At 71.0% G+C, this 56,981-nt stretch carries 51 protein-coding genes (1 of these 51 running past the window's edge); 30 read left to right on the top strand and 21 right to left on the bottom strand.

Annotation, left to right across the window (positions count from 1 at the left end):
* Positions 1-795, bottom strand: the 5' portion of a protein-coding gene (locus AB0G11_RS03625) for an extracellular solute-binding protein (RefSeq protein WP_357583759.1). The gene continues 570 nt to the left of window position 1, outside the view; the window shows 795 of its 1,365 coding nt (coding positions 1-795); the start codon lies at positions 793-795; its stop codon lies beyond the left edge, outside the window.
* Positions 796-1,085: 290 nt separating this feature from the next.
* Here AB0G11_RS03625 and AB0G11_RS03620 point away from each other — a divergent pair, with 290 nt between their 5' ends.
* Positions 1,086-2,120 (top strand): zinc-binding alcohol dehydrogenase, encoded by a 1,035-nt coding sequence (locus tag AB0G11_RS03620; protein ID WP_219505518.1) that lies wholly within the window; start codon positions 1,086-1,088, stop codon positions 2,118-2,120.
* Positions 2,117-2,902, top strand: a complete 786-nt coding sequence (locus AB0G11_RS03615; RefSeq protein WP_219505520.1) for a sugar phosphate isomerase/epimerase family protein — start codon at positions 2,117-2,119, stop codon at positions 2,900-2,902. The genes AB0G11_RS03620 and AB0G11_RS03615 overlap by 4 nt, the downstream gene beginning before the upstream one ends.
* Positions 2,903-4,086: 1,184 nt before the next feature.
* Here AB0G11_RS03615 and AB0G11_RS03610 read toward each other — a convergent pair.
* Positions 4,087-5,205, bottom strand: a complete 1,119-nt coding sequence (locus AB0G11_RS03610; RefSeq protein WP_357583757.1) for a zinc-binding dehydrogenase — start codon at positions 5,203-5,205, stop codon at positions 4,087-4,089.
* Positions 5,198-6,148 carry a Gfo/Idh/MocA family oxidoreductase gene (locus tag AB0G11_RS03605; protein WP_219505524.1) on the bottom strand — a complete coding sequence of 317 codons (951 nt, stop codon included), beginning with the start codon at positions 6,146-6,148 and terminating at the stop codon, positions 5,198-5,200. The genes AB0G11_RS03610 and AB0G11_RS03605 overlap by 8 nt, the downstream gene beginning before the upstream one ends.
* Positions 6,149-6,274: 126 nt before the next feature.
* Here AB0G11_RS03605 and AB0G11_RS03600 point away from each other — a divergent pair, with 126 nt between their 5' ends.
* The gene (locus AB0G11_RS03600) at positions 6,275-7,228 is read left to right on the top strand and encodes a glucosyl-3-phosphoglycerate synthase (protein WP_357583755.1); all 954 of its coding nucleotides are present in this window, start codon (positions 6,275-6,277) and stop codon (positions 7,226-7,228) included.
* Positions 7,225-8,340 carry a glycosyltransferase gene (locus AB0G11_RS03595; RefSeq protein ID WP_219505529.1) on the top strand — a complete coding sequence of 372 codons (1,116 nt, stop codon included), beginning with the start codon at positions 7,225-7,227 and terminating at the stop codon, positions 8,338-8,340. The genes AB0G11_RS03600 and AB0G11_RS03595 overlap by 4 nt, the downstream gene beginning before the upstream one ends.
* On the opposite strand, the gene AB0G11_RS03590 is transcribed toward AB0G11_RS03595, so the two are convergent.
* Positions 8,337-9,131: a universal stress protein gene (locus AB0G11_RS03590; protein WP_308125768.1), complete on the bottom strand. Its 795-nt coding sequence runs from the start codon at positions 9,129-9,131 to the stop codon at positions 8,337-8,339. The genes AB0G11_RS03595 and AB0G11_RS03590 overlap by 4 nt on opposite strands.
* Positions 9,132-9,208: 77 nt before the next feature.
* On the opposite strand from AB0G11_RS03590, the gene AB0G11_RS03585 reads away from it, so the two are divergent.
* Positions 9,209-9,511 (top strand): hypothetical protein, encoded by a 303-nt coding sequence (locus AB0G11_RS03585; protein WP_219505532.1) that lies wholly within the window; start codon positions 9,209-9,211, stop codon positions 9,509-9,511.
* A gap of 79 nt (positions 9,512-9,590) precedes the next feature.
* The gene (locus AB0G11_RS03580; RefSeq protein WP_219505533.1) at positions 9,591-10,139 is read left to right on the top strand and encodes a phosphatase PAP2 family protein; all 549 of its coding nucleotides are present in this window, start codon (positions 9,591-9,593) and stop codon (positions 10,137-10,139) included.
* Here AB0G11_RS03580 and AB0G11_RS03575 read toward each other — a convergent pair.
* Both AB0G11_RS03575 and mscL read right to left on the bottom strand, forming a co-directional pair.
* Positions 10,136-10,711 (bottom strand): hypothetical protein, encoded by a 576-nt coding sequence (locus tag AB0G11_RS03575; RefSeq protein ID WP_357583754.1) that lies wholly within the window; start codon positions 10,709-10,711, stop codon positions 10,136-10,138. The two genes, AB0G11_RS03580 and AB0G11_RS03575, sit on opposite strands and share 4 nt — an antisense overlap.
* A 130-nt stretch (positions 10,712-10,841) precedes the next feature.
* On the bottom strand, positions 10,842-11,264 hold the full coding sequence (gene mscL, locus AB0G11_RS03570) for a large conductance mechanosensitive channel protein MscL (protein ID WP_219505535.1): 423 nt from the start codon (positions 11,262-11,264) through the stop codon (positions 10,842-10,844).
* A 210-nt stretch (positions 11,265-11,474) separates the two neighbouring features.
* Between mscL and glgX the strand changes: the two genes are divergently transcribed.
* The 7 genes from glgX (at position 11,475) to AB0G11_RS03535 (ending at position 22,064) form a co-directional block, all read left to right on the top strand.
* A complete protein-coding gene (gene glgX, locus AB0G11_RS03565; protein ID WP_219505537.1) occupies positions 11,475-13,568 on the top strand; it encodes a glycogen debranching protein GlgX in 2,094 nt (697 codons plus the stop codon).
* Complete coding sequence (treY, locus tag AB0G11_RS03560) at positions 13,561-15,669, top strand: malto-oligosyltrehalose synthase (protein WP_357583752.1); 2,109 nt, start codon at positions 13,561-13,563, stop codon at positions 15,667-15,669. The genes glgX and treY overlap by 8 nt, the downstream gene beginning before the upstream one ends.
* Positions 15,659-17,371, top strand: a complete 1,713-nt coding sequence (gene treZ / locus AB0G11_RS03555) for a malto-oligosyltrehalose trehalohydrolase (RefSeq protein ID WP_357583750.1) — start codon at positions 15,659-15,661, stop codon at positions 17,369-17,371. Before treY ends, treZ begins: the two co-directional genes overlap by 11 nt.
* Positions 17,372-17,594: 223 nt before the next feature.
* Positions 17,595-18,524: a hypothetical protein gene (locus AB0G11_RS03550; RefSeq protein WP_357583748.1), complete on the top strand. Its 930-nt coding sequence runs from the start codon at positions 17,595-17,597 to the stop codon at positions 18,522-18,524.
* An 83-nt stretch (positions 18,525-18,607) separates the two neighbouring features.
* The gene (locus AB0G11_RS03545) at positions 18,608-19,546 is read left to right on the top strand and encodes a hypothetical protein (RefSeq protein WP_219505546.1); all 939 of its coding nucleotides are present in this window, start codon (positions 18,608-18,610) and stop codon (positions 19,544-19,546) included.
* 998 nt (positions 19,547-20,544) lie between these two features.
* Positions 20,545-21,468: a metalloregulator ArsR/SmtB family transcription factor gene (locus AB0G11_RS03540; protein ID WP_357583746.1), complete on the top strand. Its 924-nt coding sequence runs from the start codon at positions 20,545-20,547 to the stop codon at positions 21,466-21,468.
* A complete protein-coding gene (locus AB0G11_RS03535) occupies positions 21,465-22,064 on the top strand; it encodes a dihydrofolate reductase family protein (protein WP_357583744.1) in 600 nt (199 codons plus the stop codon). The genes AB0G11_RS03540 and AB0G11_RS03535 overlap by 4 nt, the downstream gene beginning before the upstream one ends.
* A gap of 5 nt (positions 22,065-22,069) precedes the next feature.
* Here AB0G11_RS03535 and AB0G11_RS03530 read toward each other — a convergent pair whose 3' ends face one another.
* From AB0G11_RS03530 to AB0G11_RS03490, 9 genes are all read right to left on the bottom strand, one after another.
* Entirely contained in the window at positions 22,070-22,519 is a 450-nt protein-coding gene (locus tag AB0G11_RS03530) for a DUF1801 domain-containing protein (protein ID WP_357583742.1), read from the bottom strand.
* Between the two features lie 250 nt (positions 22,520-22,769).
* The gene (locus AB0G11_RS03525; protein WP_357583740.1) at positions 22,770-24,365 is read right to left on the bottom strand and encodes an FAD-dependent monooxygenase; all 1,596 of its coding nucleotides are present in this window, start codon (positions 24,363-24,365) and stop codon (positions 22,770-22,772) included.
* Between the two features lie 106 nt (positions 24,366-24,471).
* On the bottom strand, positions 24,472-24,762 hold the full coding sequence (locus tag AB0G11_RS03520; protein WP_219505975.1) for an MTH1187 family thiamine-binding protein: 291 nt from the start codon (positions 24,760-24,762) through the stop codon (positions 24,472-24,474).
* 216 nt (positions 24,763-24,978) lie between these two features.
* Positions 24,979-25,302, bottom strand: coding sequence for a hypothetical protein (locus tag AB0G11_RS03515; RefSeq protein ID WP_219505972.1), 324 nt, complete (start codon positions 25,300-25,302; stop codon positions 24,979-24,981).
* A gap of 9 nt (positions 25,303-25,311) precedes the next feature.
* Positions 25,312-25,989 carry a uracil-DNA glycosylase gene (locus tag AB0G11_RS03510; RefSeq protein ID WP_357583738.1) on the bottom strand — a complete coding sequence of 226 codons (678 nt, stop codon included), beginning with the start codon at positions 25,987-25,989 and terminating at the stop codon, positions 25,312-25,314.
* A gap of 101 nt (positions 25,990-26,090) precedes the next feature.
* Positions 26,091-26,990, bottom strand: coding sequence for a carbohydrate ABC transporter permease (locus AB0G11_RS03505; RefSeq protein ID WP_219505965.1), 900 nt, complete (start codon positions 26,988-26,990; stop codon positions 26,091-26,093).
* A complete protein-coding gene (locus AB0G11_RS03500) occupies positions 26,987-28,369 on the bottom strand; it encodes an ABC transporter permease subunit (protein WP_219505963.1) in 1,383 nt (460 codons plus the stop codon). The genes AB0G11_RS03505 and AB0G11_RS03500 overlap by 4 nt, the downstream gene beginning before the upstream one ends.
* Before the next feature lie 6 nt (positions 28,370-28,375).
* Positions 28,376-29,704 (bottom strand): ABC transporter substrate-binding protein, encoded by a 1,329-nt coding sequence (locus tag AB0G11_RS03495; RefSeq protein WP_219505961.1) that lies wholly within the window; start codon positions 29,702-29,704, stop codon positions 28,376-28,378.
* A 7-nt stretch (positions 29,705-29,711) separates the two neighbouring features.
* Positions 29,712-30,959, bottom strand: a complete 1,248-nt coding sequence (locus AB0G11_RS03490) for an ABC transporter substrate-binding protein (protein WP_357583736.1) — start codon at positions 30,957-30,959, stop codon at positions 29,712-29,714.
* A gap of 129 nt (positions 30,960-31,088) precedes the next feature.
* Between AB0G11_RS03490 and AB0G11_RS03485 the strand changes: the two genes are divergently transcribed.
* The 3 genes from AB0G11_RS03485 to AB0G11_RS03475 are packed head-to-tail and all read left to right on the top strand — an operon-like array spanning position 31,089 to position 34,596.
* Entirely contained in the window at positions 31,089-31,595 is a 507-nt protein-coding gene (locus AB0G11_RS03485) for a PadR family transcriptional regulator (protein WP_219505957.1), read from the top strand.
* Positions 31,592-32,323 (top strand): ABC transporter ATP-binding protein, encoded by a 732-nt coding sequence (locus AB0G11_RS03480; RefSeq protein ID WP_219505955.1) that lies wholly within the window; start codon positions 31,592-31,594, stop codon positions 32,321-32,323. Before AB0G11_RS03485 ends, AB0G11_RS03480 begins: the two co-directional genes overlap by 4 nt.
* Entirely contained in the window at positions 32,320-34,596 is a 2,277-nt protein-coding gene (locus AB0G11_RS03475) for an FtsX-like permease family protein (RefSeq protein ID WP_357583734.1), read from the top strand. The genes AB0G11_RS03480 and AB0G11_RS03475 overlap by 4 nt, the downstream gene beginning before the upstream one ends.
* On the opposite strand, the gene treS is transcribed toward AB0G11_RS03475, so the two are convergent.
* A complete protein-coding gene (gene treS / locus AB0G11_RS03470; RefSeq protein WP_219505951.1) occupies positions 34,588-36,288 on the bottom strand; it encodes a maltose alpha-D-glucosyltransferase in 1,701 nt (566 codons plus the stop codon). The two genes, AB0G11_RS03475 and treS, sit on opposite strands and share 9 nt — an antisense overlap.
* Positions 36,289-36,560: 272 nt before the next feature.
* Positions 36,561-38,195: an asparagine synthetase B family protein gene (locus tag AB0G11_RS03465; RefSeq protein WP_357583732.1), complete on the bottom strand. Its 1,635-nt coding sequence runs from the start codon at positions 38,193-38,195 to the stop codon at positions 36,561-36,563.
* Between the two features lie 70 nt (positions 38,196-38,265).
* Here AB0G11_RS03465 and AB0G11_RS03460 point away from each other — a divergent pair, with 70 nt between their 5' ends.
* The 5 genes from AB0G11_RS03460 to AB0G11_RS03440 all read left to right on the top strand — a co-directional run bounded on the left by AB0G11_RS03460 (position 38,266) and on the right by AB0G11_RS03440 (position 44,096).
* Positions 38,266-40,110, top strand: a complete 1,845-nt coding sequence (locus AB0G11_RS03460) for a hypothetical protein (RefSeq protein WP_357583730.1) — start codon at positions 38,266-38,268, stop codon at positions 40,108-40,110.
* A 4-nt stretch (positions 40,111-40,114) separates the two neighbouring features.
* The gene (locus AB0G11_RS03455; RefSeq protein ID WP_219505938.1) at positions 40,115-40,735 is read left to right on the top strand and encodes an anticodon-binding protein; all 621 of its coding nucleotides are present in this window, start codon (positions 40,115-40,117) and stop codon (positions 40,733-40,735) included.
* Between the two features lie 124 nt (positions 40,736-40,859).
* Positions 40,860-42,242 (top strand): diaminopimelate decarboxylase, encoded by a 1,383-nt coding sequence (lysA, locus tag AB0G11_RS03450; RefSeq protein WP_219505936.1) that lies wholly within the window; start codon positions 40,860-40,862, stop codon positions 42,240-42,242.
* On the top strand, positions 42,239-43,531 hold the full coding sequence (locus tag AB0G11_RS03445; protein ID WP_219505934.1) for a homoserine dehydrogenase: 1,293 nt from the start codon (positions 42,239-42,241) through the stop codon (positions 43,529-43,531). The genes lysA and AB0G11_RS03445 overlap by 4 nt, the downstream gene beginning before the upstream one ends.
* Before the next feature lie 97 nt (positions 43,532-43,628).
* On the top strand, positions 43,629-44,096 hold the full coding sequence (locus tag AB0G11_RS03440) for a hypothetical protein (RefSeq protein ID WP_357583728.1): 468 nt from the start codon (positions 43,629-43,631) through the stop codon (positions 44,094-44,096).
* Between the two features lie 60 nt (positions 44,097-44,156).
* Here the strand turns inward: AB0G11_RS03440 and AB0G11_RS03435 are convergent, their stop codons facing one another.
* Positions 44,157-44,951, bottom strand: coding sequence for a hypothetical protein (locus AB0G11_RS03435; RefSeq protein ID WP_357583726.1), 795 nt, complete (start codon positions 44,949-44,951; stop codon positions 44,157-44,159).
* A gap of 120 nt (positions 44,952-45,071) precedes the next feature.
* Positions 45,072-45,926, bottom strand: coding sequence for an enoyl-CoA hydratase/isomerase family protein (locus AB0G11_RS03430; RefSeq protein ID WP_219505930.1), 855 nt, complete (start codon positions 45,924-45,926; stop codon positions 45,072-45,074).
* A gap of 130 nt (positions 45,927-46,056) precedes the next feature.
* On the opposite strand from AB0G11_RS03430, the gene AB0G11_RS03425 reads away from it, so the two are divergent.
* On the top strand, positions 46,057-46,686 hold the full coding sequence (locus tag AB0G11_RS03425; RefSeq protein ID WP_357583724.1) for a TetR/AcrR family transcriptional regulator: 630 nt from the start codon (positions 46,057-46,059) through the stop codon (positions 46,684-46,686).
* Here AB0G11_RS03425 and AB0G11_RS03420 read toward each other — a convergent pair.
* Positions 46,677-47,693 (bottom strand): AsnC family transcriptional regulator, encoded by a 1,017-nt coding sequence (locus tag AB0G11_RS03420; protein WP_219505926.1) that lies wholly within the window; start codon positions 47,691-47,693, stop codon positions 46,677-46,679. The two genes, AB0G11_RS03425 and AB0G11_RS03420, sit on opposite strands and share 10 nt — an antisense overlap.
* A gap of 150 nt (positions 47,694-47,843) precedes the next feature.
* On the opposite strand from AB0G11_RS03420, the gene AB0G11_RS03415 reads away from it, so the two are divergent.
* The 8 genes from AB0G11_RS03415 to AB0G11_RS03380 all read left to right on the top strand — a co-directional run bounded on the left by AB0G11_RS03415 (position 47,844) and on the right by AB0G11_RS03380 (position 55,500).
* Positions 47,844-49,157: an amidohydrolase family protein gene (locus tag AB0G11_RS03415; protein WP_357583723.1), complete on the top strand. Its 1,314-nt coding sequence runs from the start codon at positions 47,844-47,846 to the stop codon at positions 49,155-49,157.
* A 31-nt stretch (positions 49,158-49,188) separates the two neighbouring features.
* Complete coding sequence (locus AB0G11_RS03410; RefSeq protein ID WP_357583721.1) at positions 49,189-50,661, top strand: MFS transporter; 1,473 nt, start codon at positions 49,189-49,191, stop codon at positions 50,659-50,661.
* A gap of 10 nt (positions 50,662-50,671) precedes the next feature.
* On the top strand, positions 50,672-51,052 hold the full coding sequence (locus AB0G11_RS03405; protein WP_219505923.1) for a Rid family hydrolase: 381 nt from the start codon (positions 50,672-50,674) through the stop codon (positions 51,050-51,052).
* Positions 51,053-52,081 carry a threonine/serine dehydratase gene (locus tag AB0G11_RS03400; RefSeq protein WP_357583719.1) on the top strand — a complete coding sequence of 343 codons (1,029 nt, stop codon included), beginning with the start codon at positions 51,053-51,055 and terminating at the stop codon, positions 52,079-52,081.
* Positions 52,078-52,611, top strand: a complete 534-nt coding sequence (locus AB0G11_RS03395) for a hypothetical protein (protein WP_357583717.1) — start codon at positions 52,078-52,080, stop codon at positions 52,609-52,611. The genes AB0G11_RS03400 and AB0G11_RS03395 overlap by 4 nt, the downstream gene beginning before the upstream one ends.
* Positions 52,611-53,201 carry a thiamine pyrophosphate-dependent enzyme gene (locus AB0G11_RS03390; protein ID WP_357583716.1) on the top strand — a complete coding sequence of 197 codons (591 nt, stop codon included), beginning with the start codon at positions 52,611-52,613 and terminating at the stop codon, positions 53,199-53,201. The genes AB0G11_RS03395 and AB0G11_RS03390 overlap by 1 nt, the downstream gene beginning before the upstream one ends.
* Complete coding sequence (locus tag AB0G11_RS03385) at positions 53,198-54,586, top strand: aldehyde dehydrogenase family protein (RefSeq protein WP_357583714.1); 1,389 nt, start codon at positions 53,198-53,200, stop codon at positions 54,584-54,586. The genes AB0G11_RS03390 and AB0G11_RS03385 overlap by 4 nt, the downstream gene beginning before the upstream one ends.
* Positions 54,587-55,128: 542 nt before the next feature.
* Complete coding sequence (locus tag AB0G11_RS03380) at positions 55,129-55,500, top strand: DUF4288 domain-containing protein (protein WP_357583712.1); 372 nt, start codon at positions 55,129-55,131, stop codon at positions 55,498-55,500.
* A gap of 276 nt (positions 55,501-55,776) precedes the next feature.
* On the opposite strand, the gene AB0G11_RS03375 is transcribed toward AB0G11_RS03380, so the two are convergent.
* Positions 55,777-56,508, bottom strand: a complete 732-nt coding sequence (locus AB0G11_RS03375; protein WP_357583710.1) for a 3-keto-5-aminohexanoate cleavage protein — start codon at positions 56,506-56,508, stop codon at positions 55,777-55,779.
* Positions 56,509-56,981: the final 473 nt, after the last annotated feature.

Below are 56,981 nucleotides of genomic sequence, written 5' to 3'. Positions count from 1 at the left end.
CCAGATCATCATGGCGGCCTTGCCGGAGAAGTACGTGGCCCGGGTGGAGTCGACGTCCTGCATGCCCTTGACGGAGTGGTTCCTGGCCAGGTCGCCGTAGAACTCGAAGGCGCGCACGCACTGCGGCGAGTCGAGCGCCACCTTGCCGGAGCCGTCGACGAGCTGGCAGCCGTTGGCCAGGGCGACGTGCTCGAAGCTCTGCGCGGTGAAGGAGTCCTTGGGGGCGACCGCCAGCGTGATGCCGGCGACGCCGCCGGTGTTGAGCTCGGCGGCGGCGGCCCGCAGCGCCTCGTAGGTGTCGGGGGGCCGCAGCCCGGCCTTCTCGAACAGGTCCTTGCGGTAGAGGATGAGCTGGGCCCAGCCGTCGCTGGGCACGGCCAGCAGCCTGCCGCCGGATGAGTCGAGCTCCAGGGCGCGCGCCGAGAACGTGTCGCGCCCGAGCTGGTCGACGATCTTCGCGGGGGTCTCGGTGTCGAGCAGCTCGTTGGACTCCAGCTCGCGGACGGAGGCCAGGGGCAGGGCGCCGATCACGTCGGGCAGGTCGCCGGCCGCCGCCGCCGAGGTGACCACCTGGCTGAACTGGTCCTCGGCCACGCCGACCAGTTTGACCTTGATGCCGGTCTTCTGGGTGAACTCGTCGATGATCTTCTGCTGGACGGCCATCCGGTCCTCGAGGTTCTCCTCGGTCCAGACGGTGATCTCGTCGGCCGCCCGCTCGCCGTCGTCGCCGCAGGCCACCAGGCAGGTCGCTGCCAGCAGCGCGGCGGAGAGGACGGCGGTTACCTTCTGCGGCATGGCACGCTCCTCCGGTTCGGGATAAGGCTCCTGTACCCCTGAGGCAAAGGGGCGGTCTGATCTCGGCGAAGATTTTTCCGCCCTGGATCACGCCTGATATCCCTGCTGGACCAGGGGGTGTGCAATGCCGGTAAGGTCGCTTTCCTGAAGACGGGCGATCAGAAACCCCAAGGTAATCCGGAGCCCTCGGCGGAAGTCGTAGACTTACGAGTGTTCCAAGCGCAACTATGGTGTGCAAACAAGCACTAAATCTCTTACTTTTGTTTGATCAAAAAGCGTAAGTGTGGGCAATGCGCGTCATCACCTTCCAAGAGCCAGGTCACGTTTCCGTAAGCCTGGAGCAGCCCGCCGAGCTCGTTCCGGGCAGCGTGCGGGTTCGTACGATGTACTCGGGCGTCTCCGCGGGCACCGAGCTCACCGCCTATCGCGGGACCAATCCATACCTCAATCACAAGTGGGACACCGAGCAGCGTCTCTTCCTCGATGGCCAGACCCACGCCTACCCGCTGACCGGCTGGGGCTACCAGGAGGTCGGCGAAGTGGTGGAGGCGGCGCCCGACGTCGCCGACCCGCCCGTCGGCAGCCTCGTCTGGGGCATCTGGGGCCACCGGGCCGAGGCCGTGCTGCCCGCCCACAAGCTCGTCGGTCACGTCATGCCGCCCGGCGCGGCCCCGCTGAGCGGCGTCTTCGCCCGCGTCGGCGCCATCGCGCTCAACGCCGTGCACGCCGCCGACATCCACTTCGGCGACCAGGTGGCGATCTTCGGCCAGGGCGTCATCGGCCTGCTCGCCACCCGCCTGGCCGTGCTGAGCGGCGCCCGCGTGGTCGCCGCCGACGCCATCCCGGCCCGGCTGGAGCTCGCCCGGCGCTACGGCGCCGCCGAGACCGTCGACGTGCAGGCCGGCTCCGTCGCCGAGCTCATCCGCAAGCGGATCGAGGGCGCCGACACCGCGATCGAGCTGAGCGGCAGCCACCACGGCCTGCACGAGGCCATCCGCACCGTCCGCAAGGGCGGCCGGGTCGTGGCCGCCGGCTTCTACCAGGGCGACGGCATCGGCCTGCGGCTCGGCGAGGAGTTCCACCACAACCAGGTGCAGCTCGTCTCCTCGCAGATCGGCGGCGTCGCCTCCTGGCTGGCGCACCGGTGGGACGTCGAGCGGCTGCAGCGCACGTTCATGGAGACCGTCCACCGGGGCGACGTCGAGGTCGACGACCTCATCAGCCACGTCGTCCCGGTCGACGACGCCGCCGACGCCTTCGACCTGATCGACAAGCACCAGTCCGAGGTGCTGCAGCTCGTCTTCACCTTCGAGGAGTCACAGTGAAGCTCGCCGCCCAGGAGCAGCTCCTGCCCGGCCGGTCCCTGCAGGAGAAGTTCGCCTTCGCCGTCGACGCCGGGTTCGACGCCATCGAGTTGCGCGGCAAGGGCGACTTCCACTTCGCCGGCCGCCTCACCGAGCTCAAGCGGGCGCTGGCCGACGGCGTCGTCATGCCGACCGTGTGCGTGGACATGCCCCACTTCATCGGCGACTTCGACGCGGCCAAGCGCACCGACGCGATCCAGCAGCTCAGGTCGCAGCTCACGGTCATCGGCGAGCTGGGCGGCATCGGCGTCATGACCCCCGCCTCCTGGGGCCAGTTCTCCCGCCGGCTGCCGCCGTTCGAGCCGCCGCGCAGCCCCGAGCAGGACCGCGAGGTGCTCACCGAGGCCCTGGCCGTGCTCGGCGAGCACGCCCAGCGCAACGGCGTGCTGATCATGCTGGAGCCGCTCAACCGGTACGAGAACCACATGGTCAACACGCTGGCCGACGCGGTGTCCTACTGCGCCATGGACTCCATCAGGATCGTCGGCGACACGTACCACATGAACATCGAGGAGGACGACCCCTGCCGCTCGCTGGCCGAGGCCGCCCCCTACCTGGCGCACATGCAGATCAGCGAGTCCAACCGCAACCAGCCCGGCACCGGGCACCTCGACTGGGGCGCGCAGCTCGCCACCCTCGACGCCGTCGGCTACGACGGCTACCTCGCCCTCGAATGCCGCCTGCGCGGCGAACCCGAGGTCGTCCTGCCCGAGACGGCCGCCTTCATCAGGAAATTCCTATGATCCTCCGCGACGCGGTACGTGTCCTCGTCGACAACTGGGACGGCAGCTACACGGTCCCCTCCCGGCGGCTCTACCCCCACCAGTGGAGCTGGGACTCCGCCTTCGTGGCCATCGGCAACGCCCGCTGGTCGCCCCGGCGGGCCCGGTCGGAGCTGCTGTCGCTGTTCGGCGCCCAGTGGGCCGACGGCAGGGTGCCGCACATCGTGTTCAACCCCAAGGTGCCCGAGGGCGCCTACTTCCCGGGGCCGGAGTTCTGGCAGGCGCGCTCGCCCTCCGGCTCCGCCACCTCCGGCATCGTGCAGCCGCCCGTGCACGCGCTGGCCGCCTGGAAGGTGCACCAGGCCGAGCCCGACCCGGGCTTCCTGCGCCGCATCTACCCCCGGCTGGTCGCGCAGCAGGAGTTCCTGCGCACCGCCCGGCGCTCGCCCGAAGGGCTGATCTCCATCGTCCACCCCTGGGAGTCGGGCATGGACAACAGCCCGGCCTGGGACCGGCCGCTCAGCGCCGTGCCCGCCGGGGCCACCGGGTTCGTCCGCCGCGACCTGGGGCACGTCGCCGCCGCCGAGCGGCCCACCGACCGCGACTACGAGCGCTACACCGCGCTCGCCCGCGCCTACCGCGACTCCGGTTACCGCGACCCGGGTGACTTCCAGGTCGAGGACCCGCTGTTCAACGCCGCCTACGGGGTGGCCGAGCTGGCGCTGGCCGAGATCGCCGCCGAGCTCGGGCACGACCCCGGGCCGCACCGCGCCGAGGCCGCCCGCGTCACCGCGGCCATGATCGAGCACCTCTACGACGACGGCCTCTTCCAGCCGCGCGACGTGCGCACCGGCTGCCTGATCCGCTCCGCCAGCGCCGCCGGGCTGACGCCGCTCCTGCTGCCCGGCCTGCCCCGCGAGATCGCCAATGCGCTGATCGGCACCGGGCTGGACCGCTTCATGCTCAAGGACGGCGTGCTGCCCAGCTTCTCGCCCACCGCGCCGGAGTACGACCCGGCCCGCTACTGGCGCGGGCCGAGCTGGCTCAACGTCACCTGGCTGGTGTGGCAGGGGCTGCGGGAGCGGCGTGCCGACCTGGCCGACGCGCTGGCCGACGGCATGATCGCCGCCGCGACGCGCTCCGGGTTCCGCGAGTACTTCGACCCGGCCACGCTCGACGGCCACGGGTCGCGCGACTTCAGCTGGTCAGCGGCCCTCGTCCTCGACGTGGTCGCAGAGCACGGCCTGCACGGCATGCCGCCGGCGGCCCGCGAGGTCGGCCAGCAGCTGGGGAGCCTCGGCAAAGCCGACGACATCGGTGATCACGTGCCGGCGTAGCAGGTCGCCGCGCCGCCTGAGCAGGTCCACGGTCTCGTGGGACAGCCGTTCGCGGTCCCACGCGTGGGCCAGCCCGCGCGGCACCCGCCCGATCTGGGCGCACCGCAGCGACAGCCCGTTGTGGTGGAACTCCTCGCCGAGCCGCACCTCGTCCGCGCCCTGCGTGTAGAAGGCCAGGTCGATCGCGGTGCCCTGGGGCCGCAGCAGCTTGAGCGCCAGGGCCAGCGCCCTGGCCTGGCCGCGGCACTGGAAGACCACGTCCGCGCCCCGGTCGTTGGGGCCGTGCCGCCAGCGGCGTTTCAGCTCCACCGCCGGGTCGTCGGCGACCGACAGCGCGTCGGCGCCGAGCGCCTCGGCGACCGCCAGCCGGGCCGGCGTCTCGTCCACGACCACGACCTCCGCCGCGCCGTGCGCGAGCGCGAACGAGGCCGTCAGCAGGCCGACGACGCCCGCGCCCACCACCACGACGCGCCTGCCGCGCACGCCGTCGCCGAGCTGGTGCACGTTCTGGCCGTAAAGGTCGGCGGCGGCGTGCAGCAGGCCGTTGGCGCAGATCGGGCCCATGTGGGCGACGTAGACGCCGAGCATCGCGTCGAGGTCGCCGGGCAGCTCGACGAACCGGTCCTGCATCGGGTCGGCCACGTAGCCGGTGCGGTGCCCGTACGCCATCGCGACCAGCGCGCCCTCCTCGACCGCCCGGGTGCGGGTCTCGACCACCATGCCGACCTGCATGTAGCCGATGCCGCGGACCGGATAGGCCACCGACGGCGCGCCCCGCTGGAACAGCCCGAGCGCCGGGTCCCAGGTGGAGGTCAGGTACGGGTTGTCGCCCTTGACATAGGTGAGCTCGGTGCCGGCGGAGATGCCGCTGTGGGTGGTCTCCACACGGAAGCCGCCGTCGGGCACCTCGCCGAGCTTGTCCTCGGCCAGCGTCACCTCGCCCGGGCCCTCGATGCTCAGCACCCAGCCGTTCCCGTTGTCAGCCATCGACCATCACCGGCTCCCGTTCCCGCGCCGACCGCGCCAGGGCGAGCGCCAGCCGGTGGGTCTTCAGTGCCTCCCGGTACGGCGCCCGCACGTCGGCCTCCTTACCCTGTACGGCGTCGATGAACGCGCGGTCCACCAGTTCCTTGGCCCGGCCGCCGTCCTGCACCAGCTCCTGGCCGTCGACCATCAGCCGGGTCTCGCTCAGCTCCAGCGAGATGCCGTCGGCGCACACCTCCAGGCCCACCCGATGCTTCCCGCGCAGCAGGCAGGTGGTGGCCAGCAGCCCGGCCGCGCCGCCCGCGAACCGCATGACCGCCGCCGTGGCCCGGTCGACCTCGCCGTCCATCGCGCCGTCGACGGGCACCGCGTGCACCATCGTCACCTCGCCCACCAGCAGCCTCGCCAGGTCCAGGACGTGGACGGCCTGCTCGACGGTCTGGCCGCCGGACATGGCGGAGTTCAGCCACCAGCCGACCGGGGGCACCTTGTCCATCCAGTGGCCCAGGGCGAGGCGTACCGGGCGCTCGCCCAGCAGGTGCCGGGCGCGGTCCAGGATGTCCAGATAGCGCCAGTGATGGCCGACGGCCGAGGGCAGGCCGCGGCGGTCGAGCTCGTCGGCGATCTTCTCGGCGGTGGCCAGGTCCAGCGAGAGTGGCTTTTCTACGAATATGGGGATATCGCACGACAGGACGTCGAACTCGGGGTTACCGTGCGCGAAAGGAGGCACACAGACATAGACGGCGTCCAGTTCGCCGGCCTCCAGCAGGTCGGCGTGGCCGCCATAAGCGGGGGCGCCATGCTGCGACGCCAGTGCTTCAGCCCTGCCGAGATCGGTGTCGGCGATTCCGGCGATCTTCACGTCGGGGAATCCGGACAGCACTTCCGCATGTCGAGCGGCGACATTACCGGCACCGATGATGCCGACGCGGGTTGTGGGGAACATAACCCGGCATATCCCACGTATTGCAGAAAACAAACAGACATGTTCGAAGACTCGTAGAGCGGGCAGATGTCGCCGACCGTGACCTCAGAGATCGGGGCTGACTGTATGGAGACAGATCTGCGAGCCTTGGCAAGGGTCGAGGAATGGTACGGGCCGCACTCGAGCACCGCGGCCGACTGGCCGGTCGACGCCCTCCTCCTCGCCAAGGGGACGACCACCGTGAGCGTCGTGCTCCCGGCGCGGGACGAGGAATCGACCGTCGGTGACATCGTCACCACGATCCGCCGTGACCTGGTCGAGCGGTCGCCGCTCGTGGACGAGATCCTCGTCGTCGACTCGCACTCCACCGACGCCACCGCCGTCCGCGCGGCAGCCGCCGGAGCCCGCGTGGTGGCCCAGGACGCCGTGCTGCCCCACCTGCCCCCGCTGACCGGCAAGGGCGAGGCGCTGTGGAAGGGCCTGGCCGCCTCCACCGGGGACATCGTCGTCTTCGTGGACTCCGACCTGCGCGACTTCGGCTCCCACTTCGTCTCTGGCCTGGTCGGGCCGCTGCTCGTGGACCGCAGGATTCAGTTCGTCAAGGGCGCCTACGAGCGGCCTTACACCGGCGAGGACGGCGTCGCCAGGCGCGGCGGCGGCGGGCGCGTCACCGAGCTGGTCGCCAGGCCGCTGCTCAACATGTTCTGGCCCGAGCTGTCCGGCTTCTGCCAGCCGCTCGGCGGCGAGTACGCGGCCCGCCGCTCGATCCTGGAGCGGGTGCCGTTCGTCACCGAGTACGGCGTCGAGTTCGGGCTGCTCGTCGACCTCCTCCAGGTGGCCGGGCTGGACGCGATGGCCCAGGTCGACCTCGGCTGCCGCACCCACAGCCACCAGTCGGTCACCGCGCTGGGCCGCATGGCCGGGCAGATCATGCTCACCGCCTGGTCCCGGCTGGAGCGCCAGGGCCGGGTGCTCGCCTCGCGACCTCCCGCGCACACGCTGCTGCAGTTCGGACTCGAAGGACAGGCCGACGTGGTGGATGTGGCCGTGGCCGAGCGGCCACCGCTGGCCTCGCTCGTACTGGAGGAGGATGTGGCATGAACGTCCTGGTGAACGCGGGGCCGTGGCTCGCGGTGCCGCCCCCCGGCTACGGCGGGATCGAGAACGTGGTCGCCACGCTCGTCCCCGCGCTGCGCGAGCGCGGCGTGCGGGTCGTGCTGGCGACGGTCGGATCGAGCACGCTGGAGGCCGACGAGCACATCAGCGTCTTCCCCGAAGGGCAGTTCGCCCACCTGCAGAAGCCCTACAACCAGGTCATGGGTCTCGCGCACGCCCACCAGACGCGGCTGGCCGCCGAACTGCGCGGGCGCGACGACATCGACCTGGTCCACGACCACCTGGAGGTCGTCGGCCCCGCCGTGCTGTCCGCGCTGGGCGGCCCGCCCGTCCTGCACACGCTGCACTGGGACCTGCGCAAGCACCACGAGTTCTACTCCGCCTTCCCGCAGTCGATCGCCGTCAACGGCGTCTCGCAGTCGCAGCTCGCCCGCGCCCCGCAGGCGCTGCGCGAGGCCGCGCTCGGCGCCGTCCACCTCGCCACGCCGCTCGCCGACCAGGACGTCCGGGTCGAACGGGGCGAGCACCTGGTGGTCATGGGGCGCGTCTGCGGGCTCAAGGGCCAGCACATCGCGGCCCGGGTGTGCCAGAAGCTCGGCCTGCCGCTGGTGCTGGCCGGCCCGGTCAGCGGGCTGAACTCGCCCGCCGAGCTGGAGGCCGTCGCCCAGGACCCGGGCCATCCGCTGCACGGCCACCCCGACGTGCGCTACTTCGTCGAGCGCGTCACCCCGTACCTGGACGGCGACCTGACCCGGTGGGTCGGCTCGGTCGGCGGCGCCGAGCGGGACGGGCTGTACGCCTCCGCCCGCGCGTCGCTGTTCCCCATCCAGTGGGACGAGCCGGGCGGCACCGCCGTCGTCGAGGCGCTGGCGCTCGGCGTCCCGCCCATCGGGCTGCGGCGCGGCTGCCTGCCCGAGATCATCGAGCACGGCCGCACCGGCTTCCTCGCCGACACCGAGGAGGAGCTGGCCGAGTGGGTGCTGCGGGTGGACGAGCTGGACCCGGAGGAGTGCCGGCGTGAGGCCCGCCGCCGCTTCTCCCCGGCCGTCATGGCCGATCGCTACCTGGAGCTGTACGAGCGGGCCCGGCGCCGCTAGACGAAACCCCGGGGCAGCACCGCGACGGGGCAGGCCGAGGCACGCAGCAGCTTCATCGCCAGCTCGCCGATGAACACCCGGTGCGGCTGGGCGTCCTCGCTGGCCGCGCAGACCAGCAGCTCGCCCGGCAGCCATTCGGCCGCGGCCACGGCGGCGGCCACGTCGTGCCCTTCGGCGACGTCCGCCTCGGCTTCGAGGCCGGTGCTCTCCCAGGCCAGGCGGACGGCCAGGGCCAGGTCGTCGCGGATGCGCTCAGGGTCGTCCGTGCGCAGGTCGAAGGTGATCAGCCGGAGCGGCACGCCGAGCCGGAGCGCGGCCTCCGCCACCCGGGGGACCGCCGCGTCGCACTGCGGCCGGTGCACGTACGCCAGCGTCAGCCGGGCGGGCCGCTCGGGCGGCGCGTAACCGGCGGGCACCGCCACCACCGCCTCCGGCGACAGGTGCAGCAGGTGGGAGGCGGTGCTGCCGAGGGAGATGAGCCCGTGCTGCCCGCCGTCGGCCGACCCGACGACGATCAGGTCGGCCTTGATGCGGCTGGCCAGCACGGCCAGGCCGCGTCCCGCGCCCCTGCTCTCGAACGCCATGAACCCGGCCGGGGTGTCCTCCAGCAGCCCGGCGGCGTGCGCCAGCGCGGCCTGCGCCTCGACGGCCAGCCCCGGGCTGCCCGGGGGGTAGATCGCCGCCACCGTGAGCTCCCCGCCGGTGATCCGCGTGATGGCGGCGCCCAGGGCGAGAGCGTCACGCCCGCCGGCGTCGTCGGTGTAGCCGACGATCACGTGCTCTCCGATCACGCATGCCCTCTTACCCGCTGTGACCAGGGAATACGCCGCCTTTTCAGGACGTTTCAAACATGCGGAGGCGTAAGAAAGTGAAGATCACTCTTGACACCAGGTTCAACGGCTCCCTCGGCCCGGTCACGCTGCGTGAGGCCGTAGCCCAGCTCAAGGCCCAGGACCTCGCCTGCACCGTCGCCCCGGAAACCGTGGCGGGCAAGGTCAGCGTGTTCGCCGACTGCGTCGAGCGCGGCTTCACGCCGCTGCGCAGCGAGATCATGGCCGCCTGTTACGTCGCGGAGCGCGACGCCACGACGGAGGCGTTCGACCGCGGGCTCATCACCGAGGGCGAGCTGCGCCAGCAGTATCTGGACCTCGATCGCAGGTTCCTCGCCTAGGTCGTCCTTTCGGCTGAGGCGAAGCCCAAGATCCATTCATAATGTCGTGTCCATCACCTGTTAATGGATCGGACACGAGTTGTACCGCGACATCGTCGACTTCGCACTCTCCACGCCCGCCTGGCTGCACACCTTCGCCGAGGTCGGCACCGACGGCGGGCTGTTCGTCTTCGCCGCGCTGTTCCTGCTCTGCTTCTGGCGGGCCCGCAACGCCCCCGCCCGCGACCTGGCGATCACCATCGCCGGCCCGGCCGGAGTGGTGTGCGCGTACGTGGTGAGCGAGGTGCTCAAGACCGTGGTGCGCGAGGACCGGCCGTGCCGGGGCGGGATCGCGACGATCGCCGCCTGCCCGCCGGTGGACGACTGGTCGTTCCCCAGCAACCACGCCGTCATCGCCGCGGGCGCGGCGGGAGCGCTGGTGCTGGCGTGGCGCACGCTCGCCTGGGCGGTCGTCCCGCTGGCGGCCGTCATGGCGTTCTCGCGGGTGTTCGTCGGCGTGCACTACCCGCACGACGTGGCCGCCGGGTTCGTGCTCGGCCTGGTGCTCGCGCCCCTGTTCGCGCTGCTGCTGGTGGGCGCCGTCACCCCGGTCGTCAAGCTGGCCCGGCTACGCCTGGCCGCCCGCTAGGCCGACCACTCGTGACGGGTCAGGAATCCCCGCTCGCCCGTCGCGTACTCGTGGAAGGCACGCCGCACTTCCTCCAGGTCCTCCACCAGGGTGCGGACCAGCGAGCCCTCCTTGTACTCCAGCTCGAAGCCCGGCGACACCTGGATGAAGTGGTGGCCGAAGGTGACCAGGGCCGTGAACGGGTTCTGCGGCGACATCGTCGCGAGCACGTCGTGCACCAGGCCCAGGTCCGGGTCGTGCACGATCAGGCCGTCGCCGGTGTGGAGCTGCATGCCCGCGTAGACGCCCAGCGGCGCGACGTTGTGCACCAGGTCGCGCTGCGGGTCGTAGCACACCAGCCCGTGCGCCCGTGCGGTCGCGAACACCTGGGCCGACATCTCGTCCATGGTGTCCAGGTCCATCGTCACCAGCACGTGATCGTCGTAGGCGGTGACGATCCCGGGCAGCTCCTTGGAGATCTCCGGCAGCTCCCCGCTGACGGGCTCGGTCTTCTTGACCTCCAGGTACGCGGCCCGCGCCCGGTCTCTGGAGATAGGGGCGGGCTCGTCCCAGACCATCAACTCAACGCTCACCCGTCCATCTTGTCGAACTGTCGCCGCACTTGGTGCGGTAGTGGCCGTAAGAACACGAAACCCACGCCCAGCGCGCCCATCGTCCGCGTGGCGTCGGCGTGGTGGGTCGCACCTTTTCCGGATATGTCGGTTATCGGTCCGGCTTCTCGGAGGCCGGGACCAGCTCCACCGTGCAGTGCATGCACCGGCGCGCCTCGGCCGGGATGTCGCCGACGCACTCGGGGCACTGCTTGGTGGCCGCCTTCTCGTTCCGGTCGAACAGGCTGATCAGCCGCGTCATCGGCATCACGACCAGCCAGTACACGATGGCCGCGATCAGCAGGAACGTGATCAGATGGTTGACGAAGTCGCCGTACTTGAACTCGCTGCCGTTGACGGTGAAGGAGTACTCGGCGAAGTTCGGCTGCCGCCCGCCGGTGACCGCCCCGATCAGCGGCGTCACCAGGTCCCTGACCAGCGCCTGCACCAGCCCGCTGAACGTGGCCCCGACGATCACCGCGACCGCCAGCTCCACGATGTTTCCGCGTAACAGAAATTTCTTGAAACCGCCCATGGAAGGGCTATGTAGCCGGGCAAAAGCGGACCAAACCCTCATGCTGGAGTACGTGGGCCGCCTCCCCAGCCGCGCCAGGGGAGGCGGCCCACCCGTTTTGCCGCAGCCTTGAGGTGATCGTCCGGAGGGCCGGGGAAGGAACGTGATGCCCGACGGCTTGTCCGGGGGAGCGGGGGAACGGAACATGGGAGAGACCGTGAGGGAGCCTCGATGATCGAAGTCTGGCCGGGAGATCCGTATCCACTCGGGGCCACCTACGACGGCGCGGGCACCAACTTCTCGCTCTACACCGAGGTCGCCGACGCCGTCGAGCTGTGCCTGTTCGACGACGACAACAAGGAGTCCCGCGTACGGCTGAGCGAGGTCGACGGGTTCATCTGGCACGGCTACCTGCCGGGCATCGGCCCCGGCCAGCGCTACGGCTACCGGGTGCACGGCCCCTACGACCCGGCGCGGGGCCTGCGCTGCAACCCGGCCAAGCTGCTGCTCGACCCGTACGCGATGGCGATCGAGGGCGGGGTGACGTGGAACGAGGCGGTCTACGGCTACCGCTTCGGCTCGCCCGACACGCGCAACGACAAGGACTCCGCCCGGTACGTGCCGCGCTCGATCGTCATCAACCCGTTCTTCGGCTGGGGCCACGACCGGCCGCCCGCGACCCCGTACCACGACACCGTGATCTACGAGGCGCACGTGCGCGGGCTGACGATAGGGCATCCGAAGATCCCCAAGCACCTGCGCGGCACCTACGCGGCCCTCGGCCACCCCGAGATCCTCGACCACCTGACCAAGCTCGGCGTGACCGCGCTGGAGCTCATGCCGGTCCACCAGTTCGTCACCGACCACATCCTGGAGCAGCGCGGGCTGTCCAACTACTGGGGCTACAACTCGATCGGCTTCTTCGCCCCGCACAACCGCTACTCCAGCCAGGGCCAGCGCGGCGGGCAGGTGCTGGAGTTCAAGGCCATGGTGCGGGCGCTGCACGAGGCCGGCATCGAGGTCATCCTCGACGTCGTCTACAACCACACCGCCGAGGGCAACCACCTCGGGCCGACGCTCAGCTTCAAGGGCATCGACAACCCCGACTACTACCGGCTCGTGCCCACCGACAAGCGCTACTACGTCGACACCACCGGCACCGGCAACAGCCTGCTCATGCGGTCACCGCACGTGCTCCAGATGATCATGGACTCGCTGCGCTACTGGGTGATCGAGATGCACGTCGACGGGTTCCGCTTCGACCTCGCCTCGACGCTGGCCCGCGAGCTGCACGAGGTCGACCGGCTGAGCGCCTTCTTCGACCTGGTCCAGCAGGACCCCGTGCTGTCCCAGGTCAAGCTCATCGCCGAGCCCTGGGACGTCGGCCCCGGCGGCTACCAGGTCGGCAACTTCCCCTCACGCTGGACCGAGTGGAACGGCCGCTACCGCGACACCATCCGCGACCTGTGGCGCGGGCAGCCGGCCACCATGCCGGAGTTCGGCTACCGCTTCACCGGCTCCAGCGACCTCTACCAGGCCGACACCCGCCGCCCCGCCGCCTCGATCAACTTCGTCACCTGCCACGACGGCTTCACCCTCCAGGACCTCGTCTCGTACGACCACAAGCACAACGAGGCCAACAAGGAGGGCAACCGCGACGGCACCGACGACAACCGGTCCTGGAACTGCGGCGCGGAAGGCCCGGCCGACTGGGCCGTCGAATCCCTGCGTGAGCAGCAGAAACGCAACTTCCTCACCACGCTGTTCCTGTCGCAGGGCGTGCCGATGCTCTCCCACGGCGACGAGCTGGGCCGCACCCAGCAGGGCAACAACAACGGCTACTGCCAGGACAACGAGATCACCTGGGTCGACTGGTCCGACGTCAGGGAGAACTGGCTGCTGCTGGAGTTCACCCAGAGCCTGGCGGCGCTGCGCAAGAAGCATCCGGTGTTCCGCCGCAGGAGATTCTTCTACGGCAAACCGGTGCGCGGCCTGAGCGACATCGCCTGGCTCACCCCGTCCGGGGAGGAGATGACCGACAGCGACTGGAACGTCGGCTACGCCAAGTCGCTGGCCGTCTTCCTCAACGGCGACGCCATCACCGAGCCCGACCGCCGCGGCCGGCCCATCAGGGACGACTCGTTCCTGCTGCTGTTCAACGCGCACCACGACACGATCAGGTTCACGATCCCCAAGGACTACGGAGAGATGTGGCAGACCGAGATCGACACCGCCATGCCGATCAGGCTGGACGTCCGGATGTGCCGGGCGGGCGAGGGAGTGGCCGTGCCCGGACGCAGCGTGCGGGTGTTGCGCCGTGTCTAGGCCGATCTCGACCTACCGCCTCCAGCTGACCCCCGACTTCGGCTTCGCCCAGGTCGCCGACCTCGCCGGCTACCTGCGCGACCTCGGCGTCACCCACGTCTACCTGTCGCCGATCCTCCAGGCCGTGCCCGGCTCCCGCCACGGCTACGACGTCACCGACCACTCCCGCGTCCGCGAGGAGTTCGGCGGCGCGCAGGGCTTCAGGGAGATGGCCCAGCGGCTGGCCGCCCACGACCTGGGCATCGTCCTCGACCTGGTCCCCAACCACATGAACACCGAGAACGAGCGGTTCATGGCCGTGCTCCGCGACGGGCCCGGCTCGCCGTACGCCCGCTGGTTCGACATCGAGTGGGACGGCGGGAAGGTGGCGCTGCCGGTCCTCGGCGACGACACCGACCCGGCCGAGGCCGAGCGCGGCTACCCCCAGCCCGGCTACCACAAGCTGGTCGACTGGCGGGAAGGCCCAGGCTACCGGCGCTTCTTCGACGTCTCGACGCTGATCGGGCTGCGCGTCGAGGACCCGGAGGTGTTCTTCGCCACCCACGAGGTGATCTTCTGGCTGCTCGACGAGGGGCTCGTCGACGGGCTGCGGATCGACCACCCCGACGGGCTCGCCGACCCGCGCGGCTACCTGGAGGCGCTGCGCGCCAGGACCGGCGGCGTGTGGACGGTCGTGGAGAAGATCCTCATCGGCGCCGAACGGCTGCCCGGCGACTGGGCGTGCGACGGCACCACCGGTTACGAGGCGCTCAACCGCGTCAACGGCCTGTTCGTCGACCCCGAGGGCAAGGCGCCGCTGGTCGAGCTGTTCACCCGCCTGACCGGCGAGCCCGAGGACTACCGCGCGGTCATGGCCAGGGCCAAACGCGAGGTCATCGACCTGTTCTTCGGCCCCGAGGTGCGCCGCCTGGCCCGCGCCGCCTCCTGCACCCCCGAGGCCGCCGCCGAACTGCTCGCCGCCATGCCCGTCTACCGCGCCTACGTGGTGCCCGGCGAGCCGCCGCCGCGCCGGTCCGTGGAGATCGTCGAGCAGGCCGCCGCAGCCTGCTCACCCGCCGTCCGGCCGCTCGTCCAGCAGGCCCTGTACGGCTCGCCCGAGGCGATCATCCGCTTCCAGCAGGCGTGCGGGCCCGTGATGGCCAAGGGCGTCGAGGACACCGCGCTCTACCGGTGGTTCCCGCTGTCGTGCCTGAACGAGGTCGGCGGCGAACCCGACCTGTTCGGGCTCTCCGCCGAGGAGTTCCACGCGTTCTGCGCGAGCATGCCGCCCCACTCCATGACCACGCTGTCCACCCACGACACCAAACGCTCCGAGGACGTGCGGGCCAGGCTGTCGGTGCTGTCGGAGCTGCCCGAGGAGTGGGCGGAGGCCGTCGCGGGCTGGTCGGCCGAGCTGAGCTTCGACCGCCACCTCGACTACCTCGCCTGGCAGAATCTCATGGCCGCCTGGCCGATCTCCGCCGAGCGGTTCACCGACTACCTGCTCAAGGCCGCCCGCGAGGCCAAGACGGCGATCTCCTGGATCCGCCCCGACCCCGGCTACGAGCAGCGCCTGCGCGCCTTCGCCGAGGCCGCGGTGCGGCTCGACGTGGGCGCGTTCACCCGGCGCATCGACCCCTACGCGATGTCCAACTCGCTCGGCGCCAAGCTCGTGCAGCTCATGATGCCCGGCGTGCCTGACGTCTACCAGGGCAACGAGATGACCGACTTCTCCCTGGTCGACCCGGACAACCGGCGGCCCGTCAGCTTCCCCCGCGAACCCGCCACCGAGTGGGACGCGGCCAAGCTCCTCGTCACCACCCAGGCGCTGCGGCTGCGCCGCCGCCTCGAACCCGCCGCCGCGTACACCCCCATGAGCGCCGAAGGCGACGCCGCCGAGCACGTGATCGCCTTCGCTCGCGGCGACCGGCCCGCCGCCGTCGCCGTCGCCACCCGCCTGCCCGTGCGCCTGGCCCGGCGCGGCTGGGGGGCCACCACGCTGACGCTGCCGCCCGGCCACTGGCGCGACCTGCTCGCCGGCGGCCGGCACACCGGCCGCGTCCCGCTCGCCCACCTGCTCGGTACGTATCCCGTCGCACTCCTGGAGAGACATGATCTTTGAGGTGTGGGCACCCAGAGCCACGGCCGTCGACGTGGACGTGGACGGCCGGCGGCACCCCCTCACCGCCGGCGCGGGCGGCTGGTGGTCCGCCGAGGTGGCCGAGGCCGGCCACGGCAGCCGCTACGGGTTCGTGCTCGACGGCGACGGGCCCTACCCCGACCCGCGCTCGCGCCGCCAGCCCGAAGGCGTCTTCGGCCCCAGCGCCGTCTACGAGCACGACCGCTTCACCTGGGCCGACCACGACTGGAAGGGCCGCGACCTGCGCGGCAGCGTGATCTACGAGCTGCACATCGGCACCTTCACCCCCGAGGGCACCTTCGAGGCGGCCGCCGACAGGCTCCAGCACCTGGTGGAGCTCGGCGTCGACCTCGTCGAGATCATGCCGGTCGCGCCCGTGCCCGGCACCCGCAACTGGGGCTACGACGGCGTCGACCTCTACGCCGTCAACGAGACCTACGGCGGCCCCGACGGACTCAAGACCTTCGTCGACGCCTGCCACCGGGCCGGCCTCGGCGTCCTCCTCGACGTCGTCTACAACCATCTCGGACCGTCGGGCAACTTCCTGCACCCCTTCGGCCCGTACTTCTCCGGCTTCGCCGGTAGCTACTGGGGCGAAGCGGTCAACCTCGACGGGCCCGGCTCCGACGTGGTGCGACGCTACTTCATCGACAACGCGCTCCAATGGCTGCGCGACTACCACCTCGACGGGCTCCGGCTCGACGCCGTCCACGCGCTGCACGACCGCCGGGCCACCCACCTGCTCGCCGAACTCGCCGACGAGACCGACGCCCTCGCCTGCTCCCTCGGCCGGCCCCTCACGCTCATCGCCGAATCCGACCTCAACGACCCCCGCATGGTACGGTCCCGCGACGCCGGCGGGCTCGGCATGACCGCCCAATGGGACGACGACGTCCACCACGCCCTCCACACCGCCGTCAGCGGCGAGACCCACGGCTACTACGCCGACTTCGCCGGCCTGCCCGCCCTGGCCAAGGTGCTGACCCGCGGCGTCCTGCACGACGGCGGCTACTCCAGCTTCCGCGAACGCGCCCACGGCGCCCCCTTCACCGGAGTCCCCGGCCACCGGCTCGTCGCCTGCCTGCAGAACCACGACCAGATCGGCAACCGGCCCGCCGGCGACCGGCTGCCGGTGCCCGCGCTCAAACTCGGCGCCGGGCTGCTGCTCACCTCACCGTTCACGCCGATGCTGTTCATGGGGGAGGAGTGGGGGGCCGGGACGCCGTTCCTGTTCTTCTCCGACCACGTCGAGCCCCACCTGCGCGAGAGCGAGGGCGGGCGGAGGCAGAAGGAGTTCGAAGGCTTCGGCTACGCCTGGGAGGCGCCCGACCCGTCGGACGAGGAGACGTTCCTGCGCTCCAAACTCGACTGGGACGAGCTCAAGGGGGAGGAGCACTGGTCGCTGCTGTGCTGGTACCGCGACCTCATCGCGCTGCGCAAGGCGCTGCCCGAACTGTCGGACCCGCGCCTGGACCGGGTGCGCGTCGAGACGGACCCGGCGGGCGACTGGCTCGTGGTGCGGCGCGGTTCGCTGGCGGTCAGCGTCAACCTCAGCACCGAGACCCGCACCCTGCCGGGCACGCTGGGCACGGTGCTCCTGGCCTCCGACGAGCCGATCGAGGCAGGTGAGGACGGCATCCGCCTCCCCGGCCAATCCTTGGTCATCCACCGCCCCCCGCCCTAGCCCCTCCACCCGTTATCCACAGGGGAGAGCCGGGGCGCCCGTCGTCCACAGGGGAGAGGGCCGGGGCGCCCGTCGTCCATAGGAGAGGGCCCGCGCGCCCGTCGTCCACAGGCACGGCGGCCTCCCTCCTCCACCGTCCACAGAACGCCGTTCTCCTCCACGCCCCGCCGCCCCGCTGCCCGATCCTGGCTGCCTCACCGCACCCATCCCCCGGGAGGCCGCCATGCAGATCGCCCTTGCCCTGCCAGCCCTGCTGACCTCACTGTTCGTCGTCGCCGTCGAACGGCTGCCGTTCGAGCTCACCGCCCTGCCGTGGCGCGTCGGCACCCCCTACCGCCGGGCCGCCATCGCCCAGGCGGGCACCCGGTCCCTCCTCCTCACCCACCACCCGACCCCCTGGAGACAGCCCGGCACCACCACCTTCACCGACGCCGAACGCCGCCTCCTGCGCCGCTCCACCGAGCACGTCGTCATCTCCGCCACCACCCCGCCCACCGCCCTCCCGGCCGCCGCCCAGCTCGCCCGAGCCACAGCCCGCACCCTCGCCCACGCCAGCGCCGGCCTCCTCATCGACCCCCTGACCGGCACCACCCAGCCCCACCCCGTTCGGCCCACTCCCACCCACCCCGTGGCGGAACCCGCCAAGTTCCATCTCGGCGACGGCTGGCTCGGCTGGGACGTCCGCGTCCACGACGACGCCACCTGCCCACCGTGGAACCCCGCCGACACGGGCACCTGCGACGCGCTCAGCGTCACCTCCCGAGGGCTGAGCCGCTTCGCCCTGCCGGAGATCACCCTCGACGGCGCGGCCTGCGCCCACCGCCTGTGCGCCACCGACCTCCTCCGCACGGTCGCCCACCGCCTGGTGGCCGACCAACTGGCCTTCCTCGCCGCCCACCCGGACGCCCGCCTCCGCCTCATCGACGACCACCTGCGCATCGGCCCGCCATCATCCTTGAGCGTCCGCCTCACCCCCTGCTCGACCACCCCGGCCGACCTGGGCCGCACAGGCAGCATCAGACGCCTCAAGATCGCCCCCACGACCGGCGGCGACCAGATCACCTGCCTGCGCGTCGGCCCACCCTCCGGCTTCACCGGCTCCCTCAACGACTGGCTCTGCGCCCCCCACCCCACCCCCGCCCTGGCAGCCTGAAACGCCCACCCCCATGCAGAAACACCACCCGGCACGGGAACCCTCCGAGGAACACCCACCGCCCCCCATTCGTCCACAAAGTCGTGGACCCAATCGAAGACCTCGACCGTCGCCTGCGGGAAACACGTGAAGCCGTTCGCAGGTTCGACCAGCTCGCCGCCCGGCGCTCCACCGTCAACACCCAGCTCAGGGAGGTCACCGAAGCAGTCACCCGGCTGGAGGCCGAGCTCAAGAAGGAACAGCGGGACGTGACCCGACTGGAGGGCGGCTTCTCAGGGTTCCTGGCGGGCCTGACGGGCGGCAAACAAGAGCGCCTGACCCGCGAACGAGCCGAGGCCCAGGCCGCCGCCGAACGCCTCGACGGCCAGCGCCACCGCCTCACCGACCTCACCGCCGACCTCGAAGCCACGGACCGGGTGCTGTCCCACCTGGCCGGCGCCGCCGAAGCCTACGAGCAGGCATTGGCCGACAAGGAAAGCCTCCTGGTCAACCTGGCCGACCCCCGGGCGCAACGCCTCATCGACCTGGCCACCCAACTGGCCGACACCGAGGCCGACCTCCGAGAGCACGACGAGGCCATCCAGGCGGGCGACACGGCCCGCCGCGCGGTCGCGGAGATGCTCGCCCTCCTCAAGCATGCCCACGGCGCCTCCACCTTCGACATGCTCGGCGGCGGTGCCTTCGCCGACGCGGTCGAACACCACCACCTCAGAGCAGCCGACCAGGTCGCCTGGCACGCCCAGCGCGCCCTCGACGTCTTCTCCCGCGAACTCGCCGACATCGGCTGGACCGCCACCCCACGACTCCCCAAGGTGGACACCCGCTGGTTCGCCGACACCTTCTTCGACAACATCATCACCGACGCCCTCAAACACCAGCGCATCAACCGCACCCGCAACGCCGTGACAGCCATGTCCCAGTGGCTGGGCACCTCCCTCCACACCCTCACCGTCCAGCGAAACGACCTCGCAGCCCTCCACACCCAACTCCTCCAGGAACGAGAACACCTCCTAACCGCCTAACCCCGCCAACCAGGGGCACGCCCTTGTGCCTCGCAGGGCCGCAACCCACGAACCTGGCACGGCCCGCCGAAGCCCCAAGCCCCCCGGCCCCTTCACCTCAGCCCCCACCCGCCCTTTCACCCGCCCGCCCTTTCACCCGCCCGCCCTTTCACCCACCCGCCCCTCACCCACCCGCCTCACGCCCAAGCCCACCCGCTTGGCCACCCGGCCCCGGTCCCCGCTGTCGCCCCTACGCCCGCTGTCCCCTGCCGCTTGGCATCGCGCCCGCCTGCCAGCGCGCCGCCCGTCCCTGGCATCGGGCTCACCTCCGGACCGGGCTGCCGCAGTCCCCGCATCGGACCGCAGTCCCCGCATCGGACCCGCCTCCCGCATCGCGCCCGCCTGGCGCCGCGCCCTCTCGCAGCCCCGCACCGTGCCCCCCCTGCGCTGGCACCTGCCCGCTCGCTCCCCATGGGCCCGGTCGCCCCCACCTGCCAACTCGCTCCCCACGAGCCCGGCACCCTCTACGAGGCCGGCGGCCTCCGCGCGCTGCCATCCGGCCCTGGGTCCAGGCCATCCGATCCCGGCCTCGGCGGTCCGGCCTGGTTCGGTCTTGGGCCTGCCAAGCCGGGTATGGACCTTGTCCGTAGCGCGCCTCTGGTCCGTCGCGCGGGCACCCCCGCCGGTCCGTTCGCGGGCGCCGCTCTGGTCGTGCGTCCGGCCGGTCCGGCCTCCGGCCTGTCGGGTGCGGTGCGGGCGTCATCCCCCGGGCCTGTCGGGTGCGGTGTGTGCGTCGTCCCCGGGGCTGCGGGGTCCGGTGTGGCCGTCGTCTCCCGCGTCCGCTGGCCTGTTGCGCGGGCGCGCCGCTGGTCCGGTCCCAGCCCCGCAGGTGCGGTATGCGGGTCTCTGGATTCGGTCTGCTTTCGGGAAGGGGCGGGTCGGAAGCGGGGCGGCGTGGTGCAAGCGGCTGCCTAGTTATTCCTTGACACGAATATTCGTCATAGTGAATACTTCTGGGCATGGACGAACTCCTCGCTGCGTTGGCTGATCCGGCGCGTTGGCGGCTCGTACGGCTGCTGGCTGAGCGGCCGCGGCCCGTGGGGGTGCTCGCGCGGCTGGCTGAGGCAAGGCAGCCGCAGACGACCAAGCACCTGCAGAACCTTGAGCGGGCCGGGGTCGTCGTCTCGCAGCGCACGGGCCAGCGCCGGATCTACGCGCTTCGGCCCGGGCCGCTGCGGGATCTGGCGGCGGTGCTCAACGGGCTGGCCGATGCCGCGGATCAGGCCGGTGAGACGTATGACCGTTATGGGCTCAGTGTTCAGGCGGAGCGGCTGGCTGCGCGGGAGGCGGGGTGGGCCGATGGTCGCTCGTTCCGCTTTCATCGGTCGCTGGCCGCATCGCCCGAGCTGGTGTGGCGGCATCTGACCGAGGCGGAGTTGCTCGCCCGCTGGTGGACGCCGGACGAGTTGCGCGTCTCGGAGTTGGTGTTCGAGGCGTGGCCGGGCGGGCGGATCGTGCACGAGTATCGCGACGCCGAGGACGCCGACGGCTCCGATCCGGTCGCCGGGCGCGCGGAGGGGGTCGTCGTCGAGGCGCAGCCAGGGGAGCGGCTGTCCTATCGGCTCTCTCCGCGGCTACCTGGTGGGGGTGTCGCGTTCACCGCCCACCTCGACCTCGACCTGCGTCCCGGCGGCGCCGGTTCGGGCGCGGGGACGGAGCTGGAGGTCCGGTTCCGGGTGGCCGACAGCACGGTGGACTCGGCGGACTTCATCGCGGGGATCGAGCTCGGGTTCGGGCAGAGTCTCGACAAGCTCGCGGCGACCCTCCAGGCCCTCCAGACCAATCAGGCCGATCAGGCCCTCCAGGTCAATCAGGCCGATCAGGTCAATCAGGCCGGACAGGCCGAGCACACGGACGACACCACTACAGGGAGCACGACATGACCACTCAGGACAACCGCAGGGTCACCGCGAACCTCAGCCTCACGATGGACGGGCGTTACAACGGCCCCGGCGGGCCTGCCGACTTCGCGGCGTTCGCGCCGTACGTGACCAGCGAGGCGGCCAGGGATCACATGACCCGCATGTGGGAGAGCGCGACGACGGCGCTGCTCGGGAGGGTGAACGCCGAGGGGTTCCTGGGCTACTGGCCGCCGGTCGCCGAGGACGAGGAGGCCGACCCGCGTGACCGCGGCTACGCAAAGTGGCTGGTCGACGTGGAGAAGGTGGTCTTTTCCAGCACGCTGACGGAGGCGCCGTGGGAGCGGGCCCGGGTGGTGAACGCGCCCGCCGCGGACGTCGTCGCCGAGCTCAGAACCCAGGAGGGCGGCGACATCCTGGTCAACAGCAGCGCGAGCGTCATCAAGCCGCTGCTGGCGGCGGACCTGGTCGACCGCCTCTACCTCATGATCTTCCCCGAGATCGCCGGGGGCGGGCAGCGGCTGCTGGAGGACGGGCTGCCGGCCACGTCGTGGAAGCTGACCCACCAGGAGACAGGCGCGATGGGCGAGATGGCCATGGTCTACGACCGGGCCCGCTGAGAAGGTCAGGGCCCAGGAGGGCGGCCGGCTCGGTCGACGCCGCGGTGGACGCGCACCGTACGGTCGATGAGCTCGCGCAGGGCACCCTCGTCGACGGCGTCGAGCCGTTTCAGGTAGAGGCACCCCTTGCCGGTCGTGTGCGGGCCGAGCCGGGCGAGCACGGACGCGTGCCGCTCCTCGTAGCCGCCGACCAGGTAGACGACCAGGTGCTGCTTGCGCGGTGAGAACCCGGCGAGAGGCCAGTCGCCGGTGTGGCCGCTGGCGTAGACGTAGTGGTAGCTTCCGAAGCCGACGATGCTCGGCCCCCACATCACGGCCGGCTCGCCGACCACCTCGGTCATGATCGCGCGCAGGCGGAGGGCGTCGGCCCGGCGGCGCTCGCCGGGGACCGCCGCCAGGAACGCGTCCACGTCGGCGCCGGTCGGGACGGTAACCGGCTGTTTCGAGGTCGCCATGACGGCATGCTCCCACGCGGGTCCGACAAACGTCATACGGCTCTGGCCGCCTCGTGGGCGGGGGCGATGGCGGAGGGGATGTCGCGCCACATCGGTGGCAGGGACGGCGCCGTGCGGGTCGCCGGGTAGGAACAGCACGGTGGCCCCCGTCCCGGCTACGACGTCCATCGCGCCGCCCTCGGGCGAGGACGGCGCGGTGCTCGGCACGTGACGTACGGGTTTGTCCTGGTACGGGACGCGGGCCAGGAACTTACCGGCTCAGCACGGTGCGCAGGACGTGTTCGAGGGTGTCCGCCGGGTCGCCGGTCAGGCCGGGGGAGCGCCAGGCGACGTAGCCGTCCGGCCGGACGAGCACGGCGCCGCCCCCGCTGACGCCGTAACGCTCCTGCCAGCGGCCCTCGACGTCCATCAGCTCCTCGTCCACCAGGATTCTGGCGAGCCGTACGCCGAGCCGCTCGGCGACCAGCCTGCCCGCCTCGGCCCAGGGACGGCCGCCGTGCTGGTGGGCCAGCAGGACGAAGCCCGACCCGTACAGGTCGATGGTGGAGATCGGCTGCCCGTCCCAGTCGAGCAGCACGTGCGGCGCGCGGCTGCCGGGGCGGGCGGTGGGGTGGCGCGGATCCTCCAGCAGGGAGCCGTCGTCGCCGGGCTCGGGGATGACGGCCGTCGAGTGGTAGCGGTAGCCGAGGATCGCGCTCATGGGGTCGTCGAGCGGCTCCGGGTAGCCGATGCGGGCCGCAGGCGGCATGCGCACGCCGAGGTTGGCGAGCTGGGCGTCGGCGGTGAGCGTGCCGATGGGCCGGCGTTCGGCGTCGTAGGTGTCGAGGAACCCGGGCCCGGCCTGCCCGGTGATCACGAGCCAGAGTCGCCAGGCGAGGTCGCAGCCGTCCTGGAGCGCGGTGCTGCCGCCCTGGCCGCCGGTCGGCGGCATGGTGTGGGCGGCGTCGCCGGCCAGGAACACCCGGCCCTCGCGGTAGCGCTCGGCGAGCACGTGGGCCATCGGGAACGTGGTGGTGTCGAGGACGCGTACGTCCAGGTCGGGCACGCCCACGGCCAGCCGGACCAGCTCGGCGCAGTGTTCGGGGGTGAAGTCGGCGGCGCTCTGGCCGGGGGCGTAGTTGACGCCCAGCACGTGCGCGCCGACGCCGGTGCCGGTGACGATGACGCCGGTGAAGGCGTCGTTGCGCAGGTACCAGAGGGTGACCTCGCGGTCGCGGACGAGCCCGGTGAGGTCGGCGTCGAACATGATGGAGCACATCTGCCCCAGTTCGCCCTTGCCGCCGACGGGGATGCCGAGCTGGTGGCGCAGCGGGCTGCGGTAGCCGTCGGCGGCGATGACGTAGTCGGCCCGGACGACGCTCTCCTGTCCGCCGGAGCGCAGGACGGCGAGCACGCTGTCGCCGTCCTGCTCGACGGAGACGAGCTCGGTGGAGAAGCGCAGGTCGGCGCCGAGCTCTTCGGCCTTGGCTCGCAGCACCCGTTCGATCTCGGCCTGCGGGGCGCCCACCTGGGCGGCTGGCGTCGCGTCGGCGAGGAAGGCGAACTCCTCCTTCTCGTCGGAGATGATCATCTGCGGGTCGGGGTCGTTCAGGCTGGTGGCGATGGCGATGCGCATGTTGTCGCCGATGCCGGCCCAGACGTCGGCCAGCGCCTGCTCGACGCCGGGGACGGGGCGCATGAGCTCCACGGCCCGCGGTCCGACGCCGAACGCCTTGGGCTGGACGGACGTGCCCGGGTGCCGTTCGACGAGCATGACGGGGACGTCGCGCCAGGCCAGCATCATCGCGGCGCTCAGCCCCGCGTAGCCGCCGCCGACGACGAGGACGGGGACTCGCGGCTGTTGCATGACCCACCTCCGGAAACGCGTAATATCGTGTCGTGTGCGAGCGACACGATATGTCGCGACTGCCCGACAGGTCAAGACATATCGCGTTTGGGAGGCGGGGGCGGCGTCAGGAGAGGTGGCGTTCGAGCGACTCCAGCTTGCTCGTCATGCCGTCGGTGACCCCGGCCCGCAGATCGGCCTTGAGCACGAGGCTGACCCGCGGCGCGACCTCGGCGACCGCGTCGACCGCCTGCTTGATCACGCCCATCACCTCGTCCCACTCGCCCTCGACGGTGGTGAACATCGCGTCCGTGCGGTTGGGCAGCCCGCTGTCGCGGACGACCTTGACGGCGCGGGCGACCGGCTCGGCGACGCCTTCGCCGACGCCCAGCGGGGTGATGGAGAATGCCACGATCACGGTGTGCCCTCCCGGGGTCACGGCGCGGACCGGCCGCGCCGGCGAACTCGGCCAGGAGCGCCCGCGATCAGGAAGAAAGGCGCTCACCGGCCCTGAAGATCGATCCTAGTGAGCGCGCCAGGACGGGCCGGAGCCCGCCCCGCCGGCCGACGCCGCCGGAGCAGGCCGACGCCGGCCATCTCGTCCGCATCGCACCGGATGCCGGACGCCACGGGATCACGCGTGGATGTGGTCCTCGTCGTCCTCGTCCTCGCTGGGACCCTCGGAGGGCTCCACGCCCAGGACGGCCTCGCGCGGCTCGATCTCCTCGATGTGGTCGACGAGCTGGAGCACGTGCTCGGGCTCGATGAGCCACTGCAGCGCGGAGGCGCCGGTCTCGTCGGAGGAGACGAGCTCGGCCTGCTCGGTGCGCTCCTCGTCGGTCAGCTCGGCGTCGGGGTGGCGGATCTCCGCCATCGCGGCGGCCTGGAGGGCGTCAACGTCGAGCACCTCGACGGTCAGCTCGACCGTGAGGCGTAGGAACTTCTGTGCATCACTCATGGAGCGAGCCTAGGGCAGCTTCCACTCCACAGGGGATGCGCCTTGCTGGACGAGCAGCTCATTGGCCCGGCTGAACGGCCGCGAGCCGAAGAAGCCGTTGCGCGCCGACAGCGGCGACGGGTGGGCCGACTCGATGCGCGGCACGCCGCCGAGCATCGGCGCCAGGTTGCGCGCGTCGCGCCCCCACAGGATCGCCACCATGGGCTTGTCGCGCGCGACGAGGGCGCGGATGGCCTGCTCGGTGACCTCCTCCCAACCCTTGCCCCGGTGGGAGGCGGGCTTGCCCGGCATGACCGTGAGCACCCTGTTGAGCAGCACCACGCCCTGCTCGGCCCACGGCGTCAGGTCGCCGTTGGACGGCCGGGGCAGGCCCAGGTCGCTCTCCATCTCCTTGTAGATGTTGAGCAGGCTGCCCGGCAGCGGCCGCACGTCGGCGGCGACGGAGAACGACAGGCCGATCGGGTGGCCGGGCGTCGGGTAGGGGTCCTGGCCCACGATCAGCACCTTGACGTCGTCGAAGGGCTGGTTGAAGGCACGCAGGACGTGGGCGCCCGCGGGGAGGTACTGCCTGCCCTCGGCGATCTCCTTGCGGAGGAACTCGCCCATGAGGGAGATGCGCTCGGACACGGGCTCAAGAGCTTGGGCCCATCCGGCTTCGACGACTTCGTTCAGGGGACGACCGGCCATGGCCGATCAGCTTAGTCAGGTCCGGTACGGCATGCGTACCGAACCGGGAGAAATGATCACGGGCGCCCGGTCGTGCCGGACGCCCGTGAGCTCGGGTGGGGCTACTTGACCGAGCCGGCCATCATGCCCTGGACGAAGTAGCGCTGGAAGGCGAAGAAGAGGATCAGCGGGATGATCAGCGACAGGAACGCCCCGGAGGACAGCACGTCGATGTTCGTCCCGAACTGCCGCATCTGCGACTGCAGTGCCTTGGTCATCGGCTGGTTCTCGGTGTTGGCGAAGACCAGCGCGATGAGCATGTCGTTCCACACCCACAGGAACTGGAAGATGCCCAGCGACGCGATCGCCGGCTTGCCCAGCGGGAACACCACCGAGACGAAGATCTTCCACTCCGGCGCCCCGTCCATCCGCGCCGCCTCCAGCAGCGAGGCCGGGATGCCGACGAAGAAGTTGCGCAGCAGGAAGATCGCGAACGGCAGGCCGAACGCCACGTGGAACAGCACCACGCCGGGGATCGAGCCGAAGATGCCCGCCTGGCCGTAGAGGGCGGCCACGGGGATCAGCGCGATCTGGATCGGCACGATGAGCAGCCCGACCACGACCAGGAAGAGCGTGTCGCGGCCCCGGAACTCCATCCAGGCGAACGCGTAGGCGGCCATCGCGGCGATGCCGATCACCAGGATCGTGGTCGGCACGGTGATCGCGATCGTGTTCCAGAACGACGCGGTGAAGCCGCTGGCCAGCAGGTTCGCGTAGCCTTCGAGGGTGAGCTCGGCGGGCTTGGTGAAGATCGTCCACCAGCCCTCGGCGGTGTTGGTCTCCACCGAGCGCAGCGAGACCACGAGCAGGCCCAGCGTGGGCACCAGCCAGAACAGGCCCAGCAGGATCATCACGACCTGGACGGCGCCGCTGCCGAGGCGGTCGACGATGCGGCCGGCGAAGCTCCGGCGCGGGGCTCCCGCGTGCGCCCCGCGGGGTGCGGATGCGGTCGCGGTGGTCATGACTCTCCCCTCTTGAACCTGCGGATGTTCATGACCATGAAGGGCAGCACCAGGATGAGCAGGAAGATCGCCAGCGCGCTGCCGAGTCCCTGGTTGTTCCCGCCGCCGAACGCCACGCGCCACATCTCCAGCGCGATCACGTTCGCCTCCGGCTGGACCGACGACGGCGCGATGATGAAGACCAGGTCGAACACCTTCAGCGTATTGATGATCATCGTCACGAAGACGACGAGCAGCACCGGCGACAGCAGCGGCACGGTGATCTTCCTGAACACCTGCCACTCCGAGGCGCCGTCGATGCGGGCGGCCTCCAGCGCGTCACGCGGGATCGCCGCGAGACCCGCCGCGATCAGCACCATCGCGAATCCGGCCCACACCCAGACGAACGCGCCGATGATCGCCGGCGTGATGAGTGTCGGGCCCAGCCAGGCCAGGCCGTTGTAGGCCCCCTCGAAGTTCGACTGCGGCAGCCGCAGCGTGTAGGAGCCGGCGGGCAGGCCGTCGAAGGCGAACGTGCCGTCCTCGGCCGTCGTGGCGGTGCCCGCCACCTTGCCGTCGCTGACCGCCTCGACGGTCATCCCCGGCAGGCCCTTCTCGCTCCCGTCGAGCTGGCCGTTGACGCCGCCGCCGCCCGGGGTGAAGTCGAACCAGACGGTGCCGGACAGGGTGTCGCCGCCGGCGGGCGCCTTGGCGGGCGCGGCGTCGGAGGGCAGCACCTCCGGCTTGACGCCGACGATCGGGATGAGCACCGGCTGGCCGGCCTGCACGGGCTGCTTGGTGACGACGCCGCCGCCCTCGGCCGCGACCGGCGACTGCTCGCCCTCACGCGGGCGGGCCTCCGGGTAGCCCTGGGAGGAGGAGAACGTGTCGTGCACGGTGGTCAGGATGGCGTTGGCCACACCCTTGTCCGGGTCGCCGTCGTACACCAGCCTGAAGATGACGCCGGCGGCCATCAGCGAGACGGCCATCGGCATGAACACGATCAGCTTGAACGCGGTCGACCAGCGGATGCGCTCGGTCAGCACCGCGAAGATCAGGCCCAGCGTGGTGACCACGATGGGCGCGACGATCACCCAGATGAGGTTGTTGCGGATGGTCCGCAACATGTTGCCGTCGCTGAAGATCGTGGCGAAGTTGTCGAGCCCGACGAACTGCGTGTTCGACGCGTCGTACAGGCTTCGGACGATCGAGAACCCGATGGGATAGACCACCCAGACCCCCAGCAGCACCGCTGCCGGGAGCAGGAAGGCGATCGCGAGCCACGGGGAGGGGCCGAGGCGGCTTTTCTTACGGGGGGTATCAGCCGGTCCGGAGGCAGGCCCGCCCGAGGTGCTCTCGGGCGGGACCTTCGGGCCGTCCAACCTTTCGGTCACGGCCATTCCTCTTTACTTCCAGGCCTTCTTGGCCTCGGCTTCGAGCGCCTCCTGGGCGCCCTTGATGTCGGACGGGTCGCGCAGGAAGTCCTGGAGGATCTTCCACTCGCCCTTGCCGTCGGTGCCGCCGAAGGCGCTGGGCGCGAGGTCGGACATGTCATAGCGGACGGTCTCGCCGGCCGAGATGATCGTCTTGCCGAGCTCCTGCGTCAGCGGGTCCGGGTAGTTGTCGGGCGAGACGTTGCGGTTGGGGGACAGGTAGCCGGGCAGCTTGGCCCAGATCTCGCCACCCTCCTTGGAGGCCAGGAACTGCAGCAGCGCCATCGCGCCGGGGGAGTCCTTCATGGCCACCGCGACGTCGCCGCCGAGCACGACCGGGGCGGTCTCGCCGACCTTCGGGAACGGCACGTACTTGGCCTCCTCGCCGACCTTGGCGCCGGACTCGACGGCCGTGACGGCCACGAAGTCGGCCTCGATCACCATGGCGGCCTTGTCCTGGCCGTAGACCTTGGTGACACAGGTCGGGAAGTCGGTCTGCATCGTGTTGGAGCGGCCGTCGACCAGGTACTCGTCCTTGCTGACGAGCTCCTTGATCTTCTCCAGGGCCGTCGTGACGCTCGCGTCGGTCCACGGGATCTCGTGCTTGGCGAGCTGGTCGTACTTCTCGGGACCGGCCGAGGAGAGGTAGACGTTCTCGAACAGGTCGGTGAGCGTCCAGCCGGAGGCGCCGCAGAGGGAGAGCGGCGCGGTGCCGGAGTCGGCGATCGTCTGCGAGGTCTTGACCAGCTCCTCCCACGTGGTGGGGGGCTGCACGCCGGCGTCCTTGAGCGCCTGGTCGCGGTACCAGACCAGCGACTTGTGCGCCGCCTTGATCAGCACGCCGTAGACCTGGCCGTCCGCGGAGCCGAGCTCCTTCCAGTACGGCGTGTAGTTGGCGTCGATCTCCTTGGTGACGTCGGCCGTGAGCGGCTTGAGCGCCTTCTGGTCGGCGTACTGCTGGACCAGGCCGGGCTGCGGCAGGATCGCCACGTCGGGCGGGCTGCCGCCCTGGATGCGCGGGCCCAGGTAGGCGCCGGTGTCCTCGCCCGTGGAGGCGTAGGTGACCTTCGCGCCGGTCTTCTCGGAGAAGGCCTTGAGCACCTGCTCGAAGTTCTTCTGCTCCTCGCCGGTCCACTTCGCCGCGACCTCGAGCGTGACGCCTTCGAGCGTCTTGGCGCCGCTCGTGGCCTCGCCCGAGGCGGGGGCCGAGGCCGCCGGGTCGTTGGTGGTCGGCGCGTTGCCGCAGGCCGCGACTGCTACGGCCAGTCCGGCCAGGATCGCTGCTGCTCTGCCTTTTCGCATGGCTGCCTCACTGGGTTCTGATGATCTCTTCGAGTTCGGCTTTCAAGGACGCCGCGACGTCGTCGGCCGTGTCCTTGAACGGGGGGTTGAGCGCCTTGGCGACCGAGCTGGCGATCACCAGGCTGAGCTGGTTGTAGTTGGCGCTGGCAGCCCGCGGCTTGGCGGCGAGGATGCTCTCCTTGAGCACGGGCAGGTAGGGGAAGCGCTTGATCAGCTCGGGGTCGTCGTAGAGCTCGGCCCACACCGGGGGGAAGGACCCCTCGGTGAGGACACGGCGCTCGTTCTCCAGGCTCGTGAAGTAGCGGATGAACTCACGAGCCGTGTGCTGGTGCCTGGAGTAGGCGCTGATGGCCAGATTGCTGCCGCCCAGCGAGCTGGAGCCGGGCCCGTCGAGCCCGGGCAGCCTGGTCACCGCCATCTTCTCGCCGAGCCTGCTCCTGGCCGGGCCGTACGCGTGCGGCCAGTTGCGGGCGAAGGCGAGCCGGCCCTCCTGGAAGGCCAGGCGGGACTCCTCCTCCTTGTAGTTCAGGGACTCCTCCGGGATCCAGCCCTCGCGCAGGCCCTGTTGCAGGAACCCCAGCGCGGTCGCGGCCTTGGCGGTGTCGAGCGTCACCTCGTCGCCGTCAGGGCCGAGGATCTGGCCGCCGGCGGACTGCACGGCCTCGGAGAAGTTGACGGTCAGTCCCTCGTACGCGAGGAACTGCCCGGCATAACCCTCAATATCGTGTTTTTTCGTAATCTCCTGGGCTTGTTCGCGAAGTTCCGCCCAGGTTCTGGGCGGTTTCTTCACGAGGTCGGTCCGGTAGTACAGCAGCCCGGCATTGCTCGTGTACGGCACGGCCCAGAGCTTGTCCTTGTAGACCGCGGTGTCCACGACAGGCGGCAGGAACTTGTCGAGCGGGAAGTACCCGCGCTCCAAGGGGATGATCCAGCCGTTCTCCGCGAACTCCGCCGTCAGCACCACGTCCAGGCCGAGGACGTCGTAGCGGCTGCTGCGGGCCTGGAGGTTGGCCACCATCTGAGCGCGCTGCTCGTCGGCGGCCTCGGGCAGCTCGAGCAGCGTCACCTTCTCGGCCGGGTGGGCCTGGTTCCAGCGGTCCAGCAGGGGTTGCAGGTACGCCGTGGTGTCGCGCCCGGTGGCGAAGGTGATCGGGCCAGTGCCGCCCGTTCCCGGCTCGCCGCCGCCGGTTTCGCCCGCCGCCGCGCACCCGGCCGCCGCAAGAACGGCCAGAGCAACAGCAAATGGGCGAAACACCTCGATTTCCTCCAGGTTTAGAGGGGGCTACATTCGTGTTAGGTAGATGCATGCATGTTATCCATACATGTAATCTGAAGGTCAACTGCTGGCCATGTAACGCATCCGTAACGCGCGGGGAGGTGAGGTGTGCGGCTTCACCTGCTGGCGCTCTTGGCCAAGGAGCCTGCCCACGGTTATGAGCTCAAACAGGCCCTCGAGCAGACGTTCGGCAGCGCCTACCCCTCGCCCAACATCGGCCAGATCTATGTGACGCTGGGCCGCCTGGAGAAGGACGGCCTGGTCAGGGCGGTCGACGTCGAGCAGTCCAACCGGCCCAACAAGAAGGTCTACTACTGCACCGCCAAGGGGCGTGACGTGCTCACCCTCTGGGCGGACGAGCCCACCGAGGGGCCCCGGGTGCGTGACGAGTTCTTCATGAAGCTCGTGCTGGCCCCGCTCACCGGCATCGCCGACCGGATGGCGCTGATCAACCGCCAGCGCCGCCACTACCTGTCGCTCATGGGCGACCTCAACGACCTGATGGCCCGCACCCCGCCCGAGGACCGGGTGGCGCTGCTGCTGATCGAGGGTGCCATGCTGCATCTGCAAGCCGATCTGGACTGGCTCGAACGTTGTCAGGAGGACCTGGCATGAGTGATCCCGCCCTCAAGGCGGTCAACCTGGTGAAGGTCTACTCCGGCGGCGCCGTGCCCGTGCACGCCGTCCGCGGGGTGGATCTGCAGGTCGAGCCGGGTGAGTTCATCGCCGTCATGGGCCCGTCCGGGTCGGGCAAGTCTACGCTCGTCCACATGCTGGGCGGCCTCGACACCCGCACCAGCGGCGAGATCTGGATCGACGGCACCCGCGCCGACACGCTCTCCGAGAGTGCCTGGGCCCTGCTGCGCCGCAAGAAGATCGGCTTCGTCTTCCAGTTCTTCAACCTGGTCGCCAGCATGACCGTGGCCGACAACGTCGAGCTGCCGGCCCTGCTGGGCGGCGCCTCGCCGCGCGAGGCCCGCGAGCGCAGCCGGCACCTGCTCGGCGCGCTCAACCTGGCCGACCGTGCCGACGCCCCGCCCGCCCGGCTCTCCGGCGGCGAGCAGCAGCGCGTCGCGCTCGCCCGGGCCCTGGCCAACAAGCCCAGCGTGCTGCTGGCCGACGAGCCCACCGGCAACCTCGACAGCCGCAACACCCGCGACGTGCTGCGTCTGCTCGGCGAGGTGCACCGCGACGGCCAGACCATCGTCATGGTCACCCACGACGCCCGCGTCGCCGGCCTGGCCGACCGGGTCGTCGCCCTGCACGACGGCGAGGTCGTCGACGACGGCCGGATCACCCGGCGCCGCACCGGCACCGCGGGCGCGGTGATCGACCTCCGATGAGCACCACCCGGGCGGGCATCCGCTGGATCCGGGCAGACCTGCGGGCCAGGAAGGGCCAGGCGACACTCACCGTGCTCGTCGTGGCCGCCATCGTGGCCGCGCTGATCGCCGCCGTCACCCTGCTGGAGGACGGCACCAACCCCTGGCGCGGGCTGTTCGCCCAGACCGAGGGCGCGCACGTGTGGTTCTACACCAAGGACAGCACCGCCCAGGTCGTCGCCACCCGCGAGATCGACGGCGTCACCAGCGCCGCCGGCCCCTACCGCTCGGCGCCCGCCACCGTCGTCCAGGACGGCAAGAAGGAGCCCGCCGAGCTGCGCGCCCTGCCGGCGAAGCCGCCCGCGGTGGCCCACCCGGTGGTGACCGAGGGCCGCTGGCTCGACGCCGCAGAGCCCGGCGGCGTCGTCGTCGAACGCTCCTACGCCCGCGCCCTGCGCCTGCGCATCGGCGCGCCGTTCACGATCATCGCGCTCAGCGGCGAGCGCCACAGCCTGTACGTACGCGGCATCGCCGACTCCGCCGAGCAGGGCTTCTACCCGGAATGGACGCCCGGCCTGGCCTGGGTGCTGCCCGAGACCCTGGACCGGGTCGAGCCGATGCTCGGCCGCAGCCAGTGGGTGACCGGGCTGCGCCTGACCGACGCCGAGTCGGCCCAGGTCGTCTCGCAGCGGGTCGTGGTCATGCTCGACGACGAGCTCCAGCGCCTCTACACCTGGCGGGAGATCCGCGCCGCGATGGAGCTGGACAACCGGCTGCTCGGCACGCTGCTGGCGCTGTTCGGCGTCGTCGGGCTGGTCGCCGCCGCGCTCGCGCTGGCCAACGCGGCCGGCGGCCGGGTGCTCGGCCAGCTCCGCGACCTGGCCACGCTCAAGTCGATGGGCTTCACCAGAGGCCAGATCGCACTGCTGCTGCTGGTCGAGCACGGCGCGCTGGGCCTGCTCGGCATCGCCGTCGGCACGCTGGCCGGCTGGGGCGGCACGGTCGCGGTGCTCGGCACCACCTCCGTCGCCCCCATGCCGGTGCTGGCCATCCTCGCCGGCACCGCGCTCGTCGTGCTGGCCGCCGTGGGGCTGCCCGCCTGGCGCGGCGGCCGCACGCCGCCGATCCCGGCCGCGCCCGCCCTGCCGCCGCGCGGCCACCTGTCCCGGCTGGCCAGGCTCGCCCTCCTGGTACGCCTGCCTCCGGCGCTCGTGCTGGGCGCCCGCGACGCCTTCACCCGGCGGGTGCCGGCGTTCCTGACGGCGTTCGGGCTGGCCGTGCCGATGATGATGATCACGATCGGGCTGGGCGTGTGGGCCACGCTGGACAACTTCGCCGGCCATCCCGAGCAGGTCGGCCAGCACGCCGCCCTGCACGTCGGGCCCGGCAAGCTGACCGCCGTCGAGGCCGAGCGCCACGTGCGCGCCGACCGCGACGTGCGGGCCGTCTACCCGGGCGTCGAGGTGAACGCTCTGGCCCCCGGAGAGGGCCGCTCGGTGCGGGTGCGCGCCATCGGCGGCTCCACCACCGACCCCTACCCGTTCCCCGTCGTCGAGGGCCGCATGTACGCCGAGCCGGGTGAGGCGGTCGCCGGGCAGGGGCTGCTCGACCTGCTGGGTGTGAAGATCGGCGACCGGGTCCGGCTGACCGTGGGCGGCTCGCCGCTGATCGTGCGGATCGTCGGCCGGGCCATCGAGCCAGACTCCGACGGCGAGGTGCTGTCGGTCGGGCTGGACAGCCTGGCCGCCAAGGACACCGTGCCGCCCGAGTTCTACGCGCTCGCCCTCAAGCCGGGCGCCGACCCGTCGGAGGTGGCCGGGAGGCTGCTCACCGAGTCGTCGGAGAGCCTGGACGTGCAGATCGTGGTCAACCCGGCCGACCGGCTGGCCGTCATCCGGGTGGTGATCGTGGCCCTGATCGCCGTGCTCACGCTGATCGGGCTGGCCAACCTGCTCACGGCCAGCGCGCTCGGCCTGCGCGACCACGCCTTCGACCTGGCCGTGCTCAAGGCGATGGGGCTGACGCCGCGCCAGGTGATGGCCACCTTGGTGACCGGCACCGGGCTGCTCGTGGTGCTGGGCGTGGGGGCGGGCGCGGCGGTCGGGGCGTCGGTCGTGACCGGGCTGATCGACCTTCAGGGCCACACCAGCGGGGTGGGCGCCGGGATCGCCCGTCCGCCCTCGGCCATGACGCTGACCGTCGCCGTGCTGGTGGCCGTGGGCACGGCGCTCGCCGTCGCGCTGATTCCCGCGCGGCGGGCGGCCCGTGCCCAGGTGCCCGTCACCTCACGCTGAAGGGAGCTTCTTCAGCGCGAACCAGTAGAAGCCGTGCCCCGGCAGCGTGAGCAGGTAGGGCAGCTCGCCGACGACGGGGAAGTGCACGCCACCGCGCGCCTCCACCGGCGTCATGCCCTCGAACCTGCGCAGGTCCAGCTCGACCGGCTGCGGGAACTTCGACAGGTTGTTCACGCACAGCATGATGTCGTCGCCGTCCTCCCTGACGTAGGTCAGGACGGCCGGGTTCGACGACCACATCTCCGTGTAGGCGCCGACGCCGAACACCGGGTGGTCGCGCCGGATCTGCAGCATCCGCCGGGTGAAGTGGAGCAGCGAACCCTCGTTTCTCTGCTGCGACTCCACGTTGACCGCCTGGAACCCGTAGATCGGGTCCATGACGGCCGGCAGGTAGAGCCGCCCCGGGTCGGCCGTGGAGAAGCCCGCGTTGCGGTCGGGGCTCCACTGCATCGGCGTGCGGACCGCGTCACGGTCCTCCAGCCAGATGTTGTCGCCCATGCCGATCTCGTCGCCGTAGTACATGACCGGCGAGCCCGGCAGGCTCAGCAACAGGGCCGTGAACAGCTCGATGCGGTCCCGGTCGTTGTCGAGCAGCGGCGCCAGGCGACGGCGGATGCCCAGGTAGGCCCGCATGCGCGGGTCCTTGGCGTACTCGCTGTGCATGTAGTCGCGCTCTTCCTCCGTCACCGTCTCGAGCGTGAGCTCGTCGTGGTTGCGCAGGAAGATGCCCCACTGGGCGCAGTCGGGCAGCTTGGGCGTGCGCGACATGATCTCCGAGATCGGCTCGCGCGTCTCCTTCTTGACCGCCATGTAGATGCGCGGCATGAGCGGGAAGTGGAACGCCATGTGGCACTCGTCGCCGCCGGTGGTGGGGTCGCCGAAGTACTCGACGACGTCCTCCGGCCAGCCGTTGGCCTCGGCCAGCAGCACCCGGTCGGGGTAGAGCCGGTCGACCTCGGCGCGGATCTTCTTCAGGTACGCGTGCGTCTCCGGCAGGCCGGCGCACGCGGTGCCCTCCCGTTCGAACAGGTACGGGACCGCGTCCAGGCGGAAGCCGTCGATGCCCAGGTCCAGCCAGAAGCGCAGGACCTCCAGCATGGCCTCCTGGACCGCCGGGTTGTCGTAGTTGAGGTCCGGCTGGTGGTGGAAGAACCGGTGCCAGTAGTACTGCTTGCGCACCGGGTCGTAGGTCCAGTTGGACTCCTCGGCGCCGATGAAGATGATCGGCGCGTCGGGGTATGCGGTCGGCTCGTCCGCCCACACGTAGAAGTCGCCGTACGGCCCCTCGGGGTCGTGCCGGGATGCCTGGAACCAGGGATGACGGTCGCTGGTGTGGTTCATCACCAGGTCCGTGATGATTCGCAGGCCGCGCTCGTGCGCCGACTCGATCAGCTGGATGAAGTCGGCGAGGTCGCCGAAGTCCGGCAAGATCTTCATGTAGTCGGAGATGTCGTAACCGCCGTCACGCAGCGGTGACTCGTACAGCGGCAACAGCCACAGGCAGTCGACGCCGAGCCATTCGAGATAGTCCAGCTTCTCCACGAGGCCGCGAAGGTCTCCGGTGCCGTCGCCGTTGGAGTCCTTGAACCCCCGGACGAGCACCTCGTAAAACACCGCCCGCTTGTACCAGGACGGGTCTTCCGAAATGAAGGTCTCGGCGACCGGCTCCGGCGTTGGGGATGCGTTGATCATATGTCGCTCACAGAAGGAGATGTGGGCAGGACGAAGTCACCGGTTTCCCCGGCGTTGTTATCTCTGGTGACCGCGCCGCCTGGGTCGTCATCCCTGCGATCCCATGCCCTCGACAGGACCGGATTTGTGATCCGGTGCCCGCTTGTGCGGCGCTTACGGGCCGAACACTACCAGCCCGTTGGCTTTCCGGAACCCGCTTGTGCTGTGCGAGCTGTAATACCCAAGAGATCGCTGTGTAATCGTGATGTTACCGACCGTTCTTCTCCCTGTAACTAGAAGGGGGCAGACAGGTCGTCCAGCTCGCTTTCGAAGTCGCTCAGCCAGAGCCCGAACAGCACCAGACCGCGCACCCAGAACCGGTCGTTCCAGCCGTTGAACCGCGTCAGCGCGTCGGGCCCGCCCGCCACCACCTCGTGCAGCTCGTCCGACAGCAGCCCCGGCACCCGGGTCGCCACCACGTCCAGCATGCGGTGGGAGTAGGCGCGCGCGGGCGCGGCCGTGGAGCGCAGCGGCACCCGCCGCAGCGGCTGCTTGACCACGTTCGTCGAGGGCAGCGCGGCCACGCGCGGGTTGGCGGCGTGCAGCACCTCGCGGTAGAAGCGGCCCTGCGCCTTGCGCGCCACGCCGACCGAGAGCGCGGCGTCGAAGAAGTCGGGATGGATGAACGGCGCCGCGAACGACGCCTCCGGCCCCACCAGGTTGACCGCCGAGCGCGCGATGCCCCGCACCGTGCGCGTGTGGAGCACCGAGAGCGGCAGCTCGGCCCGGTGCCCGTGGAGCATCGAGGTGGCCGCCAGGAACTGCTCCTGCACGGTCTCGGCCATCCACTGCGCCGCCGCCTTCGACAGGAACGGCTGCGACGGCGCGCCCAGGCTCAGCGAGCCCAGCACCGCCGCCGACCGCTCGGCCTGCGTCGTGGCCTCCAGGGCGGCGCCGCTGACCATGAAGTTCTTCAGCAGCGGCCCGCCCGCCAGCCCGTCGACCAGCACCCGCCCCGCCTGGTGCACCTCCTTGGCGAACGGCGCGTACCAGGCGTGATGCGGCGTCAGGTATTCGAGCCTGCGCGCCACCTCCACGGCGTCGTCCGGGTAGGCGGCCGGGTCCTGCTCGATCACCCGGTGCGGGATGCCCAGCTCGCGGGTGATGGCCCGGGCGAAGGCGATGTCGGTGTCGGTGCCGTCGTCGGGGCTGGTCGTCCACGATTCCACGTCGAACCCGCGCGCCTTGGCCACGCTGCCCAGCAGCCGCGAGTCGTAGCCGCCGCTGATCGGCACCAGCAGCTTGCGCCCGTCGTAGTCCTTGTAGACCTCGTGCAGCAGCTCCAGGATCTCCCCGGCGCTCGTCCACGTCTCGTACGGCTCGGTGCGCAGCCAGCGCGGCAGGCGCCGCTCGGTGGACAGCCTGCCCTGGTCCCACACCAGCGCGCTGGAGCCGGGCAGCCGCTTGATCCGCTGGTAGGGCGTCGCCTCGCCCAGCGGGAACGTCACCTGAAGGATCGACGCCCAGGCCGCCCAGTCGATCTCGACCGGCGCCAGCGACAGCAGCGGCTCGATCAGGGACGAGAAGTAGACCGCCTCGCCCACCCGTACGTAATAGACGTCGACCAGCCCCAGCGCGCCCGTGTGGAGCGTGACGCGCGGGCCGTCGCCCATCAGGCCCGGAGCCTCGTACGTCTCCGCGACCGTCATCCAGTCGCCCTCACCGGCGGGCCTGCGCTCGCCCCAGGCGAACGCGAACGCCTCGCCTGAGCGCCGGTAGGGCGGCAGCGGCGCCGAGCTGAACAGGGCCGCCTCGGCCGTCTGGAGAGCGGGACGCACCCGCGGGCCCGCGGCCGACAGCTTGCCGAGCACCGCGGTGTCGATCCGGCCGAGACCGCCGCAGACGTAGGGTCGTACGTTGAACTGCACCGGATCTCATCCCTTCGAGGCGCTTCCCGCAAAAGAGTATCCTTTGCCGGGCTGAGAGACGGAGGTCCTGTTGTCTACCGAGCTGGAAAGCACGCGCAGGGCGTTGCGTGAGGCGGTCGCGCAGGCCGAGCACGCGGCGGAGCTGGCCAGGCTGCTGGACGCCGTCCAGAGCAGGCTGGCCGAGGCCGAGAGCCGTGCCGAGGAGGTCAAGGCCCTCGCCGACCGGCTGAGCGAGGCCGAGGAGCGCCTGGCCGACGAGCGCGCCGCCGCCGACAAGCTCCGCAAGGAGCTCGCCGAGCAGCGCTACCAGGCCGAGGTGGCCAACTGGAAGCTCTCCTCGATCAAGGTCGCCCGCTGGAACCGGCTGGGCGACGCCATCAAGACCGGCAAGAGCAACCCGGTCCGCCTGGCCAAGGAGCTCAAGGGCGCCGCCCGGCCGGTCAAGCGTCCGACCGCGCCCAAGCGCAAGCCCGTGGCCGCCGCCAGGGCCCAGGACGAGCGGCCCGGCGCCGCCTACCAGGCCACCGCCACCACCCGCACGCTCGGCGGCGCCTCCTTCAAGCTCAAGCCCTACCGGGTGCCGACCGGCCCCAACACCCGCCCGCACATCACCGCGGCGGTCGTCGCCGAGCCGCACGCCGAGGCGCTGCTGCGCTACGAATGGCGGCAGACCACCGGCTTCACCCCGCGCGACTTCGCCCGGGTGCTGCCGCAGGAGGTGCCGCACCTGCTGCTGGTCGAGTCCGTCACGCAGGGGCCGTGGGCCGAAGAGCTGCTGGGCGAGCCGGGCGAGGGGCTGCGCGCGCTGCTCGCCTGGTGCGCCGAGCGCGGCATCCGGACCGTGTTCTGGCACACGCACGGCGACCCCGCCGACTTCGCCGCCTCGGCCGGGCTGTTCGAGCACCGCTTCTCCGCCGACCCGGCCGTGGCCTGGCCGAGGCTGCCGTTCGGCGTGCAGCCGCGCGTGCACAACCCGCTGCCGCTGGCCGGCGGGCGCATCGACCGGGTGCTCAGCCTCGACCAGCTCCTGCCGGACCACCTGGCCTACCCGGACGTGCTCACCTCCTACCGCTGGCCGGCCGCGGTCACCTGCCCGCCCGGCACCCCGACGTGGCGGCTGGCCGAGCTCGCCGCCTGCGGCACGCCGATCGGCGACGACCCCGACAGCCGCCGGGCGCACGTCGCCCTGCGCCGCGCCTACGCCTCCGGCACCATGACCGAGCACGTCGACGCGCTCCTGCAGACGATCGGGCTGCCCAGCGCCCGCGCCACGCTCGACGTGTCGGTGCTGCTGGCCGTCCCCGACGTGACCCGCATGGAGCACGCGCTGGCCCAGGTCGGCCGGCAGAACGGCATCACCCAGCTCATCGTCATCGGCCCGCCGGAGGCCGAGCAGCGCGCCCGCGACACGCTGCCCGGCGCCGACGTCATCCACCGGCCGCTGCAGCCGGGCATGACCGTCGGCGCGATGCTCGGCCGCGGCCTCGACCTGTGCGAGGCCGACCTGGTCGCGGTCATGGACCCGCGCGACGTCTACGGCTCCCACTACCTGACCGACCTGCGGCGGGCGTTCCTGTTCGGCACCGCCGACATCGTCGGCAAGGCCGCCTTCTACGCCCACCTGCGCAAGCCGCAGGCCACGCTGCTCAAGCAGCCCGACGCCGAGTACACGTACCTGCCGGAGATCACCGGCGGCACGCTGCTCGCCCGCCGCAACACGCTGCGCGAGCTCGGCTTCGCCGACCTCACCGACGGCTGGGACGAGGTGCTCATGCGCCGCTGCCGCGAGGACGGGATCAAGGTCTTCTCCGCCGACCGCTTCGGCTACGTGCGCGTCCGCGACGAGGACCGGTGGCTGCTGGGCGCCGCCCACCTGGTCGAGTACGGCTCCGCCGAGCCGCACGCGCTCATCTGAGCCCGTGACGCCCGGGCGGCTGGCCGGGGTGCTCGGCGAGCCGCCGGTGCCCGACGGCACGTGGGAGCGGGAGGCCGCCTACGTGTCGGCCGCCGCGCTGCGCCGCCGCGTCCCCGCCGCCGAGCTGGCCGCGCGGGTGCGGGAGCTGCCCGGCGTGGGGCCGGTCGAGGTGCGGGGCAACGGGTTCCTGCGCGTGGTGGTGCCCGTGCCGGGGGAGCTGGTGACCGAGATCGAGCCGCTGGAGCTCCGCGATCCCGGCTGGCCGGACTTTCCTCGTACGTGGGACAACCCCGGATTCGTGGTGCGTTACGCCCATGCCAGGGCGGTGGCGGTGCAGCGGTGGGGGCGGGAGCTGGGGGTTCCGGAGGAGTTCCGGCCCGAGCTGCTCGACGATCCCCGCGACCGGGCGGTGCTGCGGGCGCTGGCCGAGGTGCCCGGACGGCTGGCGAGCCGCGACCCGGGGTGGGAGGCTTTCCTGGTGCGGCTGGCGCTCGCCTACCACGACGCGCACGAGCACGCCCCGGCCGTGCCGATCGGCGACACGCCCGCCGGGCCGCTGCACGGGGCCCGGGTGAGGCTGGCGCGGGCCGTACGGGATGTGCTGGTGGGGCCGGATCGGCTCTGAGGGATCACAAAATATCCGGCCAAACGGTGAAAAATCGTAAAATATTCGCGTTTGGGCGGTGATCGCGTCTCGATACGTGGGCATCGGGTCCGTGGTGAACACCGGGTCCGATAGCCTCGATCGGGTGAGTCGATTCGCCCATCCTGCCGGGGACCGGCACGCCGAGACGCCGCCCCACGAGCGCCCCCCGCTGGCGCCCGACGACCTCAACCGGATCAACCCCGCGATCTGGCCCCGAACGTCGAGCCGGACCGATGGCGCGCTCACGATCGGCGGCGCCGACGTACGCGACCTGGCCCGCGAGCACGGCACCCCCCTCTACGTCCTCGACGAGGAGGACGTCCGCTCGCGCATGCGCGACTACGCGGCCGCCTTCCAGGGCTCCGACGTGCACTACGCCGGCAAGGCCTTCCTGTGCAAGGAGATCGTCCGCTGGCTGGAGGCCGAAGGGCTCGGCCTCGACGTGGCCAGCGGCGGCGAGCTCGCCGTCGCCCTCAGCGTCGGCTTCCCCGCCGAACGCATCACCCTGCACGGCAACAACAAGTCCGCCGCCGAGCTCACCCGCGCCCTCGACGCCGGAGTCGGCCACATCGTCGTCGACTCCTTCGAGGAGATCGCCCGCCTCGGCTACCTCGCCGAGCAGCGCGGCCTGCGACCCAAGGTGATGATCCGCGTCACCACCGGGGTCGAGGCCCACACCCACGAGTTCATCGCCACCGCCCACGACGACCAGAAGTTCGGCCTCTCGCTCAACGCCGGCGCCGCCGCCGAGGCCGTCCGCCGCATCCTCCAGCTCCCGTCGCTGGAGCTCGTCGGCCTCCACTCCCACATCGGCTCCCAGATCGTCGACGTGGCCGGGTTCGAGGTCGCCGCCCGCCGCCTGGCCACCCTCCTCGTCCAGATCAAGGACGAGCACGGCGTCGTGCTCCCCGAGCTCGACCTCGGCGGCGGCTACGGCATCGCCTACCTCGACGGCGACGAGGCCCTCGACGTCAAGCGCATCGCCGACGGCCTGCGCGAGATCGTCCGCAAGGTCTGCACCGACGCGGGCCTGCCCGTCCCCCGCCTCACCGTCGAGCCCGGCCGCGCCGTCGTCGGCCCCGGCGGCATCACCCTGTACGAAGTCGGCACCGTCAAGAACGTCGAAGGGCTCCGCACGTACGTGAGCATCGACGGCGGCATGAGCGACAACGTGCGCACGGCCCTCTACGGCGCCGAGTACACCGCCGTGCTCGCCAGCCGCGAGAGCAGCGCCGAGCCCATGCTCAGCCGCATCGTCGGCAAGCACTGCGAGAGCGGCGACATCATCGTGCGCGACTGCTACCTGCCCGCAGACCTCGCGCCCGGCGACCTGATCGCGATCGCCGCCACCGGCGCCTACTGCCGGTCGCTGGCCAGCAACTACAACTACCTGCCCAGGCCCGCCGTCGTCGCCGTCAACAGCGGGCAGTCGCGGGTGATCGTACGGGGCGAGACCGAGGACGACCTGCTGAGGGGGCAACTATGAGCAAACCGTTGAAGGTGGCCCTGCTGGGCTGCGGCGTCGTCGGCTCCCAGGTCATCAGGCTCATCCACGAGCAGCGTGACGACCTGACCGCCCGCATCGGCGCTCCCCTGGAGCTCGCCGGCGTCGCCGTACGCCGCCTCGGCCGCAAGCGTGACGTCGAGGTCGACCCCGCCCTCCTCACCACCGACGCCGAAGCCCTCGTCACGCGCGACGACATCGACATCGTCATCGAGGTCATCGGCGGCATCGAACCCGCCCGCTCCCTCATCATCGCCGCCCTGTCCCGCGGCAAGTCCGTCGTCACCGCCAACAAGGCGCTGCTCGCCGAGGACGGCGCCGCCCTCCACGAGGCCGCCCGCACCGGCAACGGCGACCTGTACTTCGAAGCCAGCGTCGCCGGCGCCATCCCGCTGCTGCGCCCGCTGCGCGAATCCCTCGCCGGCGACCACGTCAACCGCGTCCTCGGCATCGTCAACGGCACCACCAACTACATCCTCGACAAGATGGACTCCACCGGGGCGTCCTTCACCGACGCCCTCGAAGAGGCCCAGACCCTCGGCTACGCCGAAGCCGACCCCACCGCCGACGTCGAAGGCTTCGACGCCGCCGCCAAGGCCGCCATCCTCGCCGGGCTCGCCTTCCACAGCCGCGTCACCGCCGAACAGGTGCACCGCGAAGGCATCACCGAGATCACTGCCACCGACGTCGCCTCCGCCAAGGCCATGGGCTACGTCATCAAACTGCTGGCCATCTGCGCCCGCTCCGACGACGGCCGCTCCATCGGCGTCCGCGTCCACCCGGCCATGATCCCGCGCACCCACCCCCTCGCCGGGGTACGGGAGGCGTACAACGCGGTCTTCGTCGAGGCCGAGTCGGCCGGGCAGCTCATGCTCTACGGCAAGGGCGCCGGCGGCGCCCCCACGGCCTCCGCCGTCCTCGGCGACCTCGTCGCCGTCGCCCGCAACCGCCTGGCCGGCACCCGCGGGCCCGAGGAGTCCACCTACGCCTCGCTGACCGTCCACCCCATGGGGGAGACCGTCACGCGCTGCCACGTGGCCCTCGACGTGGCCGACAAGCCGGGCGTCCTGGCCCGGGTGGCGGAGCTGTTCGCCAAGCACGACGTGTCCATCCAGACGGTCAGGCAGGAAGGGCACGGCGACGACGCCCAGCTCGTCATCGTCACCCACCGGGCCACCGACGCCGCCCTGACGGCGACCATGGAGGGGCTGCGGGAGCTCGACATCGTCCGGGCCATCGCCAGCGTGATGCGGGTGGAGGGGGACGAGTAGGGCCCCTGTTCCCGCGAAGGTCCTCGCCCGTCAGGCGCTTCGCGCCCGGCGGGCTCGGGCCGTGTCGTCCGGGGGAGCCCTGCCAGGGGAGGCAGCCATGAGGTCGTGGTTCTTCGCCGCCACGCTCGCCGGCCTTGCCCTACTGCCGAGCATGTCAGGCACGCCGGCCCGGCCCGTCCTCGCATCACCGCCCACGACAGCGTGCCGGGCCGCCGTGTGCATGATCGGCGCGGATCCGCAGATCCTCGTACACGACACACAGGAGGGTGCCCGCGTGCCCTTCAGCGGGCGGCTGACGTGGGTCGGCGACCAGTCCTGTCTGGCGGTGGACATCGGCGGCAGCATGGTCGTGCCCCTGTGGCCGATCGGCGCGGCGCCGTTCCGCGCGGGGGAGCGCCGGGGCGTCGCGCTGCCCGGTGTCGGGAATCTCCTGCCCGGTGACCGGTTCAGCGGGACCGCGACCTGGCACCGTGAGGACCCGATGTTCCTCACGGCGTCAGGACGATGTCACCGCCGAAACGGATTCGTCGTCATCGACCCGTCCGGACTCAACCGGACGGGCTGAGCCTGGCGGGGTGGGCACCGGCGCCCGCTGTACTCCCATGACGGGTTCGCGGCGTGCCGCTCACCCGGGCCGATGGGGAGCGGTCTCATGCGTTTCTCCTGTCCGGCCGCGTACGGCGGCGGTGGGCGGGCCGGAGCGGGAGGGGACGCCGATCGCGTCGGCCCACGCGTGGATCTCCTGGTCATAGCCGGTGAAATGGTCGCGCCGGAGGACCCCGGCGGGGTCGATGTGGCGTGACCCGGAAAGTCCGAACCGGCGCAGCAGATCGACGATGAGCGGTCGTACCGCCGTCGTGAGCGCGGGTGACAGGCACGTCGCCAGGTCGGCGAGGTGGCGAGCGGAGGCGGTCCCGGTGAGCCGGCGGTCTCCCGCCGGGCCGTACGTTGTGCCGGCGTGATTCCACACCTCTATCGGCGCCGCGTGTTCGGCGTCGGTAGCGGGGATGAGGGCCGCTTCGACGGCGAGCTGGGCGGTGGGTGAGGCAATGCGTTCCCCTACGGCTCGTGCGGCGTTCGCCGCCAGGAGGCGCACCAGCGCGACGGTGATCCACGCGACGGCGCCCTCGCCGAGCGCCCAGACCTGGCGGCCGTCGGCGGGGCTGTCGCGCAGCGTCCCCACCTGCAGTCCTGCGAGCGCGGAGCCGTCCGGGTGGAACTCGCAGTAGTACCCGCCGGCGGCCGGGTGGCCCGGACGCCGTGACGGCGCGAAGGCCAGCGCGCCGTCCGGGCGTGGTTGTGGCGGCTCCGCGCCGATGGCGATGGGAGCCGGCCAGTGCGCGACGTGTCGCCTGAGCCATCGCCGCAGGTCCTCCCCGCTCGGTGCGGGGAGCTCGGCCGGCGCCGGATGTGCCGGCACCGCGGCGACCACGAGGCAGGGCGACTCGGGGCGGAGTCGCCCGGCCGCGTCCGTGAGGAGGCGCGAAAGCGGTTGCGAGGGGTCGGGCATGGCGGAGGGCTCCGATCGTGGGGCTTTCGGTCAGAACAGCTTGCGGGCCTCGGAGTCGGCCAACAGGTCCGGGTCGGGCACCCGGGACTTGCTGGCGACGTTGGCGAGCATCTGATGCGCCATGTGGAAGCCGAAGTCCTCGGCGACGACCTTCCTCCAGTGCCGGGACACGATGTTGTGAGTGGCCCACCTGGTGTAACGCGGCCGCTTCATGATGAATCTGGCCAGTTCCCAGGCGCGGTCGAGGAGGTGCTCGCGAGGGAGCACATCGTTGACGATGCCCCACTCAAGAGCCTTGTCCGCCGGGATCGGCTTGGCGGCGTAGATGTAGTACGCGGCGCGTTTGATGCCCATCAGCGTCTGGAGGGCCATGCCCTGGCCGTCTCCCGGCGGGGAGCCGAGCCAGAAGTGCGGGTCCATGAAGTCGGCGTCCGGCGCGGCGAGCGTGATGTCGCTCATCATCGCGAACTCGGTGTGCACGCCAGGACCGTTGACGGCGGCGATCGTCGGGATGTCGATGTTGTTGACGAAGCTCTCGATGAGCTTCCAGCCGTCCGCCATGCGCTGGTAGATGTGGTCCGGGTCCAGCTCGGAGGCGGGTTTGGGGTTGAGCCCCTTGGGGTCGCCCGTCATCCACCTGCCGCCGGTGCCGGTGATGATCAGGACGTGGTTCTCCGGATCGTTGCCGATCTCCTGCCACACGCGCGGCCACGCGTTGTGCGCGGCGGCGGTGTGGGCGTACGGGCCGTCGTTCGTGTGCAGGCGGACCTCGATGATGCCGTCTTCGCGCCTCATGCGGAAGAAGTCCGCGTACCTGGCCGCGTACTCGTCGAAGGCGGGCGGGGCGAGGTAGCCCTCCCAGTGGTCTGCCGGATCGAATGCCATGCTCACTACCTCCATGCGGCAGGGGCACCGCCGCGGGCGGTGCCGGGGTGCGCTCGCCGGGCATGCGGCGGGCATCCCCATAAAAGCACACTTGTTAGTGTGCTTTCATCTGGTGCCGTACGCTGAGATCATGTCGAGGGGTATAGCGGCGGTTCAGACGCCAGGACGCCGTCGACGGTCGGAGGGCAAGAAGGCGGCGATCCTGGATGCCGCGGAGGACCTGTTCATCGCCGAGGGCTACGAGCGGACGAGCGTCGACGCGATCGCGGCCCGGGCGCAGGTCTCCAAGCGCACCGTCTACGACCACTTCGGCGAGAAGGGGACGATCTTCCTGCGCGTGCTCGAGCGGGTGAACGACACGCTCGCCGACACCGTACGCGCCGCGATCGACGAGGAGCTGAGCCCGGGCCGCGACCTGCGCGACGCGCTGACCGCCTTCGGCCGGCGCATCGTCACGCAGACCTTCCCGTCGCCCGCGTACCTGACCTTCCGGCGGCTGACCTCGCAACGGTGGTCGATACCGCAACTGGCCGAGGCCGAGCGCGACCGTCCGGACCTGATGCTGGAGGAACGTTTCGCCGCACTGGCGGACCAGGGGAAGATCCGCGCCGCGAACCCCCGTCTGATGGCCCGGCACTACACCGCCCTGACGCTCAGCCTCGCGCTGGAGGCACTCGAGACCAGGAAGGACGCCGAGGTCGAGGAGATCCTGGCGATCATCGCCGACGGGGTGGACGCCTTCCTGCGCGCCTACGGCTGATCGCCCTCGTCGAACACCAGCGGCACGGCGCGTACGGATCGACCCTCCGCGTCCAGGACCCGGCCCAGCAGCTTGGTCATGCTGAGCACGACGGAGCGGTCCTGCACGCGCAGGGCCGGCAACTCCTGGCTCATGCGCCATTCGAGGTCGTGCACCTCGGCCGCCGACCGCAACGACGCGTCGACCGTCACGTTGAACGGCCCCGCGACGAACGTGCAGGCCCGGACCCCCGGCAAGGAACGGATGCGCTTCTCCGCCGCTCGCATGTCCTGGACGTCCAGGGAGCCGAAGTACACCGCCGAGACCGACCGGCCGGACAGATGCCGGGAGATGTCGCAGCGGAAGCGGATGAGCCCCGCCTCCTGGAGGCGCGACAACCGGCGACGTACCGACACCGGCCCGAGATCCACCTGCTCGGCGAGCCGTTCGAACGACATCCGCCCATCGAGGTGCAGCGCGCGGACGATACGCAGGTCGGTCCGGTCGACGGCGTCGGCCCTTCCTGACCCCGGCTCCGTGGCCGGGCCGAGGCGGCGTCGCTGCTCCGGGTCGAGCGCGCCTTCCCGCCAGTTGCTCGCCTGCAGGATCGACCGGGTGACCACATGGCTGCGGATCTTCGCGATCCCGGGGACCCGCCCCACGAGGTCGAGGAGATAGACCGAGAGCGAGGCGAGGTCGGGCGCCTGCGCCAGCACGAGCACGTCTCGTGCGCCGCCGGTCACCTTGACGGTGGCGGCCTGCGGGTGCTCCGCGAGCGTACGCGCGACCTCGGTCGTCCGCCCCGGCGCGCAGTCGATCTCCACCAGCGCGCACGCCGGGGTCGCGTGTCCCGAGGGGTGGGCGGCGACCCAGGCGACCCCCTCGGACTCCAGGCGCGCCCAGCGCCGGCTCACGGTCACCGGGTCGACCCCGAGGACCTCCCCGAGGCTCCGCCAGCTCGCGCGCGGCGCGGATCGCACGGCGTCGACGATGGCGACGTCGAGCTCGTCATAGGACGTAGCGGCCATCTCACTCGAACTTTCCTGCGCGAATCAAGCAGTCAATGGAGATTACCTGCGATATCGCGGCCGAATCGCAGGATCACCCTACCGTGACGAGAACCGACACAACCGGCAGCCGGCGTGAGAACGCAGGCCGGACGAGGGGGTTCAGAGCGCGTGGGACTCGGACAGGCGACATTCGAACGGGGCGGGGCCGCGCTTCGGGTCGAGAACGTACGGCTCATCGACGGCGTCAGCGATGACGTGGTGGACGACGCCGTCCTGGAGTCCGACGCCGACGGCTGGATCACCTACGCGGGTCCCGCCGCCCAGGCCCCCGAGGCGCACCCGGACGTCAGGGTGATCGACGGCCGCGGCGGCACGCTGCTGCCTGGGCTGTTCGACTGCCACACCCACCTCGGCCTGCCCTCCGACCGTTCGCTCGTGGAGACCGCCCTGCTGACGGACCCCGTCCTGGCGACGCTCCGGACCGCCGAACGCCTGAGCCGCACGCTCGCGTCAGGGATCACGTCGGTCCGGGATCTGGGCGGGCTTCCCGCCGCGTTCCGCGACGCCGTCGCCACGGGACTGGTGGCCGGGCCGCGCGTGCAGACCTCGGTCGGCGTCATCAGCCACACCGGCGGCCACGCGGATGACACCCTGCCCGGCGGCAGGAGCCTCGGTCTGGACTACTGCGAGCTCGCCGACGACGTGCCCGGCGTACGGAAGGCCGCGCGGCGGATGCTCCGGTCGGGCGCCGACGTGATCAAGATCTGCACGAGCGGCGGCATCAGCAGCGCGCACGACGACCCCGACGACCAGGATCTGCTCGACGAGGAGATCGCGGCGGTCGTGGACGAGGCGCGGCGCCACGGTGAACGCCCCGTCGCCGCGCACGCGCAGGGACGGGCCGGCATCCTGGCCGCGATCCGCGGCGGTGTCCGCTCGGTCGAGCACGGCTTCGGCATCGACGACGAGGGCTGCGACCTCATCGGGGAGAAGGGGGCCTTCCTCGTGCCGACCCTGTCGGCCGTCTTCCAGCCGCTGGACCCGCGCACGACCACGCCGTGGCGCTACCAGAAGAAGCTGCGCTGGAACGAGCTGGCCAAGGAGAACCTCGCCGAGGCCATCGCGCGGAAGGTGCGCATCGCGGCGGGCACGGATGCCGGGATCACCCCGCACGGGCAGAACCTCTTCGAGCTTTCGTGCCTGGTGGAGCTGGGGATGTCGCCGATGGAGGCCATCCGCGCGGCGACGTCGGCCGGCGCCCATCTGCTCGGCGTGGAGGACACGCTCGGGACCCTGCGCACCGGATACGCCGCCGACCTCGTCCTCTGCGCGAGCGATCCCCTGCGGGACATCGGCGTGCTGTCGGCGCCGGAGAACATCGCCCTGGTCGCCCAGCAGGGCGTCATCCACAGGCTCGCCCTCCCCCCTGCGGAGCCGCGAGCAGCCGGACGGAACGGACCGCACGCCGGGGCACGCCCCTGAGCCCAGCGTGTTCCGCAGAAAGGAGACGCTCATGCAGGACATGAGCTCCAGCACCACCGCGGGAACGCCCGCACCCGATGATCTGCACACCGGCTGGACCGGCCGGGTGATCGGGTACGTAGCCGTTCTCGTCCTGGTGAACGTCATGGTCGACACCGTGCTCGCCGCGCCGACCTTCGTCCTTCCGCAACTGCGCGACGCCTTCGACACCACCCAGTTCGCCTGGCTCGACTCCAGCGCGATGCTGGCGGGCGCGATGTGGGCGCCGCTGCTCGGCAAGTCCGCCGACATCTACGGCAAGCGCAAGGTCCTCGTGATCACGCTGCTGGTCGCCGGGCTGGGCGGGGTGATCTGCCTGGCCGCGCCGCACATCGGCGTCTTCGTCCTAGGGCGGGTCCTCCAGGGCGCCGCCGTCGCGGCGTTGTTCCTCACTGTCGCGATCATCCGCGACCTCTGCGCCCCCACGTTCTCCATGATCGTGACCGGTGTCGTCACCTCGGGCTCGGCGGTCTTCGGCATCGTCTCACCCTTCATCCTGCAGGTCGCCACGGAGGCCTTCGGCTGGCAGTTCGTGTTCGTGGTCTCCGCGACGTTCGCGGTCGTGGGCGCGCTCTTCGTCCGCGCCGTGATCCCGCGAACGCGGCTCAGGACAAAGGGCAAGGTCGACGTCGCGGGCGGGCTGCTGCTCGGCGGCGGGCTCGCGGGGGTGCTGGTGTACATCAGTCTGGGGCAGGAGCTCGGCTGGCTGGCACTCGTGCCGCTGGTCGTCCTCGTCGCGGGGGTCGTGGCGCTGCTCGTCTGGTTCGTCGTGCTGAGCCGCGCCCCGGAGCCCGTGATCGACATCCGCGGCATCCCGCTGGCTCTCGGGCTCGGACTCCTCGTGGTCGTCATGGGAACGGGCGCCTATCGCAGCCTGCTCGCGCTGTTCAGCCTGCTCATCGACGTCTCCCCGGACGAGGGCCTCGGCTACGGGATCGCCGGACCGGCGGCGCTCGGCCTGATGTTCGGCATCCCGTCGATCGGGATCATGCTCGGCGGCATCGTGGCGGGCGCGATCGCCACCCGCGTGGGCCCCGCCTGGCCGCTGGCCGTCGGCGTGGCGCTGGGGACGATCGCCTCCCTCGGGATGTTCCTCGTCGGCGCGGGAAATCTGCCGATCGCCGTGGTCTGCTCGTTCCTGCTGAGCCTCACGGCGGGCTCGCTGGTCACCTCGGGCTTCAACCTGGCCTCCATCCTGGCGCCGCGCGAGCGGCAGGGCACCGTCTCCAGCATGGTCATGGTCATGGTCGCCGTCGGCTCCGTGACGATGAGCTTCATCGGATCGGCGATCCTCGGCGCGACGGACCTCGTGGTCGACGGGCAGACCGTGAACTCCTCGCTCGGCGTGCACTCCTACATCGCGGTCGCGGGCTGCGTCTTCGTCCTCGCGGCCATCCCCGGGACCTTCCTGGTGCGCAGGATGCGCGGCCACCTCGTCACGGGCGTGCCCGTGAACCACCCCTAGGAGATCGAGTATGACCAACCTCGCACCGGCGAGCCCCTCACAGGCGCGGCACCCCTACAGCCCTGTGCGCGAGACCGACACCGGACTCGTCTTCCTCTCAGGACAGCTCGGCATCGCCGACGGCGAACTGGTGGCGGGTGGTGTCGCGAACGAGACCCGCCAAGCCCTGGCGAACCTGCGCGCCAGGCTGGCCTCGGCCGGGCTGGACTTCCGGCACGTCGTGAAGATCACGGTCTACCTGGCGTCGATGGGCGACCGCACCACCGTGGACGCCATCTACGAGCAGATCCTGCCCGAACCGCGGCCGGCCCGTACCTGCGTCGCGGTCGCGGAGCTGCCCTATCGCGCCCGGATCGAGCTGGACGCCATCGCCGCGCGGGGCGGAGCCTGAATGCGGGCCGCTCCTCAGGACGTGACCGGGCCGAGGCCCGCGCTCCCCGTGACGATCGGCGACGTCGTCGCGGCACGGGACAGGATCACCGGCCACGTCGTACGGACGCCCTTGCTCCCGGCCCCCTGGGCGCCAGGAGAGCTGTGGCTGAAGGCCGAGAGCCTCCAGCCGATCGGGGCCTTCAAACTCCGCGGGGCCGTGAACGCGATCGCCCGGCTCCGCCCCGAGACCCGAGCGCACGGCGTGGTCACGCATTCGAGCGGCAACCACGGGCAGGCGGTCGCCTGGGCCGCACGCGCGGCGGGCATCCCGGCCGTGGTCGTCATGCCGGACTCGGCGACGGCGGTTAAGGTGGCGGCGACCAGGGCGCTGGGAGCCGAAGTCGTCCTCGTCCCCAGTGACCGGAGAGAGCTCGTCGCCGACGCCGTACGGGCGGAGCGCGGGATGACGACGATCCCGCCCTTCGACCACGCCGACGTCATCGCCGGGCAGGGCACGCTCGCCCTCGAAGTGCTCGAAGACCTGGACGACATCGACACCGTGCTCGTACCGGTCGGCGGCGGTGGGCTGATCTCGGGAGTGGGCGTCGCGATCGCGGCCTCGTCCCCGCGCACGCGCGTGGTCGGCGTCGAACCTGAACTGGCCGCGGACGCGCGCGACTCGCTCGCGAGCGGACGACGGGTCGCCTGGGACGCCCGCGCCACGCACCGCACGATCGCCGACGGAACGCGGACGCCGCTCGTCGGCGAACTCACCTTCCCGATCATCCAGGCGACCGTTGAGGAGATCGTCACGGTGAGCGAGGACGAGATCCTCGCCGCGGTGGCGAGCCTGGCCCGTCACGCCCGTCTCGTCGCGGAACCCAGCGGAGCGCTCGGCGTCGCCGCCCAGCTCGCCGATCCCCGCAGGTACGGGCGGGCGGTCGCCGTCCTGTCCGGTGGCAACATCGACCCGGCCGTCCTCGCCCGCGCGCTCACCTCCTCACCCGGAGGAACCGCATCCACGACACCCGAGGAAGCACACCCATGACATACGCACAAGCCGTCGCCGACGGCATCTGGGCGGCCGGAGCCACCCGGGTCGGCTACATCCCGTCCGTGACCGTGGCGCCGGTCATCAACGCGCTGGTCGCGTACGACGGCGGCACGAACGGGGTCTCACCGCGCGTCACCCCGCTGTCGCGGGAGGAGGAAGCGGTCGGCGTCATGGGGGCGGTGGCGTTCACCGGCGGGCTCGGCACCGTGGTCATGCAGGACAACGGCTTCGGGAACGCGCTCACGGCGCTGACGACGTTCACGCTCTCCTACCACCTGCCGCTGCTGGTGTTCGCCAACACCCGGGGAGGGCTCGGCGAGTACAACTCGATGATCCACTCCATCAGCCAGCCCGTGCCGGCCCTCCTGCGTGCCGTCGGGCTGCCCGTCATCGAACTGGACAGGACAAGCGGCCCCGGAGACTGGCACGACACCGTACAGGAGGCCGGCAGGCACGCGGTCATGACGTACCGGCCCGTGGTCGTCCTCGGGTCCTTCTGGAACACCGACGGAAAGGTCGCCTGATGAAGCGGATCGAAGCACTCGGCGTGCTGGCGGACCTGACGAGCTCCCATCCCGTCATCGCGACCTGCGCGGCGACGAGCAGAGAGCTGGCCTCGGTGAAGGACAGCGACAACCACCTCTACCTCCTCGACGCGATGGGCCTGGCGGGATCGGTGGCGACCGGGCTGGCGCTCAGCGTGAGACCGTCGACGCCCAAGGTCGTCGCCATCGAAGGGGACGGTTCGCTGCTCATGAACCCGAACGTGCTGCCGACCGGAGGCTACCTCGCGCCGCCCAACCTGCTCCTCGTCCTCCTCGACAACGGGGTGTACGGGTCCACCGGGGCGCTGCCGACCTACTCACCGAAGGTCGACCTGCGGCGCCTGGCCGACGCGGCCGGCTGGACCACGCGCGCGGCGCAAACCGCCGACGGGCTGAGCACCGCCTTCGCCGAACTGCTCACGGTGGAGGGGCCGGCGTTCCTGTACGCCACGATCGAGGAAGGGAACGCTCCAGACATCGAGAAGCTGCTGGTCGACCCCGTCTCGCTCACGGGACGCTTCACCCGCTGGCTCCGCGAGGTGCATGCCGTCGCCGAGGCCGCGGCGTGACCCGCGACATCGGCGGCATCGGCGGCATCGTCACCGTCAACCCCGCCTCCGGCGACGAACTGGGCTTCCACCCGTACACCACTCCCGAGGGACTCGATCGGGTGCTCGACACCGCCGCGACCTCGACCTGGGGACGGTCACGTACGGACGAACGCGTCGCGGCGATCAGCCGGCTCGGCGCCGTCCTGGCGGAGCGGCGAGAGACGTTCGCCGCACTCATCACACTCGAGATGGGCAAGCCGATCACGCAGGCACGGGCCGAGATCGACAAATGCGTCACCGCCTGCCGCTACTACGCCGACCGGCTTCCCGAGATCCTGCGGCCGGAGACGTTCGATCTGGACGGCGACACCGCGATCGTCCGGATCGTGCCGATCGGCGTCGTGCTCGCCATCCTCCCGTGGAACTACCCCTGGTGGCAGGTGATCCGGGCGATGCTGCCCGCGATCGCGGCCGGCGACACCGTCGTGCTCAAGCACGCCGACTCCGTCACGGGCAACGCACTGGCGATCGAGGAGGCGTTCCAGGAGGCGTTCGGGACGGGGGTGCTGCAGACCGTCGTGGCCGACGCGGCCACGGCGTCGAACCTCATCGGCGACCGCCGGATCGCCGCCGTCACCTTCACCGGCAGCGACCGGGTCGGCGCCCTCGTCGCCGCGCGCGCCGGCGCCGAGATCAAGAAGTGCGTGCTGGAACTCGGCGGGTCCGACCCGTTCATCGTCCTGGCCGACGCCGACCTCCCGGCCGCGGCCGCCGCCGCCGTGCGATCCCGGTTCCTCAACAGCGGGCAGAGCTGCATCGCCGCCAAGCGCATCCTCGTCCACCGCGACGTACGTGACGCGTTCGCGCAGGCACTGACCCCCCACGTCCAGGCGCTGAGAGTCGGCGACCCGACGGACGAGACCGTCGACGTCGGCCCGCTCGCCCGCCACGACCTGCGCGACACGCTCCGTGACCAACGCGCCCGAGCCCTGGCGGCGGGAGCCAAGGTGATCGCACAGGCGGCCGCACCCGACCCCGCCGCAGGCGCCTGGTTCCCGCCGTCGATCGTCGAAGTGGACGGGCACGACTCCGCCCTCCTGACCGAGGAGACGTTCGGCCCGCTCGGCGCGCTGACGACCGGCGCTGACGACGACGAGCTCATCGCCCTCGCGAACGCCTCACGCTACGGGCTCAGCAGCAGCCTGTGGAGCACCGACAGCGAACACGCCGCGTCCGTGAGCGAGCGCATCCATGCGGGGTCCGTCTTCGTCAACACGATCTCCGCCACCGACCCGCGCCTCCCGACCGGCGGCATCAAGGCCAGCGGCTACGGGCGCGAACTCGGCAGGTGGGGCGTCTACGAACTGGCCAACCTCCAGGCACTGCGCATCCACCCGACCTGAGCACCGGACCCCAGCCGGGCCGCCGCGCGCCCTCGCGCTGGCCGCTCTGGACGGCTGTCAAGACTTTGAAATAAATCCAATTAGCCATGGCCATGCCCGCGCACGCCGACATTTCCAGGCGGAACGTCGCGGTCACGTCTTTCGACGACAAGGAAGTAACCTCCGGCCCCGATGTGAGGGGCCCTGCGCCACCTCGCGTTCCGGGCACGGTCATCGTCCGGATGAAGGTCCGCGAAGAGAGGAGACCCGCCGCCGACAGTTGAACCCGACGGAAGACCGACATGAACAAGTGAGGAGGGTCGCAACCATGAAGACGATAGTCCGATCCCCTGTGCCGCCTGCATCATCGGCACTAAGGTCGGTCGCCGCCGCGAGCTTCATCGCACCCGAATGCGCCATCAACACGCAGGGCCGGAAGCATGGAAGCTGCTCACCAATAACCGGTTCACAAAGCCAGCATGGAACGGGACACTAAACGTTCCCAATACGCGCCGACCCCCATGCGAATGGGGTCGGCGTGCGCCATGCAGGAGGGGGCCAGCGTGAACGACCATCCGAAAAGCCCGCACATCGCGATTTTGGTTTATGCAACGACGGTCGAAGGAGGCTACGCGCGCCCTCGTTACAGCGAGGACATCGTGTTGATCCACGCCGCCTCTATTGAGGAAGCGCGCGCTGCGGCCGAAGCGATGGGTCATGAGGAGACGAGTTCCTATAAGAACGTCTACGACGAGACCGTCACCTGGTCCTTCATAGGCGTCGCGGACGTACGCGCTGCCCTCTACGACACTCTGGACGATGACATCACCCTGTACTCGCGCAGCTTCGATGATCTTGGGCAGTATCGCGCGACCTTCTCGCTCGCATCTTTGAGGGAGCCCACGGCAGGGCCGGACGATCCTGCGAGCAGCTAAGGCCAGGCCGCGCTCTTCACGTGAGCGCGGTCCTATGCGGCGGTGGCCTCTGTTAAGACGTAGCTGAAGCCGTCCGGCCTGGTGACTGTCCCGGCGTGCATGGCCACCGCCACGGCGCCAGCCGCGTGCGCCGACTTCTCCCACGCCTCAGCGGCCTGCGACTTCACCGACGTAGGCTTCCTCGCGCAGCTCGCTCCCCGACGCTCTGGTGCGTGGCCTCGACCTTCGGGGGTCTGCGGCCGCGAACCTCCCGCACGGGTGCGTGATAGCGACTCGCTAAGTCGTGCCCTGGGGTGTGTGCTGGATGATCTCGCGTGCTGCGCGGATGAGGGCGGCGTTGTCCGGGGCGGGGGTGCCGTCGGGGAGGTGGAGCACGTCTTCCAGGCCGATGCGGGCATGCAGGCGGCGGGAGGCGGCAAGCCGCAGGATGGGCCACGCGGTGGCGTCCTCGCCGTGCAGGAGAATCGGCGCGGCAGCCGGTTCGAGTTCGTCCAGCAGGCCGGCTGCGGCGTGGAGCCCGTCCTGCGGGGTGGCTTCGGTGATCTCGGCCAGGACACGCAGGAATCGGCGGGATCCGGGCCAGCTCAGGAACCGTCGTGCTGCGGGAGTCCCGGAGTAGATGCCAGCCTCGATGCCGATCCCCCTGTCCAGCAGGGCTGCGGCGACCTCGGTGGCGCCGTCCTCGTGCCAGTTCACGGAAGCGTGGTCAGGCAGTACGGTCCACGCCCGTACCTGGGCGGCACGGGCGTGAGGGTCCGCTGTGGCCCATGCGCCGGTGGTGACCCCGACCGGGATGCCTGGGACGGCAGCCCGCACCGCGCTCACAGCGGCGGCGACGGCGGTGGCTTCCAGCGTGTCCTGGCCGTCGTGGTCCTTGGGGTGCAGGTGGATGTCCTCGGCGCCGGCGGCGACAGCTTCACGGGCTGCCACCGCCAGTTCGTCGGGGGTCACCGGCAGATGGGGACACTCGGCCCGGCTTCGAGCACCGTTGAGGCAAACCTGCAGCATGGCGCAATCTTCGCAGGCGCCACCCGGGGTCTCCCTTGGCAGGCGCCCTGAGTCGGGACGGGGTGGAGGGTCAGGCGAACACCTCGTCGAGGGTGTCGCTGACCGCTGCTCGCCCGATCCAGGTTGCCAGGGTGGAGATGTCGGCACAGGTTCTGACATACTCGCTTGCCTGGTCGGGGGATGCGAGCCCACGGTTGTCCAGGCACAACAGCAGGACCGTTGTCAGCCCCTTCGTGCAGCCCTGCACGTAGCCCTGGGCGAAGTGTTCTGCGGACCATTCCGGCAGGCCCTTCGCCTGGGCGATCGCCTTGCCCTCCGCCCGGAGCTCGGCGAGGAGACTCGGGGCGTATTCGCCCTGGTAGAGATGGGTCCTAGAGGCAACGCCGTTCAGTTAAGGGAGAGGGCTGTTCGTCAAGACCGGTGAACAAAGCAGCGGAGCCGCTGTAGAAGAGGTCTGTCACTCCAAGACATCC

Source organism: Nonomuraea sp. NPDC023979, from assembly GCF_040639085.1.
GTDB classification, from domain to species: domain Bacteria; phylum Actinomycetota; class Actinomycetes; order Streptosporangiales; family Streptosporangiaceae; genus Nonomuraea; species Nonomuraea ceibae.
This window is presented reverse-complemented; position numbering and strand designations above follow the sequence as displayed.

What these genes read in the sequence shown, in the direction of transcription:
- AB0G11_RS03620 (WP_219505518.1), top strand. Translation starts at nt 1,086, where the DNA reads ATGCGCGTCATCACCTTCCAAGAGCCAGGTCACGTTTCCGTAAGCCTG.
- AB0G11_RS03610 (WP_357583757.1), bottom strand. Translation starts at nt 5,205, where the DNA reads ATGGCTGACAACGGGAACGGCTGGGTGCTGAGCATCGAGGGCCCGGGC.
- AB0G11_RS03605 (WP_219505524.1), bottom strand. Translation starts at nt 6,148, where the DNA reads ATGTTCCCCACAACCCGCGTCGGCATCATCGGTGCCGGTAATGTCGCC.
- AB0G11_RS03595 (WP_219505529.1), top strand. Translation starts at nt 7,225, where the DNA reads ATGAACGTCCTGGTGAACGCGGGGCCGTGGCTCGCGGTGCCGCCCCCC.
- mscL (WP_219505535.1), bottom strand. Translation starts at nt 11,264, where the DNA reads ATGGGCGGTTTCAAGAAATTTCTGTTACGCGGAAACATCGTGGAGCTG.
- glgX (WP_219505537.1), top strand. Translation starts at nt 11,475, where the DNA reads ATGATCGAAGTCTGGCCGGGAGATCCGTATCCACTCGGGGCCACCTAC.
- treZ (WP_357583750.1), top strand. Translation starts at nt 15,659, where the DNA reads ATGATCTTTGAGGTGTGGGCACCCAGAGCCACGGCCGTCGACGTGGAC.
- AB0G11_RS03550 (WP_357583748.1), top strand. Translation starts at nt 17,595, where the DNA reads ATGCAGATCGCCCTTGCCCTGCCAGCCCTGCTGACCTCACTGTTCGTC.
- AB0G11_RS03540 (WP_357583746.1), top strand. Translation starts at nt 20,545, where the DNA reads ATGGACGAACTCCTCGCTGCGTTGGCTGATCCGGCGCGTTGGCGGCTC.
- AB0G11_RS03535 (WP_357583744.1), top strand. Translation starts at nt 21,465, where the DNA reads ATGACCACTCAGGACAACCGCAGGGTCACCGCGAACCTCAGCCTCACG.
- AB0G11_RS03530 (WP_357583742.1), bottom strand. Translation starts at nt 22,519, where the DNA reads ATGGCGACCTCGAAACAGCCGGTTACCGTCCCGACCGGCGCCGACGTG.
- AB0G11_RS03525 (WP_357583740.1), bottom strand. Translation starts at nt 24,365, where the DNA reads ATGCAACAGCCGCGAGTCCCCGTCCTCGTCGTCGGCGGCGGCTACGCG.
- AB0G11_RS03515 (WP_219505972.1), bottom strand. Translation starts at nt 25,302, where the DNA reads ATGAGTGATGCACAGAAGTTCCTACGCCTCACGGTCGAGCTGACCGTC.
- AB0G11_RS03510 (WP_357583738.1), bottom strand. Translation starts at nt 25,989, where the DNA reads ATGGCCGGTCGTCCCCTGAACGAAGTCGTCGAAGCCGGATGGGCCCAA.
- AB0G11_RS03505 (WP_219505965.1), bottom strand. Translation starts at nt 26,990, where the DNA reads ATGACCACCGCGACCGCATCCGCACCCCGCGGGGCGCACGCGGGAGCC.
- AB0G11_RS03500 (WP_219505963.1), bottom strand. Translation starts at nt 28,369, where the DNA reads ATGGCCGTGACCGAAAGGTTGGACGGCCCGAAGGTCCCGCCCGAGAGC.
- AB0G11_RS03495 (WP_219505961.1), bottom strand. Translation starts at nt 29,704, where the DNA reads ATGCGAAAAGGCAGAGCAGCAGCGATCCTGGCCGGACTGGCCGTAGCA.
- AB0G11_RS03480 (WP_219505955.1), top strand. Translation starts at nt 31,592, where the DNA reads ATGAGTGATCCCGCCCTCAAGGCGGTCAACCTGGTGAAGGTCTACTCC.
- AB0G11_RS03475 (WP_357583734.1), top strand. Translation starts at nt 32,320, where the DNA reads ATGAGCACCACCCGGGCGGGCATCCGCTGGATCCGGGCAGACCTGCGG.
- treS (WP_219505951.1), bottom strand. Translation starts at nt 36,288, where the DNA reads ATGATCAACGCATCCCCAACGCCGGAGCCGGTCGCCGAGACCTTCATT.
- AB0G11_RS03445 (WP_219505934.1), top strand. Translation starts at nt 42,239, where the DNA reads ATGAGCAAACCGTTGAAGGTGGCCCTGCTGGGCTGCGGCGTCGTCGGC.
- AB0G11_RS03440 (WP_357583728.1), top strand. Translation starts at nt 43,629, where the DNA reads ATGAGGTCGTGGTTCTTCGCCGCCACGCTCGCCGGCCTTGCCCTACTG.
- AB0G11_RS03430 (WP_219505930.1), bottom strand. Translation starts at nt 45,926, where the DNA reads ATGGCATTCGATCCGGCAGACCACTGGGAGGGCTACCTCGCCCCGCCC.
- AB0G11_RS03425 (WP_357583724.1), top strand. Translation starts at nt 46,057, where the DNA reads ATGTCGAGGGGTATAGCGGCGGTTCAGACGCCAGGACGCCGTCGACGG.
- AB0G11_RS03420 (WP_219505926.1), bottom strand. Translation starts at nt 47,693, where the DNA reads ATGGCCGCTACGTCCTATGACGAGCTCGACGTCGCCATCGTCGACGCC.
- AB0G11_RS03410 (WP_357583721.1), top strand. Translation starts at nt 49,189, where the DNA reads ATGCAGGACATGAGCTCCAGCACCACCGCGGGAACGCCCGCACCCGAT.
- AB0G11_RS03405 (WP_219505923.1), top strand. Translation starts at nt 50,672, where the DNA reads ATGACCAACCTCGCACCGGCGAGCCCCTCACAGGCGCGGCACCCCTAC.
- AB0G11_RS03400 (WP_357583719.1), top strand. Translation starts at nt 51,053, where the DNA reads ATGCGGGCCGCTCCTCAGGACGTGACCGGGCCGAGGCCCGCGCTCCCC.
- AB0G11_RS03395 (WP_357583717.1), top strand. Translation starts at nt 52,078, where the DNA reads ATGACATACGCACAAGCCGTCGCCGACGGCATCTGGGCGGCCGGAGCC.
- AB0G11_RS03390 (WP_357583716.1), top strand. Translation starts at nt 52,611, where the DNA reads ATGAAGCGGATCGAAGCACTCGGCGTGCTGGCGGACCTGACGAGCTCC.
- AB0G11_RS03375 (WP_357583710.1), bottom strand. Translation starts at nt 56,508, where the DNA reads ATGCTGCAGGTTTGCCTCAACGGTGCTCGAAGCCGGGCCGAGTGTCCC.